A 57671-nucleotide genomic window follows, 5' to 3' on the forward strand; every position below is an offset into this window, starting at 1 on the left:
CGAAATACTATCCCAACGTCTTCTTTTCTGCTTTTTTAGTATCTTTCTTAGCATCTATAGAGAACAAATTTTCGAACTTATCAGCGGCAGCTTGATCAGCAGAGCGTAAAGCATGACCGTATATGTTCATCGTCGTAGTTATGCTACCATGTCCAAGCCTCTCTGAAATGACCTTGGCATGTACACCTTGGTTAATGAGCAGCGTTGCAGAAGTATGGCGCAGGTCATGGAAGCGGATATACCGAAAACCATTTTTCTTGATGAAATTCCTAAACCAGAGATAGGGACGTTCGTGATGGAAAGCCCTGCCGTCTTCATGTGCAAATATAAAAAAGTGTTTGCCACCCTGCCATGCATCTCCAATTTTATCCCGCTGCTTGACTCGATATGTGTAGTAATTCCGTAATTCGTCCAAGACGGAAGGGGGAAGATCAATTTTGCGTTTGGAATTCTTCGTTTTCGGCTCTTTTACAATGACTTCGCCTTTCAGAGAGAGAGCAACGCTTTGCTGCACATCAATAACTCCAGTTCACCAATCAATATGTTTCCATTCAAGCCCAAGAAGCTCACCGCGACGTATTCCCGTGGTTAAAGCTAGCGTAATCATCATGTTCCAATGCTTTGGCTCTTTCTTAAGAGCTTGCAACATGATCACTATCTCTGATTCATCGTAAGGCGTAACCTCTTTATAGGAGACTCGTGGCTTCTTTACTTCTCCCGCAGGATTGGTCTTGATGATTTTCCATTCAACAGCGCGGGAAAAGATGTTTTTCAATACTCTATGGTTCATTTGAACCGTCCCTGAAGATAAAGCGCCCGTTTTTTGTCTTTACGATTTCCTTCCCTTCCTAAGGATTCTAGATAATCAACAATGTGCAATGGTTTTATTTGATCGAGCTGCAGATTTCCGAATGCAGGCAAGATACGAGTATTTAGATTCACCATATATGAGTAGATCGTTTTCCGCTCAAGCTGCAAGTTTGCGTACTTTTCCTTCCATATGCCAACAAATTGGGAGAATGAGAGCTTTGCTGGCGATATGTATTGTCCCGCTTCGACTTCTTCTTTGAGCTTAATCCATTCATGCTCCAAATACGTATCTAGACGTTTAGGGGTTCGTAGAATGCGTTCGTCTTCGATTGTAACTGTCTTAGTACGTCGGATGTATTTGCCGTCTGCACCGCGTCCTAGACTGATGGTAAGTTCCCAAGAATTATTGCCTCGTTGACGAAAGTTAGCCATATGTTTAATACCCCTTTACTTCTGAGATAGTTGCACTCCTTAAATAGTGAGATAATTCCAATCCCCATCCTCATGCAGGTGTTTACCTAAAAAGCCATGTGGTTGTCAACCCACACGGCTTTCTCGGTGTTCAGCAGGTTTAATCAACAACTCCAACAGCTTCCCTAGATTATCCTCCCTAACAATAGGGTCTAAAGATCGGAACAGTTCCTCTAAAGTTAGATTCAACCCGTCCGCAATTTATTAAACGTCCGAAGAGTGATCATACGATGATTTTGAATGTTGCTAAGGTGATATTTGAGCAGCATGGGAATTAATCATGACATATCATATCTCTTTGGATGGGACGATGAGAATGAATAGTTCCCCCCACTTGCTCCAATCTGATTGCTAATCGATATCAAGATGGGAACGGGTTATGGAGGCAAAGAATTCATTTATCCGCCAGCTGTTGCTGATGGAAAAGCGTAGTTACCAATATGGATGAGAATGTAATAGCATGCCAAGGTGGAGAAATCCTCTAAGCCAGTGAGCAGGAACCTTGACGTATAATCAGATTCGATGAATATGACCATGACAAGACAATAAAACAAGACTGTCATTATGCGCCCACGCGGCGCTTTTCTTATGTCAAAAAGCAGGATTATGGGCCTATTAGGTCGAATTTTAGCAAAGAATGGAATATTCAACTGATGTTCTAAACTGTAGAAAGGAAGATGTTATGTCGTTTGTAGCGTATGGTTTTATTTTGCCAAGCTTGCTATTACCATTTTTTATCTTACTATGGGAACATCCTTTTAAAATTATCAGATTTTTTGCGAAGCTATTTCTGATTGTTGCCTTATTAGTTATCATAGCTGTCATTCCAGTGTATGTATTTGTCCAACTCAAGTTTTGGGTCCTACTTGTTGGAGTTATTCCACTTATGTTTCGGTTCCTTACTGTAGTTTTGGAGCGGTTACATTTTTTTAGCTTCACTGATAAAAAGCTAATTGAAAATTTGATGTTTGCATCAATTGGTGCGTCAAGTGTTATTTTCATCGGAGCATCAAGTAATACTTTACAGAATACAGCGTTTCTTGCTGTAATCATTTTTTTACTGTACCTTACTGATTCAAAAATTGTTGAAAAGTATCCCCATATAGGAACCTTATTTGGTCCAATAGCGTTGGCCTTTCCGGTTTTTCAAAACTTCAATGTGAATTTTACCATTGTATTTGTTTGGGCTGTACTTGCAGTTATTTTGGAAGCAACATTAAAATTGTTTCGTATTGAGAAAACGACAAGAATGCAAAAGGTATTCCTGTTGCTAATCGCAATTACTGCGGAAATAATATCGACTATGGGTGGTGTGCCACTTAATTGGATAGATATTACCCTTAAAGGGCTTACCTTATTTTCAATAACATTTATCGTATTTAGTTGTTATATCTTGTTCGATAATTTAAAAAATAATTATGTCAGACACTATGGTTCAGGTGTTGTAGCCCTAGCTGTCATGGCAACAATTTTAATCTTGTTCTTTAAATATGAGGGAATGCGAACCTTTCTCCAGCCATTAATATTTATTTTTATACTTCAATGTTTGACGACAACATTCTGTAGGTTTATTGCACCATTTAACCGGTCAATGAGCAAATCATTTGTTTTTCAATTAGATAATGTGAAGGAAATTCTGGAGCTTGGTTTTGGGAAGAGGCTTGGTCATTTGATGTTTATGTCTTTATTTGGAAAAAATTATGATGACATCAAAGTTCGATATGCATTGTTATTCTTATTTCTACCTGTAGGAATAATTGCGCTTATATCTTTGGGTTTCTTTTCTCAATCACATTTCTTTGATATAGTTCAGGTTAAATCTTCTGTTGTGGCATTCATAACATTACAATCAATGCTTGCCGCTGTAACTTTTGTTACTGAAATGTCTCAACTTTCGGATAAAGAAAGGATGTCAGATGGATTATCAAGCAGTGAGGCATTACGTAGTAGTACATTGCTCGTAATTGAATATTTCTTTATGCTTATTCCAATGTTACTGTTTCACTTTGACATCTTCAGGAATTTGGGAACCGGGGGCATTATTTTTGTCGTCATGTATTTTTTGCTGCTTTTTATCAATACCAATATGTTCTTATATTTTGATTTAAAGGAAAAGCAATACAACAATTTGAATCGAGTCCGTCTTAAAACTTCTATGTTTATGCAGTTGTTTGGTCATTCAGTTTTACTAATATTTTTTCTTGGTTACTACAGTCAAACATATGGTCTGCAGTTCTATGATAAATTCGCACCCAGTATATTCACCCTGACATTTTGGGGTATATTTATGGGGAAACTCATTGGATACGATACCGACATCGCAAGCAAGAGGTTCTATAAAAAAAATGCTTTAATGTTTGTTTCACTGCTTTTGATTTTTAAATCTTGCTTCTATATCTTCCCGTTTGTACTTCACTTCATTATCAAGGATGTATCAAAATTGACGGGAGTAGTTGTATTCTTTGCACTCTGTAACGTTTCATTTTTAGCACGAGGATTAGCTGTTCTCCTGATACCTCCATCAAACGACTCCACTGATTCCATCCGCATGACTTGGTTAAATATGATGGAGGAACTCAAGAAAAAAAATGCACCGGTAAACCCAAAAAAGAAAAAGATAAGAAAGGTATAGAGTTATTAACTTAATGGGGACACGAAAGAGTGTTCCCTTTTTCTTTATACATAGCTTTCAGGTTATTGTATAATAAAAGGGATATTATGCTATGCATAGGGGAGTTTTATGCGAAGCGATATTGAAGAGAAGAAATTGGTCGTAGAAATCATTTCCACATTTGCCCATCTTAAGGAACAACTCGTGGATATGATACTTGAACCAGATGGAATTAAGAAAGAAATATATAGTCACTTGTTTCGGCAGAAGAATCAATTCGGAAAGTTTTTAAGCAAAAGAGAGATTGCACCTAAAATTATTGAAACCATTGAAAATTGACCAAATTACCAACAAGTTATTGAGTTACTGAGTATTTTGCAAAAGGTACGTGACGTTTTGAATCTGATTCAAATTATGGACGAAAAAGAAGCACGTTCACGTGATGAAGCGCTGAAGCGTGAGAAGGCTCAACGTGAGCAAGAGCTAGTTGGATGGGCTTTATGGTCAGTTAGCCGCTCAGGAAAGCAAACAATGGATATGTTTCTGTCAATCAAAGGTTGGTCATCTAATGTCTCAGATTTATTAAAACAGAATCCAGAAAAGTCCATATTTTTTATGGATGGTTTCGATTTAAGATGTGTTCTTGCTAGGTTTGTTGATTTATTAGCACTTCTGCAAACCAAAATAGCGAAATTGAATTTAGAAGCAGAGCCATTTTATAGTGCTAAAGAAATATTGTAGAATCACCACTTTGCTAAAGGGTTGTTAAAATACATCTAACAAGAATTTAACCGTATTGTAGATATCAAAGAATACGATGGAGGGTAGTAATGAATATTTTCAATCTTCAGATAGATCAAGCCTACATGGATAGAGCTCAGACAGAGTTGAACTTTCCGGATTTAACTGCCTCCCACATATTGGGTAAATTGAGTGATGCTATGGGCGGGACAGTGGAGCAATCCCAGAAGTACCAGACGATGAAAACATGGATCGGATTACTCCAGAAGAAATATGTAGAGACGGCAACGAGCATTGTCAATGGACTAGCCCAGTTCTACAAGCAAGCAGATGATGGAGCTATCTCGCCCAGCGAACCGTTTTATCATCCCCAGGTATCGTACTTTACTGAGAACGCTGTCTCCCGATGCTTCTCCTTAGCTGAGAAGCTTGCACAATTGATAAATGTCTTAGAGAACATAGGGCTCCCAGAAAAGGGATCATCTAGAGACGCAGTGTCATTTAAGAAAGTCCTTCGTGAGGGATCTTCAATCGATCTCTCAGCGTTGGACAACAGCCTTCAAATCCTAGATAAACAGCGGCATGCTCATATTCACGGTTTGAATCCAGAAATGACCCGCCCTAAGGTTCAATCGGTAGCCGCTGGAACTATCAACGGTAGACCAGCAGAGTTTGTGATAATGGGGATCGATGAAACCCAGTTACCCGTCACGCCTCACACCCAATTGTTTAGGTGTAAGGATGTAATGGACAATTTCAATGCAACAGTGGCAGATGTTTTCGCGGCAATTGAGCAAATCCTTCCTAAACCTTAGGATGGGGATTGGAGCTGCGGTTGAACTTCTGACTGTCAAGTAACAGAAAAGGCAGTGAAAATATAGAGTAAATTGAAATTATTACTGGATACAAGGTGGTCTATATATGGAACAAGTTATTTTACACCTTTCCGACCTACATTTCGGTGCTGAACGAGGAAATGCATCAGAAATTGATAAACGTACACTTTGCCTCTCTAATTTGTTAGAATGCCTTAAAGAACAACCTCCCGAATGGCAACCAAATCTTATATGTATTTCGGGGGATATTGGATATTCTGGAACGGAACAAGAATATTCAGAGGCTACAGTTTGGCTAACGACTTTACTAGAAGTAACCCATCTGAAACCCTCGCAAATTATTTTATGTGCTGGAAACCATGACGTGGATCGTATTGCAACTAGAGGAATGAACTATCCCCCAGATGCACCAACTGCGGATGATTGGTTATCTTGGCCGATTCCAAATCATTTTTTAAAACCATTTGATCATTTTATTTCATTTTGCAAATCGTTTGGTATCGTTCCTTTTAAAATTCGCGACGAGGACAATTATCTTGTAGGCGCTCGTGTGGTCAATGGTATACGTTTCGTGGTCTTCAATTCTTCTTGGTTTTGTCTGGGGAAAAATGATAAATCTAATCTGTGGGTTGGACTTCCACATATTCGGGCTGTTGAAAATGATAATTTCCTTAAACTAAGAAAAGAATTAACTGACTCTCCATGTATATCACTAATTCATCATCCTCGTGAGTGGTTAAATGATAGCGAACACACTGGATATGGCTCAGAAAATCGTCCAAACACAATTGATTATTTAGCAGAAAGATGCGATCTAATATTAACAGGTCACACACATGGGAAGATTAGAAAACCAGATAAAATAGCAAATGCAGCATGGCATATTACTGCTGGAGCTACTTTTGATAATGCTGGGCATTTTAATAACTTTTCTATTATCAAGGTTGAAGATAGAGGGTTTACTTTAAAAAGATTTGAATTTGACCCAAGAGCGAGTGACCATCCATGGGGACAAAAGGGCGAACTAAATTTTTTTCCTTTTAGTGGTTACGTTCCCCATGATCCTTCCCCTAGTGGCATAAAAGAAACATCACTAATTTCGGAACAGTTTTTTAGCAGGTCACTTGTCCAGCAGGCATTCTTTCCCCATGGATATTTTCCAGTATCGCTTGTCGATCAGAAAATTGAGGAAGAGATCGGTAGTATTCGCAAATCACGTTTTTTTGAAGAGTTCAACACATTGCGTTCTTCATTAGCGCTGGCAAGAAAGCTTGTTGAAGGAGAACTATCCGGGGGTACTGATGCGGTAAGAAGCTGGGCACTAGCCTGGTGTGCACGTTTCTTGGTGCGAACAGAGGAATTGGAAAAAGCAGAAGAGTACCTTAACCTTGCAAAGGGCTTAGGGAATTGTCCGGAAATTGACATCGCGGACGCCTTCCTCAATTCACAGAAGGGTAACAAAAACGTCGCTCTGAAAATTCTCGCTGGCATCGATTCTCCTATCTCTCGGTCCGCGGCTCTCATGGTCGTCTCCCATCATGAAGAGGCAGTGGGGGCGGTTGCTTGGTTAAAGACCGTAGGGTTCAAGACTACGGACTTGGACCCTGATGGTAAAAACCACCTAATAATGCAACAGTTAAAGCTCGCTCATTGGGATGCCGCAAAGGAAACGGCTGCTGTGTTGACGGATCAGGACTTAGTAGAAACCCCGGCTCTCCACCATATGAAGGCAATGACACATCTCCTAAGCACGGTGCCGACTGAATTTCGCGCTGCTGTACTTAGCTGGTTACCATTTGAAGCTGCGAGTTTCCCGCTAGCTTCGGATGCAGATTCGATTCATGCCCGTCGTATAGCGATCGGTCACTTTCTCGACGCTGCCGAGATTGCACGCCAGCTTAATTGCCCTTATGCAGCAACAGCAGACGATGAATATGCACTTTGGCTTGAACTTAAAGATCCCGAGAATTCTCACAATGGAAGAAAACGGCTTGAGGAAAGACTTCGTGATCCAAAGTCCGCTCTTCGTCTTATTCATCTTGGGCGTCAATTCGGTATCGAATTGGATCTGAAGGCAGTCGAGCAGGAGATCGAACGACAAATTGCACTCAATGGTGGCATTACCCAAGATGCTGCACTTGCCCGATTTGCCCTTGCTTTCACTCAAGAGACCCCAGAGAATGGTGCGAATTATATAGCCCAACACTACGAGGAGCTTTCAAAGCATCTTGATAAAAAATCCTTGCGTTTTCTCCAGATTGAGATGCTTTCGCGTGCTGGGTTTCCTGAAAGGGCCAATGAGTGTCTGGATCTACTGTTGGAAGAGGGGCTTTCCGCTGCTGAGGAAAGCCGTCAAAGAAGAGTAATCGCTGAGGCTGACGGGGCTGATCCAGTTGAGATTCGAATGCTACAATTTAAGCAAACTGGTTCTTTAGGCGATCTGGCTAGTTTGGTTGATACACTAGAATCCAAGAGAGATTGGGAGCGCCTTTGTGAATATGGGGAGATTCTTTTCGACAGAACCCATACCGTTCAGGACGCCGAGCGATTGGCGGACGCCTTGAGCCATACATATAAGACTGAAAGGCTTGTCGAACTAATTAAGGCGAACATCGATCTCTTGGCTCAATCCAAGAACTTGCATATGATTTATTGTTGGGCGCTATATCATGAGGGCGAGCTACTTGAGGCTCGTTCTGAATTAGCAAAGCTGAGCGATGACAGCAGCAGTTCGAACTATCGCGCTCTACAGGTTAGTATTGGAATTTCTCTGGGTGATTGGAGCTCCCTATCCGTGTTTTTAGTAAATGAATTCCAAGAGAAAGACAAAAGAAGCGCTAACGATCTGATTGGCGCGGCACAACTGGCTCTTCATTTGGGCTCGCCTTATGCCAAGGGGTTGATCTTTGAAGCAGCAGCAAAAGCTAATGATGATGCCAGCGTCTTAGCTTCCGCCTACTTCTTGGCTACGAAAGCTGGTTGGGAAGATAATGTGGAGGTTTCGCAATGGCTTCACAAAGCCGCCGCAATCTCTGGCGACGATGGCCCAATTCAACAAGTGTCACTGAAGGAGATGCTCGATCGGAAACCTGAGTGGGATCGTCGAGAGTCTGAAACATGGCAGTTGCTAAGCCGCGGCGAAATTCCTCAGTTTCTTGCGGCTCAATCCCTCAACAAGTCTTTAATCGGCCTGATGCTTTTTCCAGCTTTGGCTAATCTGTCGGAGAGTGATCCGAGACGTAGAGGCGCTATTTCGGCGTATAGCGGTCAGCGACAACCAGTACAATTCAATAATGTTAGAATTATTGGTATAGATGCCACTGCATTTCTTACCTTGGGTTTTCTGAACCTTTTGGATAAGGCGCTTGACGCTTTTGATGAGGTTCATGTGCCACATTCAACCCTTAAATGGCTATTTGAAGAGAAACAGAAGATTACATTTCATCAGCCGAGTCGTATTAAGGGCGCGCATCAGGTGCGTCATATGCTTGCGACAGATCTCCTAGAGAAATTTATTCCAACCACGGTGGCTGATAGCGAGTTATCAGCTCAGATTGGTGATGAGTTGGCCAGCTTAATAGCTGAGGCGAAAAAGGCTAGAGATGATAATACCCAGCGCATCGTGGTTCGGTCGTCCCCGGTTCATCGGATCGCTTCCCTAATGCAGGAAGAAGCCGACTTGACAGGACATGCGGCTGTAATGAGTAGTTGTCTGTCGGTTGTTAAAAAGTTGCGACAGAAAGGTCAGATCACCGCAGAGGAAGAAAAAAGAGCCACTGCCTATCTACAGCTTCATGAGAAGCCCTGGCCACATCAGCCAGAGATCACTGATGGGGCAGTTCTATATTTGGATGATTTGGCTATTTCATACTTCCTACATCTTGGAATGCTTGAAAAACTGAAAAATGCAGGTTTTAAATCTATTGCGTCGCCAAGAGTGGTATCTGAAGCTAATGAATTGATTGCATATGAATCGATTTCTGGGAAAATCAACGAGGTAATAGAGCGTATACGTTTTGCTGTTGGATCACGAATCGAATCTCGAAAGATCAAGGTAAGCAGACGACGCAATGTTGATGGGGCAGATGAGTCATCAATATCTGAACATCCAACTGTTGGATTAATTACTCTGGCACGGAATTGTGATGCCAGCATTTCAGACGATAGGTTCCTCAACCAACATTTTAGTATCGGAGAAGGCAACGAGCAATCGCCGATATTCTCGACGTTGGAACTTCTAGATGTTCTTGCATCCGATGGTGTTATAAAACCCGATGAACGACTGGAGTATAGGACATTGCTCCGTCGTGCCGGCTATTTATTTGTACCTATTAGTGAGGACGAATTAACGTCTTATCTTGTTGCCTCTTCGGTAAAGGATAACAAGGTTGTCGAGACGGCTGAACTGAAAGCTATCCGGGAAAGTGTTTTGCGTGTTAGGATGAGTAATTGGCTTCAGCTTCCGAAAGAAACTCCTTGGCTGGACATGATCTTCCAAGTGTTCAATCGGGTACTGAAGAGTATGTGGTGGGTTGAAGCTGACCTTTCCAGCGTGAAGGCCTACTCTGACTGGATCTTAGATCAACTTGACATCCGCGGCTGGACTCACAGCTTTGGACCCGGAAATGGAGATCATTTTGCTAAGACCGGCAGGGGCACATTTATCCTGATGCTGCTCACACCCCCTCTTGAAGCTCCACAGGAAGTAAAAGACCAATATTGGAGTTGGATAGAGGGGAGGGTTTTAGCCCCTATCAAAGAGCAGTATCCAGAACTATATGACTGGATTGTTGAATGGCAAAGAAATCAGATTTCAAAGATGGCTGATATAGAACTTACAGATGGGTATGACACGGAAAATAACCCCTATATTAGGTCCATAGTTGCGTTGGCTGCATTGAAGATAGTTCCTCCACTGATACACAAGTCCTTGCTTGAAAAGCAGGTGTTTCGAGATGAATATGGAATAAAGGCGAATGCTACTCTTACCTTTGGTGATTCTGGTATGTCAATTCAACGCTCAGTACTTTACGATGCCATTCGAAGGAATCATTCAGGAGAATCTGAATTAGAGGTAATAGACACTGATGGTAGAGAATGGAAGATAATGATTCAAAACCAGGAAGGAGAGTCACCGCTCCTCATTATTTCTCACAGCAAGCAGCGTTTCATTCTTCCTGATTTTGCTGAGTTCTCTCCAGACAGTGTTATACGTCTTCATTCAATTAATGAAGTGGCTTTTGACGTTAATTTGCCAATGATAGCACGAGATACATGGTACAAGATACTTTCGGAACGTGCTTTCGATGATGAAGAAATAGATGAGTTTCACAGCGACTTACACGATACACCTATCCATATAGCGCGATCGATACTCGAAGAAATAAGAAATGGACAGAGCAGTATATCTTCACTCGTTCCTCCTTCCCAGAGATATTTTGAGAGGTTGGTAGGTTGTTACGACGGGAGTGCGTCCATCAAGGAGTATGCCGCCGGGAAGGGTAAACAACTTTTTGAGCGACTGTCAGCATGGAATCCGTATGATGGTTTCTTGTTAAGCCTGTATCTGTCAATGCATTCTGAATTGACCGCTGAAATTGTTGTTGATCACTTGGAAAGTGAAGATCTTGTTCGTGCCTTCGATTACTTGGAACGGCATGGCGACAGAATCTCACAACTGGGTGCCATTGAAATTGGCTTGCGCGTCCTCTCCCAAATACCTGAAATTGAACCTGCCATTGTTCGTCTCATTAAACAAATCCGAGACGATGACGTTGACGGTTCCACTAGTGGATTTAAACTTCTCGTGGCATTATTCGTTCTTGTGGATGGAGAGTTGTCAAGGATTCGGTTGTTTTCAGAGGAACCCCCTTTCTACAGAAGGTTAGCATCCTTGACACAGGCTGCATTAATTCATCGTCAACTTGTGAATTCAGGGATTAATATTGAACGGTTTTTTAAGTGGGCGGTAAACACTCGTGTAGAACAGTATTATTTCCAATCGCTAGCTGATATGCGCTTGGAGCCGCGCTGGAATCCTGATCTTGCCTCGGCATCGCAAATGAAAGCTGAATTCTTCGGCCGCATTATCATTGCAGCCAAGAGCTACGAGAAGAATATCAATAGCGACGAATTGTATGACCTTGTTTTTGGCACTAAGCATGGGAGTCTTAGTTCACTTGTTCAGGTTCACCATCTGTATTTACCGGGACCCTTAGAGGGTGCGAGTAAAATTCCGAGCTTTTTGCCTGCCGAGATCTCGGAGACGATAGAGACGCAACTTGGCTCTGAGGAAGTGGGGATTTCGTCATTTATTGCTCTAGTGAATTCCGCGTTGATCTTTCATATTGATTCTCATCAGGCTGAATTGGCGGCACGAGCTTTAAAGCTTGGAAGCTATCGGATTGCTAACGTGGCGGATAGGTCTCAGCTTCTGGCTATATTAAATGGCTTAGCCTCGGTCGCTGCCGCGGCAAGAAGTAGTTCGCTCGCCAACGAATTGCAAATCCTTGTGCGTAGATATCGGTATGATACGCAATATACCTTGGCAATTGAGGAAGCCATGAGGATTTGCCTTGTAGCTGCTGCAAGTCATGTAGACCTAAATAACTGGAGGGAATTTGTCGGGGACTGGCTAACAGAGATGGCGTTTGGCAAGTTGGAAGGTAATGATGGAGAAATGTTTCTTTCGCACTTGAAATGTCTTTGCCATGCAGTACCCGAGCTATGGGCTACTTGTGGAAGAGCTGATGCAGCCCTGAAGGCTTATAACGCAAAATAATGATTAGAATCATGTTAAAACTAACTTCTCAACAGTTTAAATATGTCACGTATTAATTGCCGTAAAACTGCCGTGAAAATTCATGATAAGGTACGCTAATTCAAGGGAACAGAACGAGAGCCATTTGCCAAAACCTTGATTCTACGCTGCATTAAGTGACTGTAACAGAAAACATAAAAACGGGGTGGGTTCCCGCATACGGTGCATGTGGAGTCGGTAGCCTTGTTAGTTCGGAATGACACAGAATGCTGAATATTACCAAACAGAAAGTACCAGAGAATAATATTTGCGAATTTCAAAAAAGACCGAATCCATCTTCCTAGGGATTCGGTCTTTTTCCTTTACAAACTTAGTAACCAGCAGGGAAGTCCTACCATATTGACGAACTACTAGAATAACTGTCGAATTTTCTAATAAACCCAAGGAGGTCCCGCATGATCAAACAACTGAGAAGCTGGTGGAAAGATTCCGAAATCCCAAGCTTGATTGGAAGAAAAAAAGTAGACCTCTCCATTTTTGAATATGGTACTCATATTCCATTGGAATTTCATATTGATTTTAACGAAGCCAACCAAGGGCAAACGCCATCGCTTGGCACGAATCAAAGGATTATTTTTCATTGTAAGGACCACACCTTTGAGGCGAAGCTACAAAATATTGACCAGAAGTCTGCGGACCGAGAAGCCCTTCAAATTCGTTACGATTCCAACAAAGAACTGAAGCAGTTCTTCATTTCGCATTTCCAAGCCTCGTACCAATACATAGCCGAACAAAAAGAAGAAAACAGTGGTAAAAAGAATATTGTTGTTCCAGATGAACGAGCCGAGTACATCGAATTTTATGCTACGGGAGTGCCATATGAATATCGGATAGAGCTCATTACGCAAAGTCTGATGCCAAATGTTTGGTGGGTAAACCAAGGGGCAACCATAGCTACTGAGAAAGCGGAGGGAATCCTATGGGCGCCAATTCAGAACGCTAAAGGGCGTACGATGCATCACTGGGAAACAATGAAGGAAGTGAAAAAAGGAGATATTATTCTCCACTACGCCAATAAAGAGTTGAGGTATGTGAGCCAAGTTCAAGAAGCTACGGTCACTGCTCCTAAACCAGGTTCCTTAGCAGGGTCATCTTGGCAAGAGCAAGGAAGAATGGTGAGAACGGAGTATTTCGCTCTTACCCCATCCATTCCCTTGCAACTGTTTAACCAGCAACTAATGAAGTTAAATATTTTAAAAGGTCCCCTACACTCAGTTGGAGGGGTGAATCAGGGATATCTGTTTCGTTTTACGGTACAGGGCCTTCAAGTAGTCCAAAAGCAATCCCCGAACTCAAACTGGCCTTCTTTTACGATGCTTCAAGAAGCTGAATCCAGTCCTAAGGTGGTCATACCTTTGCAAATCATAGGTGATGTAGAAATAAGAGGTGTTGTTAATCAAATCAAGGCCTTCATTCAACAAAAAGGTTTCCATTTTCCGGATCAGCTGATCGAAAATTATTACCTCTCTTTGAAAACGAAGCCATTCGTGATTCTCGCAGGGATATCGGGAACGGGAAAAACAAAGCTTGTAAAGCTGTTTGCAGAAGCGTTAGGGGCTACAGGGGAGAATGGCCAGTTTAACCTTATCCCGGTACGCCCTGACTGGAGCGATCCTTCTGATTTGATTGGTTATAAAGATTTGTCTGGCAAATTTAAGCCGGGAAGGATGACGGAAGTCCTGGCTGAAGCAGCATTGCCTGAGAATCGTCATAAGCCTTATTTTATATGCTTGGATGAGATGAATTTGGCCCGTGTCGAGCATTATTTCAGTGACTTACTGAGCTTATTGGAAACTCAGCAATGGCACGATGGGAAAATCGTCACAGAAGCGCTAATTTCCAATGGTTCCTTGGATCGTATTGAAGATCAGGAAGCTTTTGGCGATTTGGCGATCCCTGAAAATGTATATATCATTGGCACGGTAAATATGGATGAGACCACGCATCCTTTTAGCAAAAAGGTGTTAGATCGTGCGAATACGCTTGAATTTAACTACATTAATCTTAAGCAATTGCCTTGGTTGGACGTAGAGGATCAAGAAGCTAGTGATCTTACGGTAGTTAATCAATTATTTATAAGGGCCGATTATTTGAATTTAGTGGATGTAGATCTAGGCTACAAAGAGCTGGTAGTCCGAGCTACAGATAAGCTTGTTACGATCAATAACATTCTAGAGGAAATTCATGCCCATGTTGGCTTCAGGATCCGGGATACGGTTTGCTTTTATCTCATTTATTCTCAAAGATTTGGGTTACTCAGTGAAGATGAAGCGTTTGATTTGCAGCTTTTTCAAAAAATTCTCCCTCGAATCCAGGGAAGTCATAGCTCTGTCAAAAGAGTGCTTCTCAAACTGCTAAAAGAATCGTTGGAGGGTGGTAATTTCAATCTTACAGATCTTATGGAAGATCCGTCTTCACTTTATTCCAAATGGGGTTCAGGTAAAACACCGCCTCCGGCTAAATATCCTCAAAGTGCACGGAAGTTGGCGTTTATGCTGAGGAGGTTGGAGGAAGATGGCTTTACCTCTTTCTGGCTCTCCTGATCCTAGCAGAGAACTCCTACGTATAGAAACGGACTTATTCACGTTATTTATTCAGGGTCGTCCCTTCCATCCGACAGTGGAAACACTTCAACTACATAGGGATAGGGAGCAACAATGGGTAAATGCGATGCTAAAAGTATCAAGTCCTTCTTCATTTTTAAATATTGAAAGTATAAAAGTGTTCTCACCCCTCGATAGTGATTTAATAGATTGGTATGAAGGGGCATCAAGCTTCCCTTGCTTTTATGAGACACAAAATTATGAACTGGTGATCCAGAAAAAGAAGCCAACTGATCTCGCCTTTTATCATGAAAATGTTCTTCTTCGTAAATCGATCAAACCACTTGGGGATATGATCCTGTCTGGCGTTTTGAACTTTGGCAATGAGGTTGGGTATACGGAGCTTGAGTTTCGATTAGCGGGACAGGTGGTTCTACGGTTAGAACTGGAGATTTTCCCTTCCAAAATGGATTATAAGAAGGATTACCATAACATCCTTAATGAGGTTAACGATCAGATTTACAATTTGGCGTTTGATTTCATGAGAAAGACTTATCAATTAACTGGTTTAAGAGATACCCAACATCAAAGCTTAACTGAGTTTTTTACCATCTTGCAGCATGTGTTCGATCAATTGATGGCTTCAATGGGAAGGATTGCAGTCAACCCTCATCATAAGTTAATGACGAATCATAGCATTAAACCTGCTGATAAAGTAAAGAAGGCTGGGAGAGAAAACATTGCCTTTCTTGCCAAACGTGTTCACCAACTAGTCGAGGACCCGAAGTATGGATATGTCAGGGTGGGGGATCAATATTACACGGCATCTCATTTGTTGGAGTCTAAGAAACATATCTCCTATGATACGACTGAGAATCGTTTCGTGCGCTGGATGCTAGAGCGAATAAACAGTAAGCTGCTTAAGCTTAAAGTTCGTTGGAAGGAAAAGAACCGCAAGGAAGATCCAGTTCTTCTGGGTCGAATCGATAAGATGACTACGCAAATTCAAATGCTGCTCAGGTCGGATTTCTTGCGTGAAGCAAGGGGAATGAAGCAATTTACGATTAGCTTGGTGCTGCAGATAGCCCCAGGGTACCGGGAAGTATATCGAACATATTTGATGCTGATCAAAGGCCTTTCGATCCAGGATGATTTATTCCGACTTTCCATGAAGGATGTGGCCCAGCTCTACGAATACTGGTGTTTCCTTAAGCTGCATCATATTTTGAGTAAAAAATACAAATTGTTAAGGCAAGATATTGTTACGGTGAATCGCAACGGTATATTTGTCACATTGGATAAAACGCAGAAAGCCAAAATGGTCTACGAAAACCCGAAAAGTGGGGAAACCTTTATTTTGCATTATAATGCGCTCCCGAGTGCCGATCAAACGCCAACGCTTTCTCAGCTACCAGACAATGTGTTGACTTTAAAAAAGAGGGATGCGGGGAAGGAGAAGGAGTACAAGTACATTTTTGACGCGAAATACCGTTTGAACCCAGCTTATGAAGGCACTTCATACTTCAATTCTTATAAAGCTCCGGGACCCGAAGAGGATGATATTAACACGATGCATCGGTATCGAGACGCTATTGTTTATCAGGCGGGAACGACTAAGGAGATGGAAAGAAGTATGTTCGGGGCGTACGTGTTATTCCCCTATCATGAAGAGGAACAGTTTAAAGAGCATCGTTTTTATAAAAGTATTGAGCTGATGAACATCGGGGCACTTCCTTTTTTGCCGAACTCTACGAAATTGGTAGAACAATTTTTGGACGAGATTATTTTAGATAGTCCCGAGAAAGCGTTTGAGCGCTCAACCAAGTCGAGAGGGACGAAGGAATATTTTGAAGATAAGTTAAGCAGCAAGAACGTATTAGTTGGATCTTTAAGGGAGTCCTCTCAGTTGCAAACCATGCTTGAGCATCGCTTTTACCATATGCCTTTGAAAAACTTAACAGATGTGAAAGTACTAACCCAGCTGGAATACATTGCGATGTGCCAGTCTCGTAAAAAGTTTGATAGAACTGGAGATACCGGTATCCATTACTATGGCAAGATCAAGGACTGGAAAGTGCTCCGCCGCGGTGAAATTACAGAACGTCCTGCAAGGCCTGGTACGGAAAATGACCTATATGTGAAGTTTACACTAGATGAGTGGGAGAAACGGGTTGAGCCGATTGCCCTTGGGGGGCAAGGAATTTATACCGTTTTATATACAACGAAGTATATGTTGGATAGGGCACTAGAGATAGCTGAGTTGAAGCTGGAGACGGAAGAGGATTTAAGGATATGGCGGGAAAAACGCCGAATGGGTAAAGTTAAGGTGAAGTTGGATCATAATTATGTGGATTTAGCACGTAGGGTTGTCGATTTTGAGATGGAATTCCTATAATGAGACGCGTATTAAAAGGAGACTGAGCATGAGAATCAAAACAGCATTATGCATCATTACAATTCTATTAGGCACTCTCTTTTGTTCGAATGGAAGAATGGTGATGGCCGACAATGATCACAAGGCAAGTATTATCGTAGATAATCAGACCTTGAGTTTTGAAGTGCCGCCCGTTAATAATCAGGGGACTGTTATGGTTCCTATGCGGCCTGTATTCGAAGCGTTACATGCGGATGTGACTTGGAATGAAGAAGATCAGAAAGTAATTGCCGAAAAAGAAGGTGTTTCGGTCCAGCTCATTCTTGGTTCACCGTTTGCTTACATCAATGGTCGAGCCTTTGTCTTAAGCTCGAGTCCGTATATATCAAATGGCAACACGATGGTTCCTGTTCGATTTATTAGCGAAGCACTTGGAGCTCAAGTATCTTGGAACCCAATTGATCAAAGAGTTATGATCATCACGAGGTCTGCAACTGGAGGAAGCGAACAAAATAGCGATAATAATTTGCCTCAGAAGCATACCGCAGCTTCCGCCATATTTGTGCCCAGCGCACTAACAGTTCAATTCGTACCATCTCAAAACGCAGATACCTTGGAAGCCAAGGCAAAGCCCCTTGAGAAAATGCTTGGTGATCGACTTGGGATTCCCGTTAAAATTACCGTCTCCACGGGTTATGGCAATGTAATCAAAGCGATGGCAGCTAAAAAAGTAGACATTAGTTTTCTGCCTCCGGCCCAATATGTTTCTGCGCATGATGACCTTAAGGTAGCTGATGTGCTTTTGCAAGCATTACGGTATGGGGTGGATGCTTCAACAGGCAAGCCGACTCAACATCTCGTTGACTTTTACCAAGGAATGTTCGTTGTTAGAGCAGATTCACCGATTCGGAACATTGAGGATTTAAGGGGGAAAACCATCGGATGGCAGGGAGCAGCATCTGCAACAGGCTATGTATATCCTGGATTAGTATTGAAGAAAGAAGGAATTGACCCCGTAGATGATGTGAAAAAGGCTGTTTTCCAAGGTCATGATAGAGCGATCCTAGGGTTACTCAATAACCAAGTGGATGCTGCCGCAGTTTTTCAGGACATTCGGACTTTGATGTTGAAGGATTATCCCGATGTTTTCAAGAATACTCGCATCCTTGCCTTCACGGATAAGATCCCGAACGACACGATCGCGGTACGATCAGATATGGATGCAGAGTGGCGTAAAAAGATAGTAAATGCTTTTATTTCTTTAATGGATGATCCCGATGGTAAAAGAATTATTCATGATGTATTTGGGCATGAGGGCTATACATTTTCTGAAGATAACAAGTTCGAAATTGTTCGTGAGTTGTACAGATTGATGTCTGCTAAGTAGAAAATCGGGAATTGAGCCAGATTCTAGACAACGGCTGAATTGACCCACATACGATGCATATAAGAAAGGAATCCTAGAAGTTACAAGCTTCTAGGTTTTCTTGTCCTCATTACGTACGAGTAACTCCTCATCTTTAACATCAACAAGATCAATAATCTCCCGGATATCATCAATATCCAAAGCCTCTGCTATTCTTACAATATGGCTAAAATTCATATTCTCCCTTTTGCCGTTGGATAACTCGCTTAGTGCAGCATGTCTTACATCGGATATTCTGGATAATTCGCGTAGAGAGATTTTGTGTTGTTTAGTGAGATCAGCTATTTTCACAACAACCTTTTTTGCCATCTTAAAATCACCTTTCGATCAAGTACGAATAGTTATTGACTATACGTATAAACGTACCATATAATATTCCAATAACCGGTACTTATATGCGTACCGAAAAGGGGTGGACACTATTCAAAGTATCCAATCAAAATATGATGAAGCTGTTCGGGAAGAGGAAACATTGATTCAGAGAATTAACGTTTGCAAAGAGTTTATTGATGTTATCCTTAGCTATATATCCGATAAGGCTGACTCCACTCACATGCTGACTATCGAGGACATTGTTACTGCTGTGCATACCATTGGTCAGGATTTGGAGACTGAGTTGCTTCACTTGAGGTTAGAAAAGGTCTTTCTGGAGAATAAGATGCGGGAAGATCAGGTGAGCGATCTCTAGTTTTAATAGTCTTGGATATTAACTAGTTAAGCTAACCTTTAAGAATTTTCTGTGCCAGTATGTAACCAAGAACAGCCTCCTAAGAGAAGTATATTCAAAAAACTTCAGAAAGGTCATAAAAAGGTATTCATCACCAATTTGTTTAAGGGATCAAGCGTCTTCTATGAGTCGATAAATAATGAGTTAGATGTATTAATCGTAGATGAAGCTCATCATCCAAAGAGTCGAAGTGTGCAGAAAGATTATCGAAGTTATTTTAAAGTATCTCTCAGAACAGGCGGATGCTATTCATATCCTAGCAGCAGAAGACATAGTAACATCGATTCATACTATGCACCAAGACTTAGAGATAGAATTATTTCATGTCAGACTAGAGAAGAGTTTATTGGAAAAATAAAATTAGCATTTTGGAAGCTGACGGCAATATTTAAGGTGAAAGATATGCGACTAACCTCTCTATATGAGAGGTTTTTTCCTTTTCCACCGATTTCGTCAATTTTATTAGTAAAACAGATATTTTGCGTAGCTCATAAAGAAGGGTTTTTAATAGTGTAAAAAGAAGGATTATGTTAAGGTATCTGTGACCTGTTAAATTTTTTGTAGGAGGGCTGAAATTGTTATTGAATCGAGGTTTCATTTTCAAAATAATCTTAATAACAGCTATATCTGTTTCAGTAATGACGCCATTTACAACTTTCAAAACCACGTATGCTGAATCCGCCACTGTTACTTTCGATGACCCGGCATTTGAAGCTTACATACGCAAGCAATTGCATAAACCGGAAGGGAACATAACGGGGGAGGATATGCAATCTCTTACTGAGCTAGCCTCGGCAAGTTGGTTGGGAATCCGAAGTCTCAAAGGGATTGAATTTGCAACGAATTTAACACGATTAAGTATTGAACAGAACAAGATTGCTGATCTTTCTCCACTTGCAGGTTTGGTTAAACTGAAAAGGATTACTCTGGATTACAATGAAATAACGGATTTAAAGCCACTTAGCAACTTAACAGAATTAACAGATTTGAATCTTTATGAGAATAAAATTAAAAGTCTAGAGCCGTTAAAAAACTTGAAAAAGCTAACTGATCTACAAGTTTACGCTAATGAGATCGAAGACCTCTCGCCATTAAGTGGACTTACTCAATTAAAGTCGCTTGGTGCCTATTTCAATCATATTCGGGAAGTCACGCCTCTCGCCGATCTGGTAAATCTGCGCTCTATTTTTATAGATAATAATAGGATTAAAGATATTTCCTCTCTACACAAGCTCGAGAATCTTGAAGTTCTTTCGATTGGTAGGAACCAAGTAACCAATATTCATGTTATTAGTAACATGCCGAAACTAGATATGGTAAATCTCGGTAATAATCCGATCCAGGATCTTTCCCTTCTCAAGTCGCTTAAAGAGATCCGTTCACTGGATTTGGGTGGATTGAAGCTTGAGGACATTTCCTTTTTGAGTAAAATGAGTAAGTTAGCTACGCTAAGGTTGGATCATAATCAAATTGTTGATATTACTCCTCTGGCTGAATTAACTTCCCTTACAGGTCTTGAGATTGGAAATAATAAGGTTGTAGATATTACCCCAATCGCTAGGCTTACCAATCTTGAAAACATTCGATTAGATAACAATAAAGTTGCTGATATTTCATCACTATCCTCTTTAAATAAACTTTGGATGTTAAGTCTAGATGGCAACCCTGTCTCTAATCTAAAACAGTTAGTGTCCCTAAAAATGCTACGATTTCTAACTTTAAACAATATGCATCTTTCAGACATCGGATTCGTGAGCGATTTAAAGAATTTAACCTACTTAGGATTGAACAATAATCAAATTACTGATTTAAGTCCATTAGCTGGAATGCAACGATTAGATGGATTAAATATTTCAGGTAATGAAATAGATGATCTCAAGCCTCTGCAAAGACTGACCTCTTTAACAAGTCTTACTTTAAGCAGAAATAAAGTTGAAGATATCTCTCCCCTTTACGCAATGTCTAAATTAAAAAGTTTAGATCTCGAACATAACCGTGTTACGGATATTAATGCCCTTCGGGATCATACGAATCTCTGGGAGATTAACCTGATTAATAATCCTTTGACTAAGGAAGCAATTGAAGCTGTTAAGGAAAAGCAAAAATTAGGTGTTGTTGTTAAGTATGGGGATCAGATAGTTTTGAAGTTAAATAATAACTTATTGGACTTTTCAGCGGACGAGGAGCCTTTGTTGAAGGATGGAACTGTTCTTGTGCCTATGCGCCGAATTTTCAGCGTTTTGGGAGCTCAGGTGTTTTGGGATGGGGAAAAGCAAAGCATTACAGCTGAAAAAGGAGATATTAGCGTTAAGCTAATAATTGATTCAGATAAAGCTTTCATTAACAATAAAGAGGTAAGATTAGATGTGGCACCGCGGTTATTAAATGGTACGACATTAGTTCCGGTGCGCTTTGTCAGTGAAGCTCTTGGTGCAGAGGTAAGTTGGGATGCAGGGGAACGTATGGTTGTTATTAAAAGGAAATAAATTTATATAGAACAAGGAGGAGTACATGGCTTGGAGCAAATTGAAGCAAAATCTGGAGAGTTTTCTCTGTCCTGCGTTATATGGAAGGGTCGAATACCGTGCAACCAGCTACCGTTATTTATCTGATAAAGCAGGACTTTGTTATATTGCGGTAGATAAAAAGAACGTACTCAATTTTAGTGATACAACTAACTTAATCAGATGGTATCAGACGGAGCTGGATATTAAGAATGATTCAGATATCCAAATTCCTATCAACAAAGAAGAAATCGAAGCAGTCAGAAAAGATACCAAGGGGATTGTTCCGGAGGATCGTCTAAAAGTAATTGCAAGAAGTAGAAAAATATCAGAGTATGCAAAGGAGCTTTTGGCGGCACAGTCATCATTAAGTAAATCAAATTTTATCGTTGTAGCTAATAAGTTTTTATCCATTTCTATAGAGGAAAGCATAGAGAGCAATGATATCTTATTAAATATTCTAGCTTTGGTGGACAGACGAGTTGGAAAAAAGCGAATATTAAACATGAGCGAGAAGATGAAGTTAAAGCATCCAATTGTGCAGTATTTTTATGAACTGCGGCTTAGTACGTTATGAAAATAAATAACTCATTCACCTCAAAGTACAGAAAAAGAAACAGCGCCGCGCACAATTAAAAGGCAATGTGATAGGAGACCGGCAGAAATACTCCAGCAAATATGCACTTAGTAGCAAAGTATTCTGCGGATGCTGTGGAGCCAACTTTAAACGCCGAACCTGGAACAGTAACAATACGTCCAAAAAAGTCGTATGGCAATGTCGGTCGTATGTAGATGAGGGACGAGAAGCTTGCAATGCCAATGCGCTGGATGAACGGAAACTGTAGGATGCATTTGTTAGAGTATTCAATCGGATGTATGAGAATAAGGGTAGATTTATCCGAACGCTCAAAGCCAACATTGAAACGATACTGTCGAAGTGATCAGAAAGTGAATCACTTGGGCAAATCGAGTAAAGTATAGAACAGTTGAAAGCTGATCTTAAGGCGTTGGTTGCCTTGAAGCTTAGAAATCAGATTGAAGAGGCCGTATACAACGAAGAAAACGAACAAGAAAGAAGGAGTAGAGAATGACAGGGATCAGAAATCTCAGATCCAAGTTAGAGTTAGCGAAATCATTCAGATCATAAATGAACGACAAGATATATTGGAACAATTTGAAGACGACCTCTTTAACGCGCTGGTTGAGAAGATCACCATTCTCTCGCCAACGCGTTATTTATTTACCCTGAAAATTGGACTGGAGATGGAGGAAATCATTGAGTAACCGGCTGTCTCAAGAAACTGATAAAGCGATAAATGGCATGGGGCGGTTCCATACTGTTCGCTCGTTATCATTCCAAACGGTTCGTTTTCAAATAAAGATTAATTTCCTGTATCATCCTCATGCCATCCTTAACCCCTCTCAAATAAAGCCAATCCTTCTCAGCCGATTGCTGATATTGGACAGCATCCTCCCATTCCAGCAAGTTCACTAAAGCAGATTCATCCATCTGGCCTTTCAAATCCGATAGCAATTTTGATGATTTCTCAATGAACGGAATAATGTGTTCTTGCTGCTCCCGATGAGAGACAAGTCATCAAACCTCTTACGTAAGCCTTTTAAAATCCATTCAGGAAAATCCTCCATATAGTCACAGCATCCTTCCCATTGTTCGAGTGTGTGTATGTTAACTCTGATGGGAGGAGATGGCAAGTTGTTATTTAGTTGATATTCTACTTTTAGAATAAAGAAGTATTCTGTAAAATTTAGACCGAGCCAAATTACTCATTTACAAATTGCATTAGTTTATATCCTCTTTCCATGCTCCAATATCATTAATTATTTTAAACCCGTTACATTTTACTGTAGGAAGTTCAACAGGTACATAACCGACCATTTTAATATTAAAATCGAATATATTTTGATTATCAGAATAAAACTCCTCAAGACAGCTGATCACATTTGAAATCTTAACTTGAAAGAATGCTTTACAATGTTCCCTATCTTCGCTCCACTGTAAATGGGCTGTCTCATTGATAAAAGAATTTTCCTCCATATATTGCTTTGTGCAGGATATTCGGATTTCCATTAAAGGTTCGCATAGGCGCCAATTCGCTCGTTTCATAGCATCCTGTAGTGTGTTCATCGCTGACAAGATGAAGTAATAATCACGGTAATAACATACCTGACATTTGGCATCCAAAACATGAACTTCTGTATCCACTACCGGATATCCCCATCTGAATCCATTAATCAATAACAACTTTGAATATAAACTTAAGGATTGGATAAATAATTGGTTACCAAGCACCTTTCCTTCTTCATCTTCTTTACGATTACAAGCACAGTAATGAATAATATCTTTCTTTGGGAGCCTATTCTCATATTGATAACCTTTTCCAAAATCAAGATCCGTCATATAAATCTCGATTAAAGAAAAGATGTCGTTTACGCTGGTAACTCTCGTATGCTTCCCGTGGAAGTTCCTGTTGAGATCATCGGCATACTCTCTGTACAAAATAAAGGAAGGACTTATGCTTGATTCGATTCCATGCCCTTTCATAAAATCTCGGATACTCATGAGATGTAGGTAATCATTCCCGATAAAGATGACCTCGTTGTATTTAGTATTGATGGCACTTATCGAGGTAAAATGAACAGCAATACACACCTCAGGATCGTGATGAATTAATCTTTCAATACTCTCGATCATTTGATTTTGTAATTCGAGGGTCTGAGGAAAAGGTACAGTTAATCCCATGTACTTGTTTTGTACTGGGGGAAGATGTTTTTCTCGATCGTCAAGATCTTTCAGCATTTCGTTAAATCTGGTAATTCTAGTATCTTCAGACATGGAGGCGCATCCTTTCGAATATCGGGTAATATGAGCTACCACGGCAGCACAGGGCCAATTCTGTTTCTATCAAGCAAATACGAGAAAATCATCCTGCTAACTCAATCGTTGTCAGAACCGTATCCAATTGCCGACATTATCGTCCTCCCATTTTCCCGTAAACAATGGCATTTTACCACTATTTTTCTACCCTAATATACTTTCCGCTAGTTGAGAAAACGGCATCCTCTGATGTAAGTATTGGGTTCATTATTGTGAATAGAATCTTAAAATACAAGCGAAATAGCATAAACAATTTGATTGCTATATGAAATCATAGTTTTATAAATATGGGGCTTGGTTTAAAAACGGATTGCTATTTTTGTTGGTTATAATGGTATAATATACCAAATGGTATTCTTTGTGAAGTCAAGTATTTCTTTTGGGTGTGGAGTGTATTAGGTATTAAAGGGGAAGATGAAAATGATTATAATTAAAGGATTGTATACAACTTCGGGTAGCATTTTCATCTGTAGTTTTTTGTTGTTTCGATTGTTTAGTCTATGGACAAAACATATTGGAAAAGGGATTTAACTATTGCTATTATTCAAGCATTAGCTATTACCATCCTTTTGTTCTATCTAGGTCAAAGTAACAACACAGTCAAACATTTAGACATTATTAATGCTTTAGCTACAAATACAAAGGAACTAAACAATGAGCCTGGTATTATACTCAATGGTACAGCAGGTGATTATAATAAAAAATTAATTAGTATTGGAATAGGCATAGACCATACTAAAATAAACGAAGTTCAACTGAAACAAGTAATAGAAAAATATTTAAATGATTCAGCCGCTATGACAAATGAGCATGATTGGAAGAAGCTGTTTTTACCTTATAATCTAAAAATCGAAGAAATTGGGGATAGCAATAATGGCAAGATATTAGCTGAAAAGCAAGTAGGCAAAACAGAGCTTGTTTGGAAAGAAGATTAAATATAAGATCTATATACTTGAAATATCGGGAGATAGCTAATTAAATGAATGATTTTATCAGGAGGAATCCTTATCAATATAGAATACTTTGCTAAAGTTTTTAATGAAACAGCATGGAGGAAATTTGTAGTTTTGAGTAAAAAAAGTAGGAATGTGAATCTTAACAATCTGGATGGTATTGATGTTCCAGAAGATATTAAGGAAGTTTTATACTTCCAAGAAAGGGAATACGCTAAAGCTTGGCTATATAAAAACGTACCAATTTTAGATAACAATAAACCAATAGAATTAGTCAAAAACGAAATAGGTTTAAAAGCAGTAAAAGAAGCGCTACTAAGAATGCCAGATTAAATTTCGTATATACAACTTACTCGAATTAAGAAGAAACTAGGTTTACATTGGTTGTATACAAATAATGTTTTGCAAAGTGCAATACGTCTTAGCCGCCAAAATAAGCGTCAGAAGAGTTGGTTCGTTTTACGCTATGAATTTATTCCAATGGGGGTAAAGGATTATGCAGCTTTATGCAAAGAATATTGGGATTATGAAACGCAAAAAAGTGAATATACGTATGCCACACATTGGTTAATCACCTTATGTTTTTATGACCACAATATCCCACGGATTCTGATAACACCTACAGCAAGTGACGGGAGTAGCCCAAGTGTTGCACCTGTTGGGATGACTGTGTATGATAGGGGAAATCTGCCGCCATTAGATACTGTTTTGAAAACTTTTAAACAGGATGTGGAAACAATGAATAACGATGAATGCTGGAAATGAATTCAATAAAACATGGGAATTTATATAAGGTGGAAAGTGAAAAATCATGAATCAATCAAGGTTTAGAGACAAAGGTGAAACTCTGTATGATTTTCTTTTAAAAAAGGACATTTTGATGGAGTGTCCATACTGTTTTAGGTGTGCAAAAGGAGTCAGAATATCTGAAGAAAGGTATCAGTACAAATTAATTTGCACTCAATGTGGACTTATCACGAATCCAAATATCGTTTCATGGGGCAAAGGTTCTTTCAGGGGCTTGAAACTTTGGTTAAGAACTAATTGTTGTGGAAATGTTCTTTGGGCATACAATAAAGAACATTTGTCCTTTTTGGATGGCTACATTAATTCATCGTTGAGAGAACAAATGCCAAACAAAAATCAGAGTTTGGCGAGTAGACTTCCTGATTGGATAAAAAGTTCAAAGAATCGTTTAGAGCTTTCAAAAGGTATAGCAAAGTTAGAGAATAAGCTTAAACAATGCGAAACATAGTGAGATTGAAAAGGAAAATGGAAGATAGAAGATCAGCGAAAGCCAAAATCGAATGGTATAAAGACCCAAGTCGCTATCCGTTAAATGTGTGGCTACGAGACATTATTGTAAATTACGGTGAGCTTAAGGATAGGACATTTACTGGACAATCTTGGACTTTTTTGGTAAGAGTTACAAGCCTTGTTGAAGATTCGTGGAGTATATACGCTGACGTTGCATTTATTGTTGATGAAGCTCCTTGGCATTTGCTTGTAAAGGGATATAGTTTCAATTTATGGGCAGGAAGGGAAATTGCAACGGTTAGTATAGAATAACGGAGGAAAAGTTATTTATGTCAGATGTGATATTAAAGCTAATTCCTAAAGACCCTGAATTTGTTCCAAATGAAACGAAATTAGGGAAAGCAAAGGATTGGATAAATCTCAACGTAAGTAATGAAAAAACAGAGTACATTGAGACTGATGAAGTACGTTTTATAGACCAAGGTGAAAATTTCGAAGGTGTCAGTTGCCCATTGTGCTTCAGTAAAATTGAAATTGATTGGTGGAGTGCAGCTATGGATAATGCTTCTGAATCCTCATTTCACAATCTAAGTATGGTTACAGATTGTTGTAATAAAGCTACATCTTTAAATGATTTGAACTATAAGTGGAACGCAGGATTTTCACGCTTTTCAATTGAAATCATAAATCCCAAGGACGATTTAACTTTAGAACATATCGAATGTTTAGGGCAATTGCTGGGATGCCAAATTAAAAAAGTGGTTGCGTATTATTAAATAAAACATAATTTGATTTAGAACTGTTAATTCCAATAAATCATGTTTTGAACATTCATTTAGGTGGGCTGAGAATGGGTATAATGAAGAGAATCAGTATTTTAGCGGTAGTGATTGGTATTGTAGTCGATATGCTAGGAACTATGATTACGTCGAGTATATTCACTGTAATTTATGTATTGACCAATCATTTAGATATTTACAATATAAAGGCACTTTACAATAACAATTTGTATATTTCCTTATGTATGATTATTGGTGCTATATTTAGTGTTTTAGGTGGGTTTGTTGCAGCTCGAATTGCAAAACAATCCAAATTGATGCATTCATCAATTATTGGCTTGGCATGTGAGTTGCTGGGTATCTACACCATTCTTTTTGGGAAAAGTATTTTACCAACATGGTATCATGTAATAGGATTCATTATTACTATTCCACTCACCTTATATGGTGGATTTCTTGGCATAAAAGTTAAGAAGATGAAGAATATCGGAGCTTAAGAAGAACAAGGGGAAGTGCTCAATCATATAGATACCAAATGGATGGTTATCATGAAAGGTATCTTACGAAGAATGCTTAAGAGCTAGCTTATACAGGTATTGAATGTGAAACATGTCTTTTCTATTTTAGCAGTACTGGAATTACTGTCAGCGTCCCGAAAAGTATTTCAAATTTGTTGAATGCACATGGAAAAATCACCACTGATTCTAAAGTAAAATTGTGAATGTGAGGGTCTACTTTTCAATGATAAAAAATGTGCTTATCTTACCATTCATTTGTTTACTTTTAAATTCTTGTTCATTGAACCATTCTACCTTAGATAATGGGATATCAAAGAGTTTTGAATTAAGCAGAGAAGGGTTCCGTACAAAATTGATAAAAAATGAGCCAGCACCTCAAGAATATTCCATAGTTAGACCTCCAAAGGGGGGGTCGGAAATTAAATATAAATCAGGTGATTTAGAATTAAAAGCTTGGTTATCTGAATATCCTAATGACGGAAATCTACATCCTGCAGTTGTTTATGTTCATGGGGGATTTTCTTTTGGAGAAGAGGATTGGGAGGATGCAAAGAGGTTTCAAGATGCTGGATATATTGTTTTAGCCCCAATGTTAAGGGGAGAGAACGGAAACCCAGGGAGTTTTGAATTATTTTTCGGCGAAGTTGATGACGTTATTTCTGCTGGGAATTTTCTGTCATCTTTAAAAGATGTTGATCCTAAGAGAATTTTTTTAACAGGTCATAGCTCGGGTGGAACGATATCAATGCTCGTTTCTATGTTACCCTCTACATTTAGGGCAATCGCTGCCTATGGAGCTGCACCAGAGCAAGAACGGTTTTTAAAAAGTGGTTGGGATAAAGTTGCTCCTTTTGATGTGAAGGACATAAATGAAGTGACAATTCGATCACCAGATAAATTTATTCAGAGTATCCAGAAGCCCCTGTTCGTTTACGTAGGTAAAAAAGATACAGATCACTTAAAAGAAAACTATAGCTTTGTTCAAACTGCAAAGAAAAATGGTAAGAATTGCGATTATATTTTAATAGAGGGTAATCATTTTACTTCGCTGGACAAATCAATTTTAGATAGCATAAGTAAATTTAATAATATGCAATAATTTTTTTAATTTGGGTAATTTTATATAAATCACAAGAATCAATATATCCCTTTCACCGTCTCGATACATGTGGAGTGTGTCGTATCATTACATAGGATTATCAATTAAAAGGGGCGCCTGAGCCTTAGTTGTCACATGCAACAATAGCCCTCTGCCGCTTTTCAGCGATGGAGGACTGTTGCTTTTTACTTAATCGTTAAGAAGATGAGTTAATTGCTTTCTTACAAATACCAGCTCGAATAAAATAGAATCACACTAACACAGCGGGCTTTATTGTTGAGTAATCACCATTAATAAATTGGGAGTATATACCCTCAACTTCTCGCAAGAATTTTAATGCTGAGTCATAGACTCCAAATTCTTTGAGCAATTGAACATCTTTAATTTTGTATACCGAGACGCTCCAATTATCACCATTTTTGCGCGCAAGGTCGCTTTTTTGTAGCCTTGTTAATATTCGTTTCGTGATTCGAGGTGGAAAATCACTGTCCCAAAGTTCCGAAATCCCTAGATGCTCAATCATGCAAAGTTCATCACTTAGTGAGTTGCAAAAATAATTACCTGATGCGGTATATTCAAACATTAATTCACTAAAGGATATAATGTTTAAAATCTTGCTAGTATCGTCGCCTTTCCCCAACCGATCGAGATAACTTTTAATCATTGGGGCAACAAAGGTCTGATTAAAGTGGTAAGGGTTCAACTCTTCGAACATTCTATACATATGGCCCTCCCACTCATAGTTCTTAAAAAAATATGGAAAGCAATCAGCATATAAAATATTTGTTTGTTTCTTAGAATTATGGTGAATTACTTGTTTTAATTTATTGAAATTTTCTCCAAATATATCTTGATAGAATGTTTCTAATTCCTCTTTTTCACTGTCAAAGCAAATAATAAACGCATTACAGAAAATGAAGATTGGAATATTGAGAAAACGTATCCATTGCTCATCTTTAATAATCAGGTATTTATATACAACTTCGCGTAATTGTTCATTATTTTCTAAATAGGTTGTATAAACGTCACTTGTTAAGAATTGGTTTGCACGTAAAACTGGTTCGTCCCTATATATAAACATAGCTAAGCTTTCAGCACAAAAGCCTACAAGTTTGTTTAATAATAACTGATCTCCTTGAGAGATGTGTAACAGAATTGAGTGGATGAGATTAATTTCCTGTTCTGGGATATGTGGGGTAGGGACACATAATACTTCGATAAGAAGATTAATCGACTCTTGTGTTTGTAAAAGATTATGAATATATCGCGGTATCGAAGTCTCCAGTACGGTTTTCAATAATTCTTTAATGGGGTAATAAAGACCACTATTTGTGATAATTTCATCAATTTGCTCATCATCTAAATATGTTTCTGAAGGTCCTAGTAGCCAATTCTCTGCGTCTTCCTTAACACTTTCTAGAGTCTGTTGATTCAAATCAAGTTTGCCTTCTGATGAATTATTTGGTTGTACTTTTTTGTCAGGAGCCAAGTAGGGTTCTCTTCCACACAAGTTATATATTTTCCTCCCAAATTGTTTAGTATAGCGTAATCCAAATTGTTTCAGAAGTTCTGGAGCACTATTGATGAGCATATCTAGTTCAAATTCCATTCCAAATTCATCGAGAAAATCCATCTCCAAAAGAATCGTACTTTTCAAGTTACTCTTTATTTTTTTATAATAAGTCTTATAAAATAAAGAATACTCTTTTGGAAATACATTCTGAAATTTATGCATTGCTTTATAGTGGTAAATACTAAAGGCATTTTCGTAATATTTGCTAATGATATTTTTCCCCACGAAAATCATCCCTAATTTTACACAACGTTCAATAATATCAGGTAAATTGTGCAAGTCCTTATACTGAGCTTCTAGATCGCCATGGCCCATAGTTAAGCAATATTCAGTTATTTCAGTTTCTAAAAAGTGGTACAGCAAAGGATGCTTTTTTGGCTGACAGCAACGAAGTAAATGGAAGAATCGGTCTAAATTCCCTCCATTCTCTTCAAAAAGATCAATATCCCAGTTCCAGCTTCCATCATATTCTAAGATACTGCCATTATATTCGTGATAGTGTACAATGCAATGTTGTATGATAAGATCTGTTATCCTATTACTGCAAAAATCGGATACATGCTCAAATAGAAATTGGAGCTGATTATAATAAACACAGCACTCTACGAGTTTCGGAACTAAGCTCTCGCAATTTTTCTCTAGGTATCCATATAAGAAATCCTGTACAGCGGGCATGTTGAATTTCAATAGTACTGCTTCGTATTCCTCGTTGTAAAAGGTCTTAATCATTGTTTTCTCAAGCTCTGCAATACATTCGTCAATATTCTTAACTTTCGTATGGATGCTTGAAATCATAATATATTTTTCATAGCAGTGCTTCATACTTTCCAGATGCATGGGGGTTGACGAAATCAGCAAAAGTAAAGAAACAAATTGTGATTCAGCAGAGAGATCCATAAAGATAGATTCCCAAAATTCTTCTGGATTATCGAAATAGTCACTTAATAATTCGTAATATTCTTCAGGTGTGCAATTATTTTCTGATTCGTTATTTAAGAATAGCGCGAGTACCCTTGGATTGTAATTCTGATGGTGTACAATCCAATCAGTTTTCATAAGTAAATAGTTAACATATTCATACTCAAGATTTGATGCGTAGAGATGGCTATACAGGATACTAGCTTTCTCATCGTCCCCGTATTCCTCAAGCGTACATATTAGTGCATATTGGTCCAGCGTTTTTCTTAATAAGGGATGTTTTTGTAAGCCTTGCTGTAAAATGTACTCGCGGGTCGTCAGGATTAGGCGTTTCTCTCCGTGAAATTCTACTATACGATTAATGAGTTTATCTAATCGGTTTTCATCGTTTCGGCGTGTTTGTTCTCCTAAGAAGATACTCCCCCAAAAATCATCTAAAATAATAACTTGTTGTTTTCCATCCTCCAGCATTGCATATACATCATGAATGGAATTGGCCCATACGAATCCATCTAGGTTGTTTGGTTGAAGATAAGCTAAAGCCAAAATATAGGCCATTGTAGTTTTGCCTACCCCGGGTTCTCCCGAAAGAACAATTACATGATTTTGAGAACACTTACGCAGAGCCTCATAATAAATCTGTGCAGGGACAAATGTTTTAGCAGCCTTAATTGCTTCCTTTAATTCTTCAGAGGATTCTCTGTAGGTAGCGCGATGCACAGATTCGACCAATACCTTTTCCAATATATTCACATTGGGATACCATAGTTTTGGATACCTGAGTAATGTTTGTTTGTGTAGGGGATCTTCGAGAAAACCGTTCATATCTTTGTTACTTAGAATATCATGATTATTGAGAATAAATCCTTCAAACAGTTCAATAATTTGATTTTCTTCAGGTGGGGAAAAGTCCATAGAAACCCCTAATATATATCGATCAGGTTTTAATTTACGTACTTTGGGTAATTCAAGATTTTTTAGGTCACGATATAGTTTTTTAAAGTCGGATTGATAGCGCTTAACTTGAACAATGATTTTCAAGTCGCCATCAACATAAAAACCATCAATCCCCATATCACGTCCTTCTTTGTACATTTTCAATGTAATACCATCTTTTACTTGGATAATATCACATACTAACTTTTCAAACTCGAGGGGCTCAAGTAGTGAGTGGAAATCATATTTTGACACAGAATTCCCTCCTAAATAAATTGAATCTACTACATTAGAAAAATAAACTGGAAACCCAAATAAAGGGTTTTAAACTATCTTACGTTATATTAGTATTGAATTCTAGTAAAGAGTTAGTTCCCTTCAGTTCCAGTCAGCAGCCAAGGTGATTGGAGTGACTGAGCGTCTAAATAGACCCCAAAATATGTTGACGCTGCACACCCCACACATGTGGAATCGGTTGCAATGCTTGTTCGAAATGAAACAGTTGCCGTGAAGCCTTATTAATATAGGTTTTTCAATGAAACAGAGGGTATAAATTAGTGATACAGCAGTGATTTTTTAGCCATTGGTGTAAAGTTGCTGTAAAAGTGTAACACCAATGAACCCAAATCAGCGGAAACCAATAGAAAAAAGCGTAAAACAGGGCGCATTTTGAATAAATTGTTATAGTCCTAAAGAAAAGAACCCGAACGATGGTACAGCAATCGCTCGGGTTCTTTATCTTCTTTACGATTTTTTAAATGGAATGATCAGATCGAACTTATTGGCAGCTTCTTTATCCGCCTTTGATAAAACATGCCCATAAATGTTCATCGTTGTCGCGATGTTGGCTTGTCCCAGACGTTCAGAAATAATTTTTGCATAAACATCCTGGTTAATTTATAAGGTGGCAGAAGTATGGCGCAAATCACGAAATTTAATGTATTTTAATTTGTGTTTCTTTAAGAAGCCGCGAAACCACAAATAGGGGCTTTCCGGATAGAATGCTCTGCCGTACTGATTACAGAAAAAAAAGAAATGATCATTATCACGGGTTTTCTCCAATCCATCCCATTCTTGTGTGCAGTATTTGCGATATTCTTTTAGTTCTTCCAATACCGCGTCAGATTGAGTAAAAGATTAATAGAGTTGTTGACGGATTGGGGACGCGAAATCTTGCGTCCCCAATATTTATGTGAAGAAACTTTAATTCATTACGAGTAGAATATTTAATGTTCGCATGGATAAAATGAACAGGGGTTAGACACCCCCACGCTTTTCCGAACCTTTTCCATGCAAGCGTAACAAAGCGAACTTTAATGCCACACAGTGATTATTGCGACAAAAAAGTGACACTCTCGGAAAAAGTACGACATTATTCGAGGAAAATGTTAGAAATATAGAGAATTATACTTTCTTCCACTTTGCATAAAAGCTAGAATCTGATAGGATATAAAGAAATACAATAGATTTAGTGAGAATTAAAAGGAGGCACCTTTCCATGCAAAAACCGATGCTTGATTCCATACAAGAAATGACGCATCTGGATCAACTCGAGGCTGAAGCGATTTATATTATACGAGAAGTAGCGGCGGAATGTGAAAATCCCGTGATGCTGTATTCGATTGGGAAGGATAGTTCCGTGATGCTGCATTTGGCGCTGAAAGCTTTTTATCCGGAGAAGCCGCCATTTCCTTTCATGCATATTGACACCACGTGGAAGTTTAAAGAAATGATCGAGTTCCGCGATCGCAAAGCGAAAGAATTCGGAATCAACATGATTGTCCACTCCAATCAGGAAGGGATTGAACAAGGGATCAACCCTTTCGATCATGGTTCCGCGTATACGGACATTATGAAAACCCAAGCCCTGAAACAAGGATTGGACAAGTACGGATTTACGGCTGCGTTCGGTGGTGGAAGACGTGACGAGGAAAAGTCGCGTGCGAAAGAGCGGATTTTCTCGTTCCGGAATAAGAATCATGCATGGGATCCGAAAAACCAACGGCCGGAAATGTGGAAGCTTTTCAACACAAGAATTAATAAAGGAGAAAGCATCCGCGTCTTCCCAATATCCAATTGGACAGAAAAAGATATCTGGCAATACATTCGCAGAGAAAACATTGATATTGTCCCTCTCTATTTTGCAAAGGAAAGACCCGTTCTCGAACGCGATGGGCATCTCATCATGGTGGATGATGACCGCTTGAAACTCGAACCTCATGAGAAAATTGAAATGAAGAAGATGCGGTTTCGTACATTAGGCTGCTATCCTCTTACTGGCGGTGCCGAGTCGGAGGCGGATACGATAGATGCCATTATCGAAGAAACGCTTGGTGCGGTTTCATCCGAACGGACAACTCGGGTTATTGACCAAGAAGCGGCTGGAAGTATGGAAAGACGTAAACGGGAGGGCTATTTCTAAAATGAAGAGTCTGCTTAAATTTATAACTTGTGGAAGTGTGGACGACGGAAAATCCACCTTGATTGGACATATGCTTTATGAGGCAAAGCTTTTGTTCGCCGACCAGGAAAGAGCATTAGAGCTGGATAGCCGACTTGGTAGCCGCGGCGGAAAAATTGACTATTCCTTGCTTCTTGATGGATTACTGGCCGAACGTGAACAAGGGATAACGATTGATGTGGCCTATCGGTATTTTACAACGGATCACCGTTCATTCATTGTAGCGGACACACCGGGACATGAAGAATATACACGTAACATGGCAGTAGGCGCATCCTTTGCGGATCTTGCCGTCATTCTTGTGGATGCAAAAAAAGGGATAATTACCCAAACCAAACGCCATACCCGGATTTGCGCACTCATGGGAATTAAACATCTTGTATTAGCTGTGAACAAAATGGATTTAGTGGATTTTGATCAAAAGAGATTTGATGAGATCAAAGAAGATTTCTTCCAAACGAGCGCTGCATTTCACTTTCAAAGCATTCAGGTGATCCCTGTTTCTGCCACAGAAGGGGATAACATTACCAAGAAATCACAACATACCCCTTGGTATGAGGGCCTTCCTTTGTTGCCGTATTTAGAAAGTGTGGATGTTCATCATACCGACGATAAGAAACAATTTATGATGCCAATTCAGCGTGTATGTCGACCGGACCATACGTTCCGCGGTTTCCAAGGCCAGATTGAGGCTGGAAGCATCGCGGTCGGCGATGAGTTGACGACGCTGCCTAGTCGTGAGAAAGCGAAAGTCAAACGTATCTTAGTGACAGACCAAGATCGGGATTCAGCGCATGCCGGACAACCCGTAACCATTCAATTGGATCGTGAAGTCGACGTTTCGCGGGGCTGTGTATTTACGAAAGATGATCAAATCCAAGAAGCGGATCGTTTTAGCGCTACGATTCTTTGGATGGATGATTCCGTACTAACTCCGGGTAAAAATTATTTGGTCAAAGTAGGAACGAAAGTCCTGCCCGGTACCGTGACGGCAATTAACCATAAAATCGATATTAATACTGGAAAAACGGTTTCAGCCGATCATATTGTCAAAAATGAAGTGGCAAAGTGTGAATTTTCTTTATCGGACAGTATCGTTTTTGATTCCTTTGAACAAAATAAGAGCATTGGCGGATTTATTCTGATCGATCGTGTAACCAATATGACATCCGCTTGCGGAGTCATTGACGAAGCCCTTCAAGGATCCGACAGTTTGGTAGGGCTAGATACGGAAATCACCAGAGATGTTCGCGCTCAGCAAAAAGGTCAAAATCCGTTAACCCTCTGGTTCACCGGTACGGTTCCGGATAAATCAACGCTTGCGAAGGAAGTCGAAAAACGATTGGTATCGACAGGCCACCATACCATGTTACTGGGGAATGGCCAGGGAGAATCATTGCAGCGATTAGCAGAAGTTGCAAAATTGATGAACGATGCTGGACTTATTGCATTGGTATCGAATGATTCCCCGATCGAAAATGACCGAGAAACCGCGCGAGGCATCATTGGCAAAGAATATATTGAAGTTTATGTAAATGGTCCGCTTGCAGGCAGTTCAAGCACAAATGATACACCTGGGAACCCGGAAATCGAAGTCGATACAAGCAAGTCTTCAATCGAAGAAGCTGCAAATTATGTAGTGAAACGAATTATCAGATATTTAATCAATGAGAGTAGTCGTGGACAATTCCTGAATTTCTAATGCTTAAACAAATCGACGTAATGAAATAGTCTTTGAGAAATAGTATCCCTACATCACCGTGAATAGTGATGTAGGGATATTTTTTACGTCCGTGGCATGGGGCACTTGTTAAGGCCTCTCCTAAACCAACTAAAAGCAGCCTAATTGAACATATTCTGAACATCAAAAACCCAATAAAATCAAGGCTTCAGCGGATTATAACAGTCTCTATAAAACTCGCTTTTTGACCCGCATACGGTGCACACAGAAGCGGTAGTATCATTTATATCGAATTGATAAATAATCGGGATGCCTGAACCAATGATTGTTACTTACACAGCAAACAGCCCCTTACTGCTTGAATGAAGCAGTAAGGGGCTGTTTGCAGGTGGTTCATTCGTTAAGCAAATGCATCAGTTGCTGTTTGACCTCCGAAAAAAAAGGAGTCTTTAGATGCCCAAATTTTTTAATGACAATTTGATTTGAAAATGTATATATCTTATCTGCGCGAACAGCGGACGTAGCACGCAATTGTCCCTCATCAAGGTCATCAGTGGTTATTTGTATCGAATAAGTCTTATTGATCAAGTTAGAAGTGATTGCGGCAACGACAAGATCGGACTGGGATCTGTTATAGGTGGTGTTTGACAAAACAAGAACTGGACGCTGCTTTGTAGTTGACATATCGCTATATGGAAATGGAATCAGTAGGATATCACCCTGACTATACATTATTCCAAACCTCATCGTCTACTGGATTGTTCCAGAAATCCATGCTAGTCATACTGGCTTGTTCAAGATTTTTTAATGCTTCCCGTTCTCTTTTCGCATTCAAATATCCAATAAAGTCAGCAATCTCGATTGCATCTTGTTCGGGTATATGATCAATGATTCGTTTTAACTCTTCTCGGTTAACACTCACAGTATCACGACCTTTCGGATCTATCTTCCTTTTATTGTATCATAAATGATCCCGAGTCTAAAAGACGGTTTATCTTGCTTTTGGATCTGCTTACTCGACACACTGCTAAATGAATAGTTTAGTGAAAACGGCTAGGATATCTTCTCAGTTATCCATAGAGGACGCTGCAAGAAAGCTCAATATCTCCGCGGGATATTAATCACAAATCATACCTTCATGGGTTGAGTGCATAGTTAAGAGCCAGGAATCATAGAAGGAACAGCCATCTTCGTTGGGGCTGGGGCTGTTTTTTTTCTGTTTAAATTGCATTTAGGGTCATCATGAGATCAAATATGTGCCCGCTGAGTGCCAGCACTTTCTGCATTATAGGTTCAAGAAACTAATAAATAATGAACTACCGCCTATCAAGATCCATGAATTGGCGGTTTTTCTTGTTCTTCTCTCTATTCTTCATGTGATAAACTAATTTTATAAACGTTCATATATCGGAGGGAATATGACGGATCTGGAGAGAAAGTTTGAGCTTGCCCTGAAAGAGATAGAACGATTGAAACAGGAGAATGAGCAATTAAAGCAAAAACTTGCTGGCAATTCAAAAGATCATTTAGATATAACTGAACCTGTCATTAAGATAGAACCCGAAAAGGGTACTGTTCATAATTACTCTACTCCGAGTGAAAAAATTGCTTTATTTCGTAATCTATTTCGTGGTCGTGAAGACGTATATCCAAATAGATGGGAAGGTAAAACAGGCAAGTCAGGTTACTCACCGGCGTGTAAGAATGAATGGTCATTTGTATGTAAGAAGCCTCAGATCAAATGTTCAGATTGCTCTCATAGAGAGTTTCTTCCTATAACTGACGAAATCATATCTAATCATCTCGATGCAAAGATAAATCGGACTATCGGAGTTTACCCGATGCTCCAAGACGAAACGTGTTGGTTTCTAGCCATTGACTTTGATAAACAAAATTGGAAGCAGGATGCTGCTGCTGTTAAGGATACATGCAGGAAACTACAGGTGTCTGCTGCATTGGAACGCTCCCGTTCAGGAAATGGGGGGCATATATGGATATTTTTTGATCGGCCACTTGAAGCAAGTTTGGCTCGGAAATTTGGCTCTGCACTTTTAACCAAGACGATGGAAAACAGATACGAGCTTGGTCTGGACTCCTACGACAGGTTATTTCCTAATCAAGACACGCTGCCGAAAGGGGGCTTCGGCAACTTGATAGCTCTACCTTTGCAAGGAGGCCCTCGGAAAGAAGGGAATAGTGTTTTCGTAGACGAGAATTTTACCCCGTATGAGGATCAGTGGCGTTTTTTATCAGGTTTAAGGAAAATGACCTTATCTCAGGTTGAGGGCAAGGTACATGAAATTGCAAGGAATGGAAAAGTTCTTAACGTCGGCATTTGGGATGAGGAAATGGATGAGGACAGACCATGGGAAAACCAGCAACTTGATTTTGAGGAAGTACGAGTTGATATTTTACTACCATCGAAGGTGAATCTCATCCTTTCTAATATGATATATATTGAGAAGAATGGCTTGTCAGCATGGATGATTAACCAAATCGGGAGGCTTGCATCCTTTCAAAACCCTGACTTCTATAAAACTCAAGCGATGCGTTTACCTACGTATGGAAAACCCCGTATCATAGGCTGTGCTGAGGACTTTCCTAAACATATTGCTCTACCGAGAGGTTGTCTGCAATTAGTTTCAAATTTGTTTGAGAAATATGGTGTGGAATTATCAATTGCTGATGAGAGAAACAAAGGAATAGAAGTGGATGTGAATTTTACTGGTCAACTTTCAATTCTACAGGATGCCGCGGCTAGATCAATCCTTGCTCATGATACGGGGATTCTTTCCGCTACAACTGCTTTTGGGAAAACGGTGGTGGGAGCTTCCATAATCGCTTCCAGAAAAGTGAACACGCTAGTTTTGGTGCATCGCCGTGAGTTGATGGACCAGTGGAAGGAAAGATTAAGTACTTTTCTAGATTTAGGTACAAAAGATATTGGTATTATTGGGGGAGGAAAAGAAAAACGGACGGGTATTATCGATATAGCCGTCATTCAAAGCTTAAACAATAAAGGTCAAGTCAAAGACTATTTGACTGAGTATGGACAGATCATTGTTGACGAATGTCATCATGTTTCGGCATTTAGCTTTGAACAAGTGCTAAAAAAGGCAAATGCCAAATATGTCGTTGGTCTTACGGCTACTCCAACACGGCAGGATGGACAGCAACCTATTGTACTTATGCAGTGCGGTCCCATTCGAACTAGAATTGATGCGAAGTCCCAAGCTTTGGCAAGAGGATTTGTACATAAAGTATTGCCAAGGTATACAACTTTTCAATTACCTTCTCAAATGGCTAGCCCTTCTATACAAACAATCTATCAACTGTTGGTTGAAGACGAAAAAAGGAACGAGCTCATTTTTGACGATCTTCTAAAGTGTTTAGAACAAGGAAGATCACCAATCCTACTCGCAGAGCGAACAGCACATGTAGAGTATTTTGAAAAGAAACTGGAAAAGTTCGCGAAAAATGTGATTGTACTACGCGGCGGGATGGGTAAAAAGCAGCGAGAGGAGCTGCGGCAGCGGATAGCAAGCATTCCTGATACGGAAGAGCGGGTCTTTATAGCTACGGGTAAATTGATAGGTGAAGGATTCGACGATGCTAGGCTAGATACGTTATTTTTAGTTCATCCGATCTCCTGGAAAGGAAGTTTGCAGCAATATGCGGGAAGGTTACACCGATCACATGCAAACAAGAAAGATGTGCAGATTTATGATTATGTCGATATCCAGGTGCCACTTCTAATGAGCATGTATAGGAAGAGGGTTAAAGGCTATCGTACCATGGGATATAGCGGTATGGAATTGTAATGGAACAGAATAAATTCCATAAATGAGGGAGGAGATTCAATTTGACCAAGCTTTCACTTCCAGAGCTTAAAAAGCAATTAAAAACGTACAAAGCTGAAGAGCTAATCTCCATTATTATCGATTGTTATAAATCCAGTGCGGATGTAAAGAAATACATTCACATGATGCTGGAGCCTGAAAGTACGGAAAATCAGTTGTTTGATGAAGCAAGAAGAAGATTTTGCACCAGTTTGATCTATTATGTAGAGTTGGGCGTGGAGTTTACTAACGATTATGGTGATATGTATGAATCAAGTTATTATAGTTTGGCTTCCATGTATCAAAATGTATTAAATAAAATTAATATTGATCATGGCAGCAGTTTGTACTATGTATTTCAGGACAGGCTAAGGGCAATTGTTCGGAATACGAGTGAAGTTGGTTGGGGATTTCATGATCAACTAGCTGATTTATTTTACAATTTTGCCGTAGACTATGAGGAAGATCCAGAGGTGGGTTAACTCAAACGTAGAAGAGCACTGCTTCCCCATTAGGGGGGACAGTGCTCGTAATATTTTAGCCCTGCTCCAGCTAATCCAGAATTGAAACGATATATTCTCCTCGACTGTCTCTCCTTCTTCCATTCTACTAATTAATTCGAACATTGTTTTCGCATGTCCTCTACACTGAATGCATCTTTAATCGTGGAAAGGTCGTCGTGTATTAAACCAACCAATGTAGAAATGCTCGGGCTGTTCTCCCATTACCGTCAGGAAACGGATGGATGTAACCTATTAAATGATGTGTGATCCCGGGAATGATCAGTGGATGTACCTTTTTTCAAGATTAACATTTGTAGTCTCATAAGGATTCATATATCCTGCGACACTCGTGTAGAGCCAAGAAAAATACGCCCGCATGAGACGAGGAACATCGTTAAATGCTGGAGGTTGGTAACTGATATTCCCATCACCGTCTTTTTGTTTTATTGTAAGTGTTTTTTTGAAGTGTTGATAGAGTTGCTCAACTTCTTTGAACTCCAACTTATTTTGTTCAATTTTGGTTGTGAAATGTGCTGTTCTAATGTTTGTGTTTTCCGTCGACATTCGAGACGTGTGAGTCTTCCATAAAAAGTAGAAAAATCATATGAAAAATGGTCAAATATTCCATGTATTATATTCCCATATATATTGATAACCTTGAACTTAAAATAATGAAAGGAGATACAACATTGCAAAAAACAAATCCAAACAAAGCAGCATCTATTTTTCTTCTGATGTTTGTAATCGCTTTTACGATGGTAATGCCACCATCGCTTGCCTCTGCAGAGCAAGCGACTCCAGTCGATTACCATCCTCCAGGAGGTGAGCATTGGAATAAGCTCCGTGATATCAAACTGAAGGATAGTGCTTGGGGCTACGGAGCAACGGCTACCGAAAATGTGTATTTGGGGCAAAATGCACGCAAGGTAGAAACGAATGGCTTTTGGGCTGATCAATTAGTCGTCAATGGCTGGCAGTCCTTCGATGTAGGTCCTTATTACAAAAATGGCAGATTGGAGTTCGATATTGTCGGTAAGGACGGCGGGGAATCATTCAAAATCGGTTTCCGTGATGTCGTTCATGAAAGATTAGACAGCAATGGTGACTTCTACAAAGATAACGATAATCATCCCGAAGAAACGAATCTCGACGCGCTTGTAAATGTTAACGATTATATCCAGGTTACGAGAGAATGGCAGCATGCAGCGATTCCGATCAAGGATATTTTTGATAGTAATCCCCTTTTCGATGGAAGCAAAATTCAGTTGTTCAAAATGACCGGTAATGATACGCCAATTACTTTCTGGATCACGAATGTCAAGGTAACCTCGCCAGATACAGAAAGAAGTTACGCGCCTATTAAGGTCAACCAGGTCGGTTATTTAAATTATGGCGAGAAATACGCGCATGTCAGCGGCTATTATAACGTATTGTCCGCCGATGTGGGCACGCCATTTCAAGTTAAGAGAACTTCGGATGACAGTGTCGTTTATTCCGGTGCACTGGCTTTGGTTGCCGCATATGACGAATTGTCCGGCGAAAAAGTATTAAAGGCCGATTTTTCTCGATTAAATGATATTGGCGAATATTATATTACGGTTGATGGCGTTGCCGAAAAGTCCGTCCCTTTTGAAATTGGGCCCCACATATATGACAACTTGTTAAATGACGTTCAGAAATTCTTTTACTTTCAGAGAGCTAACGTTGATTTGCTTCCTAAGCATGCGGGAATATTCGCTCGTACTGGGTTACATAAAGATGATGCCAATCTTCCTCTCCGATCCAATCCGAGTGTGACGAAGGATGTGTACGGCGGCTGGTGGGACGCGGGAGATATGGGCAAATATGTAACTGCTGCCGCAACCGCTGTGTCCGATTTATTGTGGGCTTATGAAAGCTTCCCGCACAAATTCACGGATGGCCAATTGAACATTCCTGAGAGCGGTAACGGCATCTCGGACCTGCTGGATGAAATCAAGGTTGAAACCGACTTCTTCTTGAAAATGCAAGAGAAAACGTCTGGCGGATTTTATGCGTATGTGCTTCGCGAGCCATCCCCTAACCGTTTCATCATTGATGGAAATGGACCGGAAAGCATCATTCCGACTGCGCAAACCGCCACAACCGTAGGTGCTTTGGCGCATGCGTATATCGTATTCAAAGACGTCCCCGGTTTGGAGGATTACGCGAATACGTTACTTGCCTCTGCTGTTAGAGGGTGGGATTATCTAAAAGCACATCCGGAGTTCATCCCTCAACCAAAGGACCCCAAAAACGACAACGGACCCTATTACGATGATGATGATAAAAACGATCGCTTCTATGCAGCAGCCGTGTTATATAGAGCTACGGGTGAAGCTAGATACAACGATTATGTGGTGGCAAACTATAAAGCATTCGAATCCAAATTTGAGAAGGCTGACTTTTCACACGGAATCGGCAGTATGGAGCAGATCGGTTTCTATCATTATTTAAGCAGCTCAGCGCCAAGCGAAGAAGTAAAAGCATGGTTCGTGCCGAAGTACAAAGAATGGATAAAAAAGGTCATCAATTCAACCACGCATGAAGCGGTTTGGCGCAATTCGACGAACAAAGGCTTCTATTGGGGGGCGAATTCCAATATCGCCAGTGTTGCGATCAGTTTGGATATCGGCAGCCGGATCATCGGTGAATATGACGAGCGCATGATCCAAGTTGCAAGCGGCAATTTGAATTACTTGCTTGGTATCAATCCTCTGCAGCTCAGCTTTATTACGGGTTACGGGGAGAACCGCGTACACATTACGCATCATGAAGTTTATATGAGGGACTTTATCAAGGAAATGCCAAACGGCTATATGCCAGGCGGCCCGAACAATAACGGAAAATTCAACTTCTCTGCCAAAGCGTACAATCAGGCGACTGTAGATTGGGAGAGCAACGAGCAAGCGTTGAATTACAATTCGCCGCTCATTTATTTGACGGCTTTGCTGACCGATGTGCCAAATAAGACGTTCTCCGAAAGCATTCAGCTCGACAGTAAAAGCAGCACATTTGTCATCGGAGAAACTAAAAAAGTGACCGCAACTGTCATGCCAACCGAAGCTTACTTTAAGCGGCTTCAAGTGACTTCCGCTGACGAGAGTGTGGCGAAGGTTACCAATATTGTTTACAACGAGGGCGCTGGCTTGACCAGCTTTGATGTTACTGCGATTAAACAAGGAAACACAGAAATAAAGGTCCAATCTATCGATGGTAGAATCAATGCGAAATATCAGGCAGCGGTCGTTTCCGGCAGTGGTTCTTCATCAGGCTCCGGTTCAGGTTCTAGTTCCAGTTCAGGTTCCTCGTCAGGGACAACCGATTCCAACCCGAAGCAGGATGGCACGGTGCCCCTGACACGTGAAAGCTTGGAGAAGGCTGCACGCAGCGCTGTAAACGGGAAGATTACAATCTCGGTTAACATAGCAAGCGGCTTGAAGAAAGTCGTTGTGGAGCTGCCTGGAGACTGGATTCAAACCTTGGATACTGCTTCTATCAAATCGATTTCGATCGAGGCGCTTGGTTCCACTGTGGAGCTGGATCAGGCATTTCTAAAGAAGTTGACCAAGGATGGTGCGGGCAAGCTTGCAATAGGTATTGCACTTGTCGCTTCAGAGGGGCTTTCTGGCGAAGTACGTGCACTCGCGGGAGACAGCCCTGTGTATGATTTTACATTGACCTTAGACAATGCTCGCGTCCAGTGGACTAATCATCCTGTGACGGTAAAGATCCCATATAAGCTGGAAAAAGGGAAAAACCCGAACCAGGTTGTCGTCTACAATGTAGATAACCGTCCAGAAGTCGTCAATACGGGCTTGTTTGATAAAGGGTCAGGGAAGATCGTCTTCCTGCCAAAACATTTTAGCCAATATACGGTTGTTTACAAGAACGTCGACTTTGGTGATATTGGCGCTCTGTCATCTTTAACAAGCGATTCCATCCGTGCGATCGCAGCTAGAGGCGTCATTGTTGGAAAAGAACCAGGGAAGTACGACCCACAAGGAAAATTGACAAGAGCAGAGTTCGTGCAGATGCTGGTGAATTTGTTTGACGTTGCCGATCCTGCCGCTGCCAGCAAATTGACTGATGTAAAAGAAGGCGCTTGGTATTACAAAGCGGTGGGATTGGCTGAGAAACTCGGTATCGTGCAAGGTAAAACCGATGGCTCGTTTGGCATAAACGATGTCCTGACCAGACAGGATATGGCCGTCCTGCTCCATCGTGCACTTCTCGTTAGTGGCTATTCCCTGCCGCTGAATGAAAAGGCTGTTCCGGCCTTCGCCGATGAAGAGGATATTTCCGTATATGCAAAGAAAGAGGTTGAAGCACTGAAGCAAGCTAAAGCGCTGGTTGCAGATGCGAACGGAAGCTATGGACCGAAGTCGCCAGTCGACCGTGCGGAGGCTGCGGTTTTGATTAGTAACTTTTTGCAAATCGTGAATAATTAATCAAGCAATTCATACAGACAAATGAAAAAAGCTAGTTCCGCAATCAATGCGGGCTAGCTTTTTTCACAATGACCTACGGCCTACTTTTCCTTATTAGGCCCCGTAGTCTTGGCATCGATCGTCTCCAGAAAGTCGGTTGTCGTTCGCACGACATACTTGACTTCGTCCAGACCGCGCTCCATCAGCATGCTTTTGTGAATATCAAGGATAAGCTTCTTCTCGTGAATGCCATCTAGGCCGTCGAGCTTCTGGAAATTGAACAACTCGCTCGGATCAATTTCCAAGGCGTTCATCAGATTTTCCAGCGTAGTTAAGGAGATGTTTCGTTGGCCTCTTTCGATGTCGGATATGTGCGATTTGCTCATGCCAGTATTTCCTGTTTTCTCAGCTAATTGATCCTGTGTTAACCCCTTTAGCTTTCTAATCATACGCAGCCGTTCGCCAACCAGCTTCAAAAAGTCGGACATGTCATTCACCTCAAATTGAGGTTATTGAAATCGCGCAGAAAATGAGATACCTCCATGGTAGAACTTTAAGTTGGAATTCGGTGACATGGGTACTTTATATAAAGTGTAATAACATTTGTTTTAATGAATCTTTCCGCCATCGGCTTATTGACGGCAATTGGATTCAGGAAGTAAGATGTTTGTAAATGAATGGAAGGGAGATCGATGAGTATGATTTGCATCCATAACAACAATCTGACAATTGCATATAGTATCATTCCATCGGTCTCAGCGGACTTATGACGATTAAATAGGGATTTCATGTGCCTTTTTTTAAGTTCATTCGTAAAGCTATGGACGATGTGCGTCTATGGCTTTTTTGCATTCAAAAAAAGTACGGAGGAGAGGGTGAGTCTGATGCAAGAGGAGAAGCGATCGCAGTCCAGTAAGTCATTTTTATATGAAAGAACTGCCAATAGATCTTGGGGTTCAATGAGAGGAAAGAGTGTTAATCATGAACAAAAACGAAACGTATTATCAGCAGGTGCAGCTCCCATCCGGGATTGTGCATGTGTATGCAGGGGATGCCCTGTTTAAAGATTTGGATTATAAAGTGTTTGCGATGGCAAACAATAATTTGCAAATCCCCAATCAAGTGTATATGAGCTATACCCCGGATGTGCATGTAGGCGAGGGTACATGTATTGGAACCACGGCGGTGTGGAACGCCAATGATGGCTACGTATCGCCATCTATCGTCGGAAGCGATATCGGCTGCGGCATGAGGGTTCACCTGACGAATTTGCATAAGGATGACTTAAAGGAAGTGAAGCTGCGGCGCAAGCTTGTTAAAGCGATTGAGAAGTATTTGCCGGTGGAGGATCATGCGAGGGGGCATTTTTCAGATATTCGCCTGGAGCATGTGGTCAAAAATGGGCTGCATGGCCTGCCAAAAAAGTATATCCCTGACGGATATACCCCACGCAAGGCGACATCGCTGACTCATGTGGAGCGAAGCAAGTTTACTTTTGATGAAAATGCGTTGAATCTGTTTCCAGAGAAGGTTTGGCATCGTGCGCATCGTCAGCTCGGAACGCTCGGGAACGGTAATCACTTTGTTGAGATTCAGTCTATCGAAATAGCAGAAGAGCAGCGGGAGGTAGCGGAAGCTTGGGGGCTGTCCGACGGTCAAGTGGTGGTGATGATCCACTCAGGTTCGCGATCCTGGGGAGGCTCCGTAAGCCAGTATTGCGGAAGCCTGATAACGAAAATGATGCGGGCCGAGGGGCTCGGGACGGCTGATCCGAAGCTACTGTTTGCACCGCTAGCACATCCCTATGCGCAGTCGTATGTGGATTTGATGTACTCCGCATTGAATTATGCGGTCGTGAATCGGCATCTGATCGCATATGCAGTCAGGGAAGCGGGCAAGGATGTATTTGGATCCAAATTCGAGATGACGACGTTGTATGATCTCATGCACAATTACGCATGGGAAGAGAAGCACGAGGGAGAGTCCTATTTTATCCATCGTAAAGGAGCTACTAGAGCGCTTCCGGCTAACCATCCGGACAATCCGGCGCCCTATTTGAGCACAGGACATCCTGCACTGATCCCAGGTTCCATGGGAACGGCCTCCTATATCATGGTAGGTTCCCCGGAGGGAAGGAACAATTATTACTCGATCTGTCATGGAGCAGGACGAATTCGCTCGCGCAGCGCGACGAAGAGATTGGTAACCTTGAACGAGTTTTCCTCATCGCTCAAAGTAGGCTCGGAAGAGGAGATTGTTGTGAATCAGCGATCTTTGGAGTCTATTTTGGATGAGTCCCCACAAGCCTATAAGGATGTTGATCAAATTATCGAAAGTGTCGTAGGAGCGGGCTTGGCTCAAGTCGTAGCTAAATGCAAACCGATGGCGACAGTGAAAGGTGCGAAATGATGATAAATAAAGAACATCGAAGTGCAACCGCTGTCGTCACTCATCAAAAAACGGATAACTGTGTCATGACCGCTTATAACGATTATGCGTATGTGCAGGAAAGGATACAAAATCTCCTGCAAGAACGGTACCATCAGCATTTTGAGCTCTATGTGAGCGATGATGGGAAAGAGGATTACTGGGAGCTGCTTGAGCAGGATGTGAAATCCGGTGATGCCGGTGTCCAGCTTGTTTCTCGCATTTTCGATCATATCGAATCGAAAGGGTTTGGAATCGTAGGAGGGAATGAAGATACATATTATCAGACTTTTCCTACGTTAATGAATAATGTATTTGCTTATCCCGCATGGGGCGTGGCTCTGGCGAGGATCCCCGCTTTTCGGTTGCATGGAATAGGTTACGGGGATTTTGTATTTGCTGTGGATGATGCCAGCTTGAAAGGCTTTTTAAATTATTCGCGCTTGCGGCGAAGGGATTTGGATCGCTGTCAGGTGACTGTATTTACAGATGGCCCCAATGGCATGGAGAGGGAACTGTCCCCTATTACTCGAATGGTAGATCGGACAGAAGTCATTATGAAGGATGATGTGAAAGAGGAGATTTACCGTTCGATCGATCAGTTTTTTGCCCAAGACCGAGCATTTTTTCGTGATTACCAGATCCCGTACAAAAGAGGGATTCTGCTTTACGGTAAGCCGGGAAACGGCAAAACGACTCTCGTCAAATCGATTGCCGGCAGCGTAAAAGCGCCTGTTGCCTATTGGCAGATTACGGAGCATACCTGCAGTGATTCCATGCAAGAGGTTTTCCAGGCTGCTGCGAACATGTCGCCTATGATTCTTGTCATCGAAGACATCGATTCCATGCCGGAGCGGGCGCGGTCCTATTTTCTGAATCTGTTGGACGGGGCAACTTCGCAGGAAGGCATGTTTGTGATAGGTACGACGAATTATCCGGACAGAATCGACCCAGCCTTGATGAATCGGGCGGGAAGATTCGACCGTGCTTATGAAATTAAGCTGCCGGATGAGGAACTCAGGTTAACCTATTTAGAGCAAAAAGGGATGGATAAACTTTTGAACAAGGAGATGATGAGAACAACCGCAAAGCTTACAGAGGGATTCACCTTTGCCCAATTGAATGAGCTTTACGTGTCCTCGGCATTGGAGTGGCATTACGAGCAAAAGCTCCAAATAGAGAAGCTCATTAAAGCAATGAAATCGGATCTTCATAAGGGGCAGACGCTATCGTGGCTGAAAGAGGAATCGGAGATACGGGTCGGATTTTTGGCGATGTAAGTAGGCGAATTAGAAGGAAGCTTATGAATATAAGTAAAGAGGCGAAATGGTCGGCGGCGAAGATGCCTCAATTGAAAAAAAGAACCGCTAAACACTTGGATGACCGAGCGTTCAGCAGTTCTTCTATGTCCCAAAAATGACATTAACTATTTTCGTTGGAAAGCTTGAGTGTCTCCAGTAGCTTAAATAACAAGCTAAGCACAATGGTAGTGGTTATTTGCTGGATACTAATATTGCAATTGTAATTCTTGTAAATGAGGAGTCTGCAATCGATTTTATTCAACAAGCCTCTAGAGATAAAATGTCGATTTATTTTTCTGTAATTACTGAGTGCGAGGTATTTGCGGGCTTAAAACCTGAAGAACAATTACGGGCGGAAAAACTATTTACCGCTAGGAGATGTTAGAGGTAACTTCCGAATATGCCAAGCTAGCTGGAACTATTCGGAGGGATCAAAAGGGTAAAGGAAGAAAGCTAAAGACTCCTGATGCCATTATTATTGCTACTGCCCTTTTTAATGAATTAACGTTAATATCAAGAGATTCCGACATGAATTTTGTCCAGAATGAACTCGGAGTTTCGATGATAAAAATTTAGATTTGATATTATTTTATGCTACCGTCTATTTTCACAATGTAAAGTGAGAATAGACGGTTTTTTCTGGGCCAATCCAGTTAATGGATTGCTTTTTCATATACTTCTTTAATAGACAAGATGGGGATAACAAGGTAATATTTAGCTGAATTACAAATATTTAAACAAGAGAAGGGGCATTCAAACCAATGAAATTACATTTCTATTTTCTCGCTATATGCCTAATTATCGGCTCATTATTATTGCCTGCACGAACTCAAGCAGCAACGACAGGGACAAAGATAAAGATTGAGGATCCCGTTCTTGAAAAGGCTATTCGTGAAGAGTTGAAGTTGAGTGATGATCAAACACTGGATTACGAAGCGTTACAGAAGCTGAATTCTCTATATCCTAAAGGATCAGAGAAGGTGAAGAGTCTAAAAGGTTTGGAGATGGCGTATAATCTAACCGAGTTGTTTCTGCCTCAGCAGGAAATTACGGATATTGGTCCTCTTCGCAATTTATATCAGTTGAAATTTCTGGCGTTGGACCATAATCAAATCAAGAATGTATGCACGATATCCAGTTTAACGAAATTGCAGAAGCTGCTCATCAGCAACAACGAAATTGAAGACATCAGTTGCCTCTCTCGGTTGACATCACTTACAGATCTCCTTGCCAGTAGTAATAAAATTCAAGACATCACTCCCCTGAATAAACTAAGAATAAAGTGGCTGGATGTCGTAAATAACCCTGTTTCTGACGTTTCTTCGATTACTGCGATGAATGAATTGCGTACTCTTTTTATTGATGAAGAAAAGCTGAATGAGAAGTCGAAGGAGTTGCTCCAGCATCTTAGCCAATCTGGTATCACCTTGAATCATGCGCCTAATAGATCGGATCTGACCTCGGGCATGGCTGTTATGGTAAATAACGAGCGAGTGTTATTTGAGCATTCACCTATTGCTGAAGCGGGGACGACACTGGTACAGTTCCGGCCGCTTTTTGAAAAGCTGGGCTTTACGATTCAGTGGAATAACGATACGAGCACAATACAAGCTGATAAAGAGGGGGTTCACTTCTCCCTGCAAGTCGATAATGTGAATGCCAGTCTGAATGGTTCTTCCCACGAACTTCCCGTTGCTCCCAAAAATGTGGATGGGAACATCTTCGTCCCGATCCGTTTTGTTGGAGAAGCATCCAAGTATGATGTAACTTGGGTGGGCAGCACCAAGACGATTTATCTCATGCCGATACATAATGTAGTAAGCCCAGATGGAATGTCTCAGATAACAGTAAGTGGGAAATGGCTTAATAGGATTCCTACTACTGAAAATATGTTCCAAATGTATATGGTGAATGGAAGCAATGTGCTATTTTCAACCACAGAGTCTAAGGCCGGTTTGCCTCAAATCAAAACGCTTGCGGATTATGAGAACGCCGTCAAAAAATCGTTAGAACCACAGAAAATTAAGGACTTTAGTGAAGATATGAAAATGAAGATTAATGGCATGGGTGCTAGCCAATTTACTTACTCGGTTAATGCGGAAAATGGTAGCAATTATACAATTGTCCAGACGCTGATTAATGGGAAATACGGATATTTTAGAATTGTTTTAATAACTAGAGATGCGGTAAGCTCGGAGATCAATCAAGACTATCAGAACATCGTTCAGACCTTTCAAGAACTCAAAACAATCTATCAATTAAACCAGGAGAAATTCAGCACATTGTCTCCGAAAGAACGTGTATTGGATGCTGCGCACTATTACCGGAAGTTGGGGTTCTTTGAAAAAGATAAGAGCCTGACTGCTCAGCAATTTGACGATAAGTTTATAGAGTTCTATAAAGGTTTCGTTGATGAGGATTGGGATCCGTTCAATTCAAAAGAGGGGTTCGATGCGTTTGCCGATCTATATGTTTTACAGCAGGATACGGATCGGGTTTGGATGGAGGATACCGAGGCTGATGTAGGGCAAGGTAATGATAGTTATGTGCAAGCTTTGAAAAATTGGAGCGCTATCTCTCGCGGAACGTTTAAGCCAACAGATATTGTCGAGAAATGGGAGTCAGAAGAAGGACCCATTACGGTTACTTTCACCTTAAATGGACAAAAGAAATCCGTACATCCACTGTATATGAACGATTTTTTGGATACGGAAATACTAAAGGAGATCAATATCCTGATCAGGGATTCGGGGTATCAATTTGCTGAAGTTGTCATTGATCAAGAGGTTTTTGTTACTGTGTTGACAGCTGAAGAGAAACAAAACATACAAAAGGATCGATTTATGGATTTTGTTTCTTTTGAATAATTAAGGGTATTAACAAAAACATTGAAATCTAAGCTTGGGTGGCTTTCGCATGTAGGAAAGGAGGCCTTTTCTACTTATGTTAGCAATAATTATGCCTTAATTACCAAACTGTTTGTCGCTGAGAAAAGCCACCTTCGTCAGGTGGACTGGTATATGAATTTGGATCATATGATGGAGGCATACGTAAAAATTTGTAAAAAATTTATACTTATCTCCTAATTCTTCTAGTATAATTCGGATTATTGAGTATTTTCGAAATTAGTCTGAATTTATTAGGAGGATGTATTCGTGCCGAGCAAGAAAAGTAAAATTAAGTTGAAACAAATCCTCATTCTGGCCACTGCGTTACTGACTATGTTGTCATCTCTAGTTTTTCCGGGGATTCGGGACTATAAAGTTTATGCGGCCGCGCCTTCTTCACTTACGTTGCAGGATCCGATAAGAGAATGGATTATGGATGAAGCAAACGGCTACATCTACGCAGTGTCACCGAGTTCAAACAAGTTGCTGTTTATACGTTTAAGCGATTTTACTGTAGAAAAGCAGCTCGTTCTTAACTCCACGCCATCTGATCTCGTACAATTTGGTGGTAAATTGTATGTCGCTCTATCGGGCGAATACTATATTGCAGTTATTGATATTGCACAGAAAAGCGTGGAAAGTGCCATTCAGGTGTCTTATAAACCATACGAACTTGCATTGGATGGAAATTATTTATTTTATGTAGCAAATGATCATGATAACAAGGTAGCTCGATACGATTTGACGAATAAATCAGAAACTTTTCTGAATCTAGGAATAGGACATTTCTATGAGCCAGACATTGCTATAGATACAGCTAAACATATCTTGTATCTGGGGGATACCGGTACAACAAGCTCCGTATTGTCCTCCTTCAGTACGCTTACACTTCAACCGCTTTCCACTAACAGTAACTACAATTCCTCCGGTGATGGTCGCATCGCAAGAAAAGTGATTGTTGATGGAGATCAAGTATTTTATGCGGGTTATGCTTATAAAAGCACTGATTTAACATCGATACAAGGCAGCTATCAGCAATCTGTTTCTTATGTCCATGGCAATTATGTGTTTACTAATGAAGCGCTGAACAACGGTAATGCTGCGCCTGCACATGCATACCTTTATGATCGAGATAGTTTCACCAAAATCGCGGATCTTCCGGTTGCCTCAAGGCGCATAGTAATGGATAGTCATAATCATATTTATTCCTATACCGGCTCTGATCCATGGAATCCAGATTTGCCGAATGTCATTCAAATTATTAACCCATCTATGTCTTCTCCAGGTCAGGTGAACACTCAGTCTGATGGACATAACCTGAGTTTGGATCAAGCTGTTACCGAACTGGTGTATAGCAGTGATGGAAGTAATCTGTTCGCCATTTCTTCCGAAAGCAACCAACTGTTAAGAATACGTACTAGCGATATGACAGTTCAGGAAAGGCGATCGATAGGCTCTAAGCCTACCTCAATTGTTAATGATCATGATATTTTATATGTTGGCTTTGGATTATCAAATCAGATTAAGAAAATAGATACTCTAGATGGTACAAGTGTGAGCGGTGCAGTATATGCGTGGAATACGAGTAACTTTGTTAGCCAAGTTGTTTATGGCAATCAGAATCTATACTACACTACAATGGCCGATCTTAGTTCTATTAAAGTTATTGATACTGTAGATGGAACCCAATCGCAACAAAGCTTGCCGGAAACAAGCAATGGACACATGATCATATCTCCTACAAGCAATGCTTTGTATTATGCGGAAAACAATAGATCTGGAAAAGTCTTGAAATTCAAACTTCCGGATTGGTCTCTTCAAGCATCATCGCTAGATTATAATGATCCTGGCGCCTACTCCGTCATGGACAATGACAGTGTGTACTATGCATCACGCCGCTTAGATAAGGATACTTTGCAGCCTGTAACACCTTGGGAAAAATACCCGGGTTCACAAGTCATATATGCCCATGGGAATTACGTTTTTACTTCTGTTGAGCTATATGATAAGAATTCATATACGAAACAATTCCTGCTGCCGAATGCCTATAAACAAGCGGTAACTTTACCGAATGGGCAAGTTATTATGGTTACTAGTGATGGAAAAGGCGTGTCCAAATTTGACTCGATTCAAGCTCTCCATGATAGTTCGCCGAGTTTCAAAGTACCTGCTCTTCAGGTGGCGAACTTCTTCTTTGGCGATAGCGACCCGAAGGTAGGAGAGATCGGTGGATACATGACTTGGAACAGTACACAAGGCTACTCTATGATTAATAGTTATACGGTATATTTCCTTGATCAGAATGGCAGCAAAATCGGTAATAGAATCGCTGAAGTTACTTATGATCCTTCCGCCAGTGCATATTACAGCTATACGCTTCCTGTGACGTCTCTTCCTAAAGAAGCTGTGTACTTGGGATTGTATACGAAAAATGCAAACGGTGAGAGTTCCACTGCGGCAACCACCAAAATTATTGACCAAGGTGCTGGCTCAACGGGGAACAATGGGGGAAGTTCTCCTGGAGGTAGCAGCGATGGTGGATATATGGAGTATTACTTCGAAGATCAAAATACTGTTCAGGGGAGAATTCATCCACTAGTATCTTGGCTCAATTCCTCAGAAGTTAACTATTCAGGTTATCAATTATCCTTTACCGATGCATCGGGTACGGTGTTAAGCAGTTATTTGGTTAATAAACATACCTCGCCGCAGAGTCTGTATCGAATTAGTATTGCTGAAAATGTTGTTCCTGCGGAGGCTGTTTATCTCGACTTGCATCCGTTGGACCTAAGTGGTCATGTTGGGACATTGTATAGAATGCGAATCTTCGACAATACACTAGATAGTGCAACGACTTCTAATACCATTACCAGTCTTCCAGTACCCGGTGTAGTAATGCCTAAATTTGATGATTATGATAAATCAGCGGGACACATTGGAGGATCGATCAACTGGTACGATTCATCAACAGATCTTTCTGCTACCTCATATATTGTTTATTTTGTAGATGCCAATAATATGAAAATGAAGTCTATTGCCGAAATAAAACGCAGCAACCTAATCCATCCCAACCAAGGTATAAATCTTCCCACCTATGAAATAACGCTTCCTGAAGGAGTGGTGGTACCTAATGGAGCTAGCCGACTTGGGATTTTTGGAAAGAATAATCAAGGTGAGGCCGTCGATGGTTACTATTTCGGATTATGGGATGTCATAGCTGTTGATGAGGATAGTTCTTATTTCGAGGACAGAGATGGACGAGAGGACCATATTAAGGGTGATCTTCATTGGGCGCCTATCCTTAATGAATCAAATATTGTAAAATATCAAGTTCAATTCTTAGGCGATCAGTTTCAGCCAATTGGAGATGTGTTTGCGCAGGTCGATAAAGGGAAGGAACAATATGAAGTATCCATTGAGGACAATCAAATCCCTTTAGGAGCTATAATAATCCAATTGTTGGCGGTTAATGCGACGAATGAAAAATATTCGCTAGGCGTTTATTCTATATCTGACAATATGGAGGATAAAACGGTCGCCTCTTCACCAGTGGATAATCAGATCATAAACAATATATTTAGTAATTTTACAGATAGCGATGGAGATCAAGGTGAAATAGGAGGTCATTTTAGTTTCTATCCTAGTAGTAGCAATAGTAGTTCCATTGTTACACGTTATGATGTTTATGTTGTTAACAATCAACTTCAAAAGCTGAAACCGATTATGAGTTTAACCAATAATCATCTAGGTTTTTATCAAACCAGTATTCCATATCATACAGTGGTTCCGAATGGGGGAACCCAATTAGCGGTATACCCCGTATCTGCAAATGGTGAAGGGACTCCAACCGCAATTCAATTAGTAGATAGGGTTTATAGTCCCGCATTGGGAGCTGAGCAGATTAATATTACAAATAATACCGAGGGGAAATCAGACACGATTGTAATTACGGGTTTGAATACAGGCGATGTTATAAGAACCTATCACAGTGCTTCATCATCAAATCCTTTTCTGATAGCTCGTGTAGTTGAGAACTCTAATTCACTTACTTTTACTGTAGATCAATTAGGAAAAGAAAGTGGGAAATTATATTTCACCCTTCAGCGTGGTAACAATACTCCAAGTAAGAAGGTTGAACAAGTGTATACGGCTGAGCCTGTTGTTCCTGTCACCCCTCCAAGAGTTGGCGGCGGAGGCGGCGGTGGTGGAGGTGGAGGAAGCAGTCAATCTCCGCCATCGTTAGAAGTAGACGGGAAGATGCATTATGATTTAACGCCTCCTCGAATAGATTTGCTTATTGCGCTAAACTCCGATTCAAGTGAAATTGGATTAGATGCTCGGACGAAGGAGAAAGTTGATATTGTTACAGTGAAATTTGATGCAGATATTATTCGGATAGCGGCAAGTAGAAATAAATCTATCGTGTTTAAATCTAACGAGTTGAAGGTAGTGCTTCCACCAGATGTCTTTGACATTAAAAGTGATGAAAATACAATAGAATTCAAAGCTTCATTGGTGCCTGCACCAGCAATTCCTCAACACAAGGCAGTTTCATCCGTGTATGATTTTCTGTTAAAGGAAAAGGAGACGGTTATTGCATCATTTAAAACTCCTGTCCAAGTCACGTTTGCTTATGATGCAGCAAAAGTACAGGATCCAACGCGTCTTAGTGTCTATGTCTTAGATGAGAATACAGGAACTTGGAACAGTGTAGGCGGAACATTGAATAGTGATGGTACAATTACGGCTTCCTTGTCGCATTTCTCCAAGTATGCGGTATTAGAAAAGTCACAAGAAACAAAGACATTCTTAGATATTCAGGATCATTGGGCGCGAAAGGAAATCGAACAGTTATCCGAGAAGCAAATCATCGACGGGATGGACGACAATTCCTTTCAACCCGACTCCAATATGACAAGAGCACAATTCGTAACTCTACTTTCTAAAGCATTGAAACTCCGGAGTCAAGTAAGTACGAGGGATTTTACCGATATTAAAGATAGTTCCTGGTATAAGGACTCTGTGTATGCTGCATATGAAGCTCATATTGTGAACGGGGTTAGTGATCATGCTTTTGCTCCTGAGGCTAATATTACTAGAGAGCAGATGGCTGTAATGATGGTTAATGCCTATTTACAAGCGACTGGTAAGAAGCTTGAGGAGTTGCCGGTTATGCAAGGAGTAGCATATACTGACGATGGAGTTATCAGTGATTGGGCCAAGTCTTATGTCAAAGCGGCAACAGGATTGAACCTAATGAATGGAGCTAATGAAGGTGAGTTCGCACCTCAGGAAAATACTTCAAGGGCCCAAGCAGCAGTTGTTATTTAC

42 protein-coding genes and 1 pseudogene (1 of these 43 only partly in view) are annotated in these 57671 nt (G+C 40.5%); 32 read left to right on the forward strand and 11 right to left on the reverse strand.

Annotated elements, in window-relative coordinates:
- Window positions 1-7: 7 nt before the first annotated feature.
- The 3 genes from ABRS97_RS23065 to ABRS97_RS23075 are packed head-to-tail and all read right to left on the reverse strand — an operon-like array spanning window position 8 to window position 1242.
- Window positions 8-514, reverse strand: a complete 507-nt coding sequence (locus ABRS97_RS23065; protein WP_367817731.1) for a site-specific integrase — start codon at window positions 512-514, stop codon at window positions 8-10.
- Window positions 515-529: 15 nt separating this feature from the next.
- Complete coding sequence (locus tag ABRS97_RS23070; protein WP_367817733.1) at window positions 530-790, reverse strand: hypothetical protein; 261 nt, start codon at window positions 788-790, stop codon at window positions 530-532.
- Window positions 787-1242, reverse strand: a complete 456-nt coding sequence (locus ABRS97_RS23075; protein WP_367817735.1) for a tyrosine-type recombinase/integrase — start codon at window positions 1240-1242, stop codon at window positions 787-789. The genes ABRS97_RS23070 and ABRS97_RS23075 overlap by 4 nt, the downstream gene beginning before the upstream one ends.
- Before the next feature lie 721 nt (window positions 1243-1963).
- Here ABRS97_RS23075 and ABRS97_RS23080 point away from each other — a divergent pair.
- The 9 genes and pseudogenes from ABRS97_RS23080 (at window position 1964) to ABRS97_RS23115 (ending at window position 18593) form a co-directional block, all read left to right on the forward strand.
- Entirely contained in the window at window positions 1964-3913 is a 1950-nt protein-coding gene (locus tag ABRS97_RS23080) for a hypothetical protein (protein ID WP_367817737.1), read from the forward strand.
- Window positions 3914-4021: 108 nt separating this feature from the next.
- A complete protein-coding gene (locus ABRS97_RS23085) occupies window positions 4022-4231 on the forward strand; it encodes a hypothetical protein (RefSeq protein WP_367817738.1) in 210 nt (69 codons plus the stop codon).
- Between the two features lie 57 nt (window positions 4232-4288).
- Complete coding sequence (locus ABRS97_RS23090) at window positions 4289-4633, forward strand: hypothetical protein (protein WP_367817740.1); 345 nt, start codon at window positions 4289-4291, stop codon at window positions 4631-4633.
- An 89-nt stretch (window positions 4634-4722) separates the two neighbouring features.
- Entirely contained in the window at window positions 4723-5448 is a 726-nt protein-coding gene (locus tag ABRS97_RS23095; RefSeq protein WP_367817742.1) for a Cthe_2314 family HEPN domain-containing protein, read from the forward strand.
- Between the two features lie 106 nt (window positions 5449-5554).
- The gene (locus tag ABRS97_RS23100; protein ID WP_367817744.1) at window positions 5555-12250 is read left to right on the forward strand and encodes a metallophosphoesterase family protein; all 6696 of its coding nucleotides are present in this window, start codon (window positions 5555-5557) and stop codon (window positions 12248-12250) included.
- 434 nt (window positions 12251-12684) lie between these two features.
- On the forward strand, window positions 12685-14832 hold the full coding sequence (locus ABRS97_RS23105; protein ID WP_367817746.1) for an McrB family protein: 2148 nt from the start codon (window positions 12685-12687) through the stop codon (window positions 14830-14832).
- Complete coding sequence (locus ABRS97_RS23110; RefSeq protein ID WP_367817748.1) at window positions 14804-17227, forward strand: DUF2357 domain-containing protein; 2424 nt, start codon at window positions 14804-14806, stop codon at window positions 17225-17227. The genes ABRS97_RS23105 and ABRS97_RS23110 overlap by 29 nt, the downstream gene beginning before the upstream one ends.
- 103 nt (window positions 17228-17330) lie before the next feature.
- Window positions 17331-17672: pseudogene (locus tag ABRS97_RS28245) on the forward strand (copper amine oxidase N-terminal domain-containing protein); the annotation flags it as partial.
- A 6-nt stretch (window positions 17673-17678) separates the two neighbouring features.
- A complete protein-coding gene (locus tag ABRS97_RS23115) occupies window positions 17679-18593 on the forward strand; it encodes a phosphate/phosphite/phosphonate ABC transporter substrate-binding protein (RefSeq protein ID WP_483312492.1) in 915 nt (304 codons plus the stop codon).
- 90 nt (window positions 18594-18683) lie between these two features.
- On the opposite strand, the gene ABRS97_RS23120 is transcribed toward ABRS97_RS23115, so the two are convergent.
- Entirely contained in the window at window positions 18684-18941 is a 258-nt protein-coding gene (locus ABRS97_RS23120; protein WP_367817751.1) for a helix-turn-helix domain-containing protein, read from the reverse strand.
- A 163-nt stretch (window positions 18942-19104) separates the two neighbouring features.
- Between ABRS97_RS23120 and ABRS97_RS23125 the strand changes: the two genes are divergently transcribed.
- The 5 genes from ABRS97_RS23125 (at window position 19105) to ABRS97_RS23145 (ending at window position 23147) form a co-directional block, all read left to right on the forward strand.
- On the forward strand, window positions 19105-19320 hold the full coding sequence (locus ABRS97_RS23125) for a hypothetical protein (RefSeq protein ID WP_367817753.1): 216 nt from the start codon (window positions 19105-19107) through the stop codon (window positions 19318-19320).
- A 614-nt stretch (window positions 19321-19934) separates the two neighbouring features.
- Window positions 19935-21845: a leucine-rich repeat domain-containing protein gene (locus tag ABRS97_RS23130; protein WP_367817755.1), complete on the forward strand. Its 1911-nt coding sequence runs from the start codon at window positions 19935-19937 to the stop codon at window positions 21843-21845.
- A gap of 25 nt (window positions 21846-21870) precedes the next feature.
- Window positions 21871-22440 (forward strand): SF0329 family protein, encoded by a 570-nt coding sequence (locus ABRS97_RS23135; RefSeq protein ID WP_367817757.1) that lies wholly within the window; start codon window positions 21871-21873, stop codon window positions 22438-22440.
- Window positions 22441-22507: 67 nt separating this feature from the next.
- The gene (locus ABRS97_RS23140; RefSeq protein WP_367817759.1) at window positions 22508-22708 is read left to right on the forward strand and encodes a recombinase zinc ribbon domain-containing protein; all 201 of its coding nucleotides are present in this window, start codon (window positions 22508-22510) and stop codon (window positions 22706-22708) included.
- A 190-nt stretch (window positions 22709-22898) separates the two neighbouring features.
- The gene (locus tag ABRS97_RS23145; RefSeq protein ID WP_367817761.1) at window positions 22899-23147 is read left to right on the forward strand and encodes a hypothetical protein; all 249 of its coding nucleotides are present in this window, start codon (window positions 22899-22901) and stop codon (window positions 23145-23147) included.
- A gap of 67 nt (window positions 23148-23214) precedes the next feature.
- Here ABRS97_RS23145 and ABRS97_RS23150 read toward each other — a convergent pair whose 3' ends face one another.
- Together ABRS97_RS23150 and ABRS97_RS23155 are read right to left on the reverse strand one after the other, a co-directional pair.
- Window positions 23215-23397 carry a hypothetical protein gene (locus ABRS97_RS23150; RefSeq protein WP_367817762.1) on the reverse strand — a complete coding sequence of 61 codons (183 nt, stop codon included), beginning with the start codon at window positions 23395-23397 and terminating at the stop codon, window positions 23215-23217.
- Between the two features lie 267 nt (window positions 23398-23664).
- Window positions 23665-24717, reverse strand: coding sequence for an elongation factor G (locus tag ABRS97_RS23155; RefSeq protein ID WP_367817764.1), 1053 nt, complete (start codon window positions 24715-24717; stop codon window positions 23665-23667).
- Between the two features lie 542 nt (window positions 24718-25259).
- Between ABRS97_RS23155 and ABRS97_RS23160 the strand changes: the two genes are divergently transcribed.
- The 8 genes from ABRS97_RS23160 (at window position 25260) to ABRS97_RS23195 (ending at window position 29365) form a co-directional block, all read left to right on the forward strand.
- Window positions 25260-25694 (forward strand): hypothetical protein, encoded by a 435-nt coding sequence (locus ABRS97_RS23160; RefSeq protein WP_367817765.1) that lies wholly within the window; start codon window positions 25260-25262, stop codon window positions 25692-25694.
- A gap of 132 nt (window positions 25695-25826) precedes the next feature.
- Window positions 25827-26045 carry an antitoxin Xre/MbcA/ParS toxin-binding domain-containing protein gene (locus ABRS97_RS23165; protein ID WP_367817767.1) on the forward strand — a complete coding sequence of 73 codons (219 nt, stop codon included), beginning with the start codon at window positions 25827-25829 and terminating at the stop codon, window positions 26043-26045.
- Window positions 26046-26096: 51 nt separating this feature from the next.
- Entirely contained in the window at window positions 26097-26477 is a 381-nt protein-coding gene (locus ABRS97_RS23170; RefSeq protein WP_367817768.1) for a hypothetical protein, read from the forward strand.
- A gap of 46 nt (window positions 26478-26523) precedes the next feature.
- Window positions 26524-26967: a hypothetical protein gene (locus ABRS97_RS23175; RefSeq protein ID WP_367817770.1), complete on the forward strand. Its 444-nt coding sequence runs from the start codon at window positions 26524-26526 to the stop codon at window positions 26965-26967.
- Between the two features lie 17 nt (window positions 26968-26984).
- Entirely contained in the window at window positions 26985-27281 is a 297-nt protein-coding gene (locus ABRS97_RS23180; protein WP_367817772.1) for a hypothetical protein, read from the forward strand.
- A gap of 17 nt (window positions 27282-27298) precedes the next feature.
- Window positions 27299-27745: a hypothetical protein gene (locus ABRS97_RS23185; protein ID WP_367817773.1), complete on the forward strand. Its 447-nt coding sequence runs from the start codon at window positions 27299-27301 to the stop codon at window positions 27743-27745.
- A 74-nt stretch (window positions 27746-27819) separates the two neighbouring features.
- The gene (locus ABRS97_RS23190) at window positions 27820-28245 is read left to right on the forward strand and encodes a hypothetical protein (protein ID WP_367817775.1); all 426 of its coding nucleotides are present in this window, start codon (window positions 27820-27822) and stop codon (window positions 28243-28245) included.
- Between the two features lie 244 nt (window positions 28246-28489).
- Window positions 28490-29365, forward strand: coding sequence for an alpha/beta hydrolase family protein (locus ABRS97_RS23195; protein ID WP_367817777.1), 876 nt, complete (start codon window positions 28490-28492; stop codon window positions 29363-29365).
- A 250-nt stretch (window positions 29366-29615) separates the two neighbouring features.
- Here the strand turns inward: ABRS97_RS23195 and ABRS97_RS23200 are convergent, their stop codons facing one another.
- Window positions 29616-33047, reverse strand: coding sequence for an nSTAND3 domain-containing NTPase (locus ABRS97_RS23200; protein WP_367817779.1), 3432 nt, complete (start codon window positions 33045-33047; stop codon window positions 29616-29618).
- Window positions 33048-34290: 1243 nt separating this feature from the next.
- Here ABRS97_RS23200 and cysD point away from each other — a divergent pair.
- Entirely contained in the window at window positions 34291-35214 is a 924-nt protein-coding gene (gene cysD, locus ABRS97_RS23205; RefSeq protein WP_483312490.1) for a sulfate adenylyltransferase subunit CysD, read from the forward strand.
- A complete protein-coding gene (locus tag ABRS97_RS23210) occupies window positions 35102-36955 on the forward strand; it encodes a GTP-binding protein (RefSeq protein WP_367817781.1) in 1854 nt (617 codons plus the stop codon). Before cysD ends, ABRS97_RS23210 begins: the two co-directional genes overlap by 113 nt.
- Before the next feature lie 372 nt (window positions 36956-37327).
- Here ABRS97_RS23210 and ABRS97_RS23215 read toward each other — a convergent pair whose 3' ends face one another.
- Entirely contained in the window at window positions 37328-37681 is a 354-nt protein-coding gene (locus ABRS97_RS23215) for a type II toxin-antitoxin system PemK/MazF family toxin (protein WP_367817782.1), read from the reverse strand.
- The gene (locus ABRS97_RS23220; protein ID WP_367817783.1) at window positions 37659-37856 is read right to left on the reverse strand and encodes a DUF2281 domain-containing protein; all 198 of its coding nucleotides are present in this window, start codon (window positions 37854-37856) and stop codon (window positions 37659-37661) included. Before ABRS97_RS23220 ends, ABRS97_RS23215 begins: the two co-directional genes overlap by 23 nt.
- Before the next feature lie 496 nt (window positions 37857-38352).
- On the opposite strand from ABRS97_RS23220, the gene ABRS97_RS23225 reads away from it, so the two are divergent.
- Both ABRS97_RS23225 and ABRS97_RS23230 read left to right on the forward strand, forming a co-directional pair.
- Window positions 38353-40755, forward strand: a complete 2403-nt coding sequence (locus ABRS97_RS23225) for a TOTE conflict system archaeo-eukaryotic primase domain-containing protein (protein WP_367817785.1) — start codon at window positions 38353-38355, stop codon at window positions 40753-40755.
- A gap of 41 nt (window positions 40756-40796) precedes the next feature.
- Window positions 40797-41255, forward strand: coding sequence for a hypothetical protein (locus ABRS97_RS23230; protein ID WP_367817787.1), 459 nt, complete (start codon window positions 40797-40799; stop codon window positions 41253-41255).
- Window positions 41256-41457: 202 nt separating this feature from the next.
- Here the strand turns inward: ABRS97_RS23230 and ABRS97_RS23235 are convergent, their stop codons facing one another.
- Window positions 41458-41559 (reverse strand): Fic family protein, encoded by a 102-nt coding sequence (locus ABRS97_RS23235; RefSeq protein ID WP_367817836.1) that lies wholly within the window; start codon window positions 41557-41559, stop codon window positions 41458-41460.
- Between the two features lie 406 nt (window positions 41560-41965).
- Between ABRS97_RS23235 and ABRS97_RS23240 the strand changes: the two genes are divergently transcribed.
- Window positions 41966-45745, forward strand: coding sequence for a glycoside hydrolase family 9 protein (locus ABRS97_RS23240; RefSeq protein WP_367817789.1), 3780 nt, complete (start codon window positions 41966-41968; stop codon window positions 45743-45745).
- Window positions 45746-45825: 80 nt separating this feature from the next.
- Here the strand turns inward: ABRS97_RS23240 and ABRS97_RS23245 are convergent, their stop codons facing one another.
- Entirely contained in the window at window positions 45826-46212 is a 387-nt protein-coding gene (locus ABRS97_RS23245) for a helix-turn-helix domain-containing protein (RefSeq protein WP_367817791.1), read from the reverse strand.
- 493 nt (window positions 46213-46705) lie between these two features.
- On the opposite strand from ABRS97_RS23245, the gene ABRS97_RS23250 reads away from it, so the two are divergent.
- The 5 genes from ABRS97_RS23250 to ABRS97_RS23270 all read left to right on the forward strand — a co-directional run.
- Window positions 46706-48133 (forward strand): RtcB family protein, encoded by a 1428-nt coding sequence (locus ABRS97_RS23250; protein ID WP_367817793.1) that lies wholly within the window; start codon window positions 46706-46708, stop codon window positions 48131-48133.
- Window positions 48130-49431, forward strand: coding sequence for an AAA family ATPase (locus ABRS97_RS23255; protein ID WP_367817795.1), 1302 nt, complete (start codon window positions 48130-48132; stop codon window positions 49429-49431). Before ABRS97_RS23250 ends, ABRS97_RS23255 begins: the two co-directional genes overlap by 4 nt.
- A 399-nt stretch (window positions 49432-49830) precedes the next feature.
- A complete protein-coding gene (locus ABRS97_RS23260; protein ID WP_367817797.1) occupies window positions 49831-50028 on the forward strand; it encodes a type II toxin-antitoxin system VapC family toxin in 198 nt (65 codons plus the stop codon).
- A 185-nt stretch (window positions 50029-50213) separates the two neighbouring features.
- Window positions 50214-52319 carry a stalk domain-containing protein gene (locus ABRS97_RS23265; RefSeq protein ID WP_367817799.1) on the forward strand — a complete coding sequence of 702 codons (2106 nt, stop codon included), beginning with the start codon at window positions 50214-50216 and terminating at the stop codon, window positions 52317-52319.
- Window positions 52320-52607: 288 nt separating this feature from the next.
- Window positions 52608-57671, forward strand: the 5' portion of a protein-coding gene (locus ABRS97_RS23270) for an S-layer homology domain-containing protein (RefSeq protein ID WP_367817800.1). Its footprint extends 27 nt past the window's final position; 5064 of the gene's 5091 nt are visible here — the first part of the coding sequence; the start codon lies at window positions 52608-52610; its stop codon lies beyond the right edge, outside the window.

It is taken from the genome of Paenibacillus tabacirhizosphaerae (assembly GCF_040812395.1).
Lineage (GTDB): Bacteria > Bacillota > Bacilli > Paenibacillales > NBRC-103111 > Paenibacillus_E.

Excerpts from the sequence above, each read along its gene's own strand:
- ABRS97_RS23195 (WP_367817777.1), top strand. The coding sequence starts at position 28,490 with ATGATAAAAAATGTGCTTATCTTACCATTCATTTGTTTACTTTTAAAT.
- ABRS97_RS23100 (WP_367817744.1), top strand. The coding sequence starts at position 5,555 with ATGGAACAAGTTATTTTACACCTTTCCGACCTACATTTCGGTGCTGAA.
- ABRS97_RS23120 (WP_367817751.1), bottom strand. The coding sequence starts at position 18,941 with ATGGCAAAAAAGGTTGTTGTGAAAATAGCTGATCTCACTAAACAACAC.
- ABRS97_RS23135 (WP_367817757.1), top strand. The coding sequence starts at position 21,871 with ATGGCTTGGAGCAAATTGAAGCAAAATCTGGAGAGTTTTCTCTGTCCT.
- ABRS97_RS23245 (WP_367817791.1), bottom strand. The coding sequence starts at position 46,212 with ATGTCCGACTTTTTGAAGCTGGTTGGCGAACGGCTGCGTATGATTAGA.
- ABRS97_RS23210 (WP_367817781.1), top strand. The coding sequence starts at position 35,102 with ATGCCATTATCGAAGAAACGCTTGGTGCGGTTTCATCCGAACGGACAA.
- ABRS97_RS23190 (WP_367817775.1), top strand. The coding sequence starts at position 27,820 with ATGGGTATAATGAAGAGAATCAGTATTTTAGCGGTAGTGATTGGTATT.
- ABRS97_RS23115 (WP_483312492.1), top strand. The coding sequence starts at position 17,679 with ATGATCATCACGAGGTCTGCAACTGGAGGAAGCGAACAAAATAGCGAT.
- ABRS97_RS23250 (WP_367817793.1), top strand. The coding sequence starts at position 46,706 with ATGAACAAAAACGAAACGTATTATCAGCAGGTGCAGCTCCCATCCGGG.
- ABRS97_RS23095 (WP_367817742.1), top strand. The coding sequence starts at position 4,723 with ATGAATATTTTCAATCTTCAGATAGATCAAGCCTACATGGATAGAGCT.
- ABRS97_RS23085 (WP_367817738.1), top strand. The coding sequence starts at position 4,022 with ATGCGAAGCGATATTGAAGAGAAGAAATTGGTCGTAGAAATCATTTCC.
- ABRS97_RS23265 (WP_367817799.1), top strand. The coding sequence starts at position 50,214 with ATGAAATTACATTTCTATTTTCTCGCTATATGCCTAATTATCGGCTCA.
- ABRS97_RS23070 (WP_367817733.1), bottom strand. The coding sequence starts at position 790 with ATGAACCATAGAGTATTGAAAAACATCTTTTCCCGCGCTGTTGAATGG.
- ABRS97_RS23215 (WP_367817782.1), bottom strand. The coding sequence starts at position 37,681 with ATGAGGTTTGGAATAATGTATAGTCAGGGTGATATCCTACTGATTCCA.
- ABRS97_RS23180 (WP_367817772.1), top strand. The coding sequence starts at position 26,985 with ATGGAAGATAGAAGATCAGCGAAAGCCAAAATCGAATGGTATAAAGAC.
- cysD (WP_483312490.1), top strand. The coding sequence starts at position 34,291 with ATGCAAAAACCGATGCTTGATTCCATACAAGAAATGACGCATCTGGAT.
- ABRS97_RS23260 (WP_367817797.1), top strand. The coding sequence starts at position 49,831 with ATGTTAGAGGTAACTTCCGAATATGCCAAGCTAGCTGGAACTATTCGG.
- ABRS97_RS23160 (WP_367817765.1), top strand. The coding sequence starts at position 25,260 with ATGGACAAAACATATTGGAAAAGGGATTTAACTATTGCTATTATTCAA.
- ABRS97_RS23185 (WP_367817773.1), top strand. The coding sequence starts at position 27,299 with ATGTCAGATGTGATATTAAAGCTAATTCCTAAAGACCCTGAATTTGTT.
- ABRS97_RS23080 (WP_367817737.1), top strand. The coding sequence starts at position 1,964 with ATGTCGTTTGTAGCGTATGGTTTTATTTTGCCAAGCTTGCTATTACCA.
- ABRS97_RS23255 (WP_367817795.1), top strand. The coding sequence starts at position 48,130 with ATGATGATAAATAAAGAACATCGAAGTGCAACCGCTGTCGTCACTCAT.
- ABRS97_RS23175 (WP_367817770.1), top strand. The coding sequence starts at position 26,524 with ATGAATCAATCAAGGTTTAGAGACAAAGGTGAAACTCTGTATGATTTT.
- ABRS97_RS23155 (WP_367817764.1), bottom strand. The coding sequence starts at position 24,717 with ATGTCTGAAGATACTAGAATTACCAGATTTAACGAAATGCTGAAAGAT.
- ABRS97_RS23105 (WP_367817746.1), top strand. The coding sequence starts at position 12,685 with ATGATCAAACAACTGAGAAGCTGGTGGAAAGATTCCGAAATCCCAAGC.
- ABRS97_RS23225 (WP_367817785.1), top strand. The coding sequence starts at position 38,353 with ATGACGGATCTGGAGAGAAAGTTTGAGCTTGCCCTGAAAGAGATAGAA.
- ABRS97_RS23110 (WP_367817748.1), top strand. The coding sequence starts at position 14,804 with ATGGCTTTACCTCTTTCTGGCTCTCCTGATCCTAGCAGAGAACTCCTA.
- ABRS97_RS23075 (WP_367817735.1), bottom strand. The coding sequence starts at position 1,242 with ATGGCTAACTTTCGTCAACGAGGCAATAATTCTTGGGAACTTACCATC.